At 59.2% G+C, this 46,303-nt stretch carries 41 protein-coding genes and 2 tRNA genes (1 of these 43 running past the window's edge); 23 read left to right on the forward strand and 20 right to left on the reverse strand.

Going from position 1 to position 46,303, the window contains the following annotated elements; translation table 11 throughout:
- Positions 1-574, forward strand: the 3' portion of a protein-coding gene (gene typA, locus ACSHXH_RS14045; RefSeq protein ID WP_435672434.1) for a translational GTPase TypA. The gene continues 1,247 nt to the left of window position 1, outside the view; the window shows 574 of its 1,821 coding nt (coding positions 1,248-1,821); the start codon falls outside the window, past its left edge; the stop codon is at positions 572-574.
- A 93-nt stretch (positions 575-667) separates the two neighbouring features.
- On the opposite strand, the gene ACSHXH_RS14050 is transcribed toward typA, so the two are convergent.
- The 3 genes from ACSHXH_RS14050 to recA all read right to left on the reverse strand — a co-directional run bounded on the left by ACSHXH_RS14050 (position 668) and on the right by recA (position 4,908).
- A complete protein-coding gene (locus ACSHXH_RS14050; protein WP_435672435.1) occupies positions 668-955 on the reverse strand; it encodes a DUF1330 domain-containing protein in 288 nt (95 codons plus the stop codon).
- A gap of 3 nt (positions 956-958) precedes the next feature.
- A complete protein-coding gene (gene alaS, locus ACSHXH_RS14055) occupies positions 959-3,634 on the reverse strand; it encodes an alanine--tRNA ligase (protein ID WP_435672436.1) in 2,676 nt (891 codons plus the stop codon).
- Between the two features lie 194 nt (positions 3,635-3,828).
- Positions 3,829-4,908, reverse strand: coding sequence for a recombinase RecA (recA, locus tag ACSHXH_RS14060; protein WP_435672437.1), 1,080 nt, complete (start codon positions 4,906-4,908; stop codon positions 3,829-3,831).
- A 181-nt stretch (positions 4,909-5,089) separates the two neighbouring features.
- Between recA and ACSHXH_RS14065 the strand changes: the two genes are divergently transcribed.
- Complete coding sequence (locus ACSHXH_RS14065) at positions 5,090-5,695, forward strand: gamma-glutamyl kinase (RefSeq protein WP_435672438.1); 606 nt, start codon at positions 5,090-5,092, stop codon at positions 5,693-5,695.
- Between the two features lie 6 nt (positions 5,696-5,701).
- Here ACSHXH_RS14065 and ACSHXH_RS14070 read toward each other — a convergent pair whose 3' ends face one another.
- The 3 genes from ACSHXH_RS14070 to guaB all read right to left on the reverse strand — a co-directional run bounded on the left by ACSHXH_RS14070 (position 5,702) and on the right by guaB (position 10,747).
- Positions 5,702-8,032: a hybrid sensor histidine kinase/response regulator gene (locus ACSHXH_RS14070; RefSeq protein ID WP_435672439.1), complete on the reverse strand. Its 2,331-nt coding sequence runs from the start codon at positions 8,030-8,032 to the stop codon at positions 5,702-5,704.
- A gap of 96 nt (positions 8,033-8,128) precedes the next feature.
- The gene (locus ACSHXH_RS14075) at positions 8,129-9,280 is read right to left on the reverse strand and encodes an RsmB/NOP family class I SAM-dependent RNA methyltransferase (RefSeq protein WP_435672440.1); all 1,152 of its coding nucleotides are present in this window, start codon (positions 9,278-9,280) and stop codon (positions 8,129-8,131) included.
- 18 nt (positions 9,281-9,298) lie between these two features.
- Complete coding sequence (guaB, locus tag ACSHXH_RS14080; protein WP_435672441.1) at positions 9,299-10,747, reverse strand: IMP dehydrogenase; 1,449 nt, start codon at positions 10,745-10,747, stop codon at positions 9,299-9,301.
- Positions 10,748-10,884: 137 nt separating this feature from the next.
- Between guaB and ACSHXH_RS14085 the strand changes: the two genes are divergently transcribed.
- Both ACSHXH_RS14085 and ACSHXH_RS14090 read left to right on the forward strand, forming a co-directional pair.
- Positions 10,885-11,844: an agmatinase gene (locus tag ACSHXH_RS14085; RefSeq protein ID WP_435672442.1), complete on the forward strand. Its 960-nt coding sequence runs from the start codon at positions 10,885-10,887 to the stop codon at positions 11,842-11,844.
- Positions 11,845-11,952: 108 nt separating this feature from the next.
- The gene (locus ACSHXH_RS14090; protein ID WP_435672443.1) at positions 11,953-13,104 is read left to right on the forward strand and encodes a CaiB/BaiF CoA transferase family protein; all 1,152 of its coding nucleotides are present in this window, start codon (positions 11,953-11,955) and stop codon (positions 13,102-13,104) included.
- 352 nt (positions 13,105-13,456) lie between these two features.
- Here the strand turns inward: ACSHXH_RS14090 and ACSHXH_RS14095 are convergent, their stop codons facing one another.
- Positions 13,457-13,927, reverse strand: coding sequence for a DM13 domain-containing protein (locus ACSHXH_RS14095; RefSeq protein WP_435672444.1), 471 nt, complete (start codon positions 13,925-13,927; stop codon positions 13,457-13,459).
- A 158-nt stretch (positions 13,928-14,085) separates the two neighbouring features.
- On the opposite strand from ACSHXH_RS14095, the gene ACSHXH_RS14100 reads away from it, so the two are divergent.
- The 3 genes from ACSHXH_RS14100 (at position 14,086) to ACSHXH_RS14110 (ending at position 18,076) form a co-directional block, all read left to right on the forward strand.
- Positions 14,086-16,134, forward strand: coding sequence for an ASKHA domain-containing protein (locus ACSHXH_RS14100; protein ID WP_435672445.1), 2,049 nt, complete (start codon positions 14,086-14,088; stop codon positions 16,132-16,134).
- 293 nt (positions 16,135-16,427) lie between these two features.
- Positions 16,428-17,453, forward strand: a complete 1,026-nt coding sequence (locus ACSHXH_RS14105; protein ID WP_435672479.1) for a DUF262 domain-containing protein — start codon at positions 16,428-16,430, stop codon at positions 17,451-17,453.
- A 35-nt stretch (positions 17,454-17,488) separates the two neighbouring features.
- Positions 17,489-18,076, forward strand: coding sequence for a HEPN domain-containing protein (locus tag ACSHXH_RS14110; RefSeq protein WP_435672480.1), 588 nt, complete (start codon positions 17,489-17,491; stop codon positions 18,074-18,076).
- A 282-nt stretch (positions 18,077-18,358) separates the two neighbouring features.
- On the opposite strand, the gene ACSHXH_RS14115 is transcribed toward ACSHXH_RS14110, so the two are convergent.
- The gene (locus ACSHXH_RS14115; RefSeq protein ID WP_435672446.1) at positions 18,359-18,490 is read right to left on the reverse strand and encodes a hypothetical protein; all 132 of its coding nucleotides are present in this window, start codon (positions 18,488-18,490) and stop codon (positions 18,359-18,361) included.
- Between the two features lie 119 nt (positions 18,491-18,609).
- On the opposite strand from ACSHXH_RS14115, the gene ACSHXH_RS14120 reads away from it, so the two are divergent.
- Positions 18,610-18,683, forward strand: a tRNA-Gly gene (locus ACSHXH_RS14120).
- A gap of 37 nt (positions 18,684-18,720) precedes the next feature.
- On the opposite strand, the gene ACSHXH_RS14125 is transcribed toward ACSHXH_RS14120, so the two are convergent.
- The 3 genes from ACSHXH_RS14125 to ACSHXH_RS14135 all read right to left on the reverse strand — a co-directional run bounded on the left by ACSHXH_RS14125 (position 18,721) and on the right by ACSHXH_RS14135 (position 24,652).
- On the reverse strand, positions 18,721-20,520 hold the full coding sequence (locus ACSHXH_RS14125; RefSeq protein ID WP_435672447.1) for an SGNH/GDSL hydrolase family protein: 1,800 nt from the start codon (positions 20,518-20,520) through the stop codon (positions 18,721-18,723).
- Positions 20,521-20,626: 106 nt separating this feature from the next.
- A complete protein-coding gene (gene mfd / locus ACSHXH_RS14130; RefSeq protein ID WP_435672448.1) occupies positions 20,627-24,091 on the reverse strand; it encodes a transcription-repair coupling factor in 3,465 nt (1,154 codons plus the stop codon).
- A 33-nt stretch (positions 24,092-24,124) separates the two neighbouring features.
- Positions 24,125-24,652 carry a component of SufBCD complex gene (locus ACSHXH_RS14135; protein WP_435672449.1) on the reverse strand — a complete coding sequence of 176 codons (528 nt, stop codon included), beginning with the start codon at positions 24,650-24,652 and terminating at the stop codon, positions 24,125-24,127.
- Positions 24,653-24,754: 102 nt separating this feature from the next.
- On the opposite strand from ACSHXH_RS14135, the gene hemB reads away from it, so the two are divergent.
- Positions 24,755-25,756 (forward strand): porphobilinogen synthase, encoded by a 1,002-nt coding sequence (hemB, locus tag ACSHXH_RS14140; protein WP_435672450.1) that lies wholly within the window; start codon positions 24,755-24,757, stop codon positions 25,754-25,756.
- Between the two features lie 131 nt (positions 25,757-25,887).
- Complete coding sequence (locus tag ACSHXH_RS14145) at positions 25,888-26,445, forward strand: YSC84-related protein (RefSeq protein WP_435672451.1); 558 nt, start codon at positions 25,888-25,890, stop codon at positions 26,443-26,445.
- Positions 26,446-26,712: 267 nt separating this feature from the next.
- On the opposite strand, the gene ACSHXH_RS14150 is transcribed toward ACSHXH_RS14145, so the two are convergent.
- Positions 26,713-27,336: a thiamine phosphate synthase gene (locus ACSHXH_RS14150; protein WP_435672452.1), complete on the reverse strand. Its 624-nt coding sequence runs from the start codon at positions 27,334-27,336 to the stop codon at positions 26,713-26,715.
- 133 nt (positions 27,337-27,469) lie between these two features.
- On the opposite strand from ACSHXH_RS14150, the gene ACSHXH_RS14155 reads away from it, so the two are divergent.
- From ACSHXH_RS14155 to ACSHXH_RS14165, 3 genes are all read left to right on the forward strand, one after another.
- The gene (locus ACSHXH_RS14155) at positions 27,470-28,213 is read left to right on the forward strand and encodes an RNA methyltransferase (protein ID WP_435672453.1); all 744 of its coding nucleotides are present in this window, start codon (positions 27,470-27,472) and stop codon (positions 28,211-28,213) included.
- Between the two features lie 62 nt (positions 28,214-28,275).
- Positions 28,276-29,424 (forward strand): heme A synthase, encoded by a 1,149-nt coding sequence (gene ctaA / locus ACSHXH_RS14160; protein ID WP_435672454.1) that lies wholly within the window; start codon positions 28,276-28,278, stop codon positions 29,422-29,424.
- Positions 29,421-30,893 (forward strand): carboxypeptidase M32, encoded by a 1,473-nt coding sequence (locus ACSHXH_RS14165; protein ID WP_435672455.1) that lies wholly within the window; start codon positions 29,421-29,423, stop codon positions 30,891-30,893. Before ctaA ends, ACSHXH_RS14165 begins: the two co-directional genes overlap by 4 nt.
- 48 nt (positions 30,894-30,941) lie before the next feature.
- Here ACSHXH_RS14165 and ACSHXH_RS14170 read toward each other — a convergent pair whose 3' ends face one another.
- Complete coding sequence (locus ACSHXH_RS14170) at positions 30,942-31,214, reverse strand: usg protein (protein ID WP_435672456.1); 273 nt, start codon at positions 31,212-31,214, stop codon at positions 30,942-30,944.
- Between the two features lie 243 nt (positions 31,215-31,457).
- Here ACSHXH_RS14170 and gyrA point away from each other — a divergent pair, with 243 nt between their 5' ends.
- Together gyrA and ACSHXH_RS14180 are read left to right on the forward strand one after the other, a co-directional pair.
- A complete protein-coding gene (gene gyrA, locus ACSHXH_RS14175; RefSeq protein ID WP_435672457.1) occupies positions 31,458-34,157 on the forward strand; it encodes a DNA gyrase subunit A in 2,700 nt (899 codons plus the stop codon).
- Between the two features lie 467 nt (positions 34,158-34,624).
- Positions 34,625-34,957, forward strand: coding sequence for a CBU_0592 family membrane protein (locus ACSHXH_RS14180; protein ID WP_435672458.1), 333 nt, complete (start codon positions 34,625-34,627; stop codon positions 34,955-34,957).
- On the opposite strand, the gene ACSHXH_RS14185 is transcribed toward ACSHXH_RS14180, so the two are convergent.
- From ACSHXH_RS14185 to ACSHXH_RS14195, 3 genes are all read right to left on the reverse strand, one after another.
- Positions 34,921-35,748 (reverse strand): lysophospholipid acyltransferase family protein, encoded by an 828-nt coding sequence (locus ACSHXH_RS14185; protein WP_435672459.1) that lies wholly within the window; start codon positions 35,746-35,748, stop codon positions 34,921-34,923. The two genes, ACSHXH_RS14180 and ACSHXH_RS14185, sit on opposite strands and share 37 nt — an antisense overlap.
- Positions 35,745-36,506: a GNAT family N-acetyltransferase gene (locus ACSHXH_RS14190; RefSeq protein WP_435672460.1), complete on the reverse strand. Its 762-nt coding sequence runs from the start codon at positions 36,504-36,506 to the stop codon at positions 35,745-35,747. Before ACSHXH_RS14190 ends, ACSHXH_RS14185 begins: the two co-directional genes overlap by 4 nt.
- Before the next feature lie 128 nt (positions 36,507-36,634).
- Positions 36,635-36,817 carry a DUF3553 domain-containing protein gene (locus tag ACSHXH_RS14195; RefSeq protein WP_435672461.1) on the reverse strand — a complete coding sequence of 61 codons (183 nt, stop codon included), beginning with the start codon at positions 36,815-36,817 and terminating at the stop codon, positions 36,635-36,637.
- Between the two features lie 33 nt (positions 36,818-36,850).
- On the opposite strand from ACSHXH_RS14195, the gene ACSHXH_RS14200 reads away from it, so the two are divergent.
- On the forward strand, positions 36,851-37,483 hold the full coding sequence (locus tag ACSHXH_RS14200; RefSeq protein ID WP_435672462.1) for a histidine phosphotransferase family protein: 633 nt from the start codon (positions 36,851-36,853) through the stop codon (positions 37,481-37,483).
- Here the strand turns inward: ACSHXH_RS14200 and ACSHXH_RS14205 are convergent.
- The 4 genes from ACSHXH_RS14205 to ACSHXH_RS14220 form a co-directional block, all read right to left on the reverse strand.
- Positions 37,463-38,566, reverse strand: a complete 1,104-nt coding sequence (locus ACSHXH_RS14205; RefSeq protein ID WP_435672463.1) for an acetoin utilization protein AcuC — start codon at positions 38,564-38,566, stop codon at positions 37,463-37,465. The two genes, ACSHXH_RS14200 and ACSHXH_RS14205, sit on opposite strands and share 21 nt — an antisense overlap.
- 73 nt (positions 38,567-38,639) lie before the next feature.
- Positions 38,640-40,457, reverse strand: coding sequence for an ABC-F family ATP-binding cassette domain-containing protein (locus ACSHXH_RS14210; protein ID WP_435672464.1), 1,818 nt, complete (start codon positions 40,455-40,457; stop codon positions 38,640-38,642).
- Positions 40,458-40,466: 9 nt separating this feature from the next.
- Complete coding sequence (locus ACSHXH_RS14215; protein WP_435672465.1) at positions 40,467-41,258, reverse strand: GNAT family N-acyltransferase; 792 nt, start codon at positions 41,256-41,258, stop codon at positions 40,467-40,469.
- Entirely contained in the window at positions 41,258-41,713 is a 456-nt protein-coding gene (locus ACSHXH_RS14220; RefSeq protein ID WP_435672466.1) for an outer membrane protein assembly factor BamE, read from the reverse strand. The genes ACSHXH_RS14215 and ACSHXH_RS14220 overlap by 1 nt, the downstream gene beginning before the upstream one ends.
- Before the next feature lie 87 nt (positions 41,714-41,800).
- On the opposite strand from ACSHXH_RS14220, the gene ACSHXH_RS14225 reads away from it, so the two are divergent.
- The 7 genes from ACSHXH_RS14225 to ACSHXH_RS14255 all read left to right on the forward strand — a co-directional run bounded on the left by ACSHXH_RS14225 (position 41,801) and on the right by ACSHXH_RS14255 (position 46,303).
- Entirely contained in the window at positions 41,801-42,358 is a 558-nt protein-coding gene (locus tag ACSHXH_RS14225) for a YceD family protein (RefSeq protein WP_435672467.1), read from the forward strand.
- A gap of 166 nt (positions 42,359-42,524) precedes the next feature.
- Entirely contained in the window at positions 42,525-42,731 is a 207-nt protein-coding gene (gene rpmF / locus ACSHXH_RS14230; protein ID WP_435672468.1) for a 50S ribosomal protein L32, read from the forward strand.
- A gap of 25 nt (positions 42,732-42,756) precedes the next feature.
- Positions 42,757-43,854 (forward strand): phosphate acyltransferase PlsX, encoded by a 1,098-nt coding sequence (plsX, locus tag ACSHXH_RS14235; protein WP_435672469.1) that lies wholly within the window; start codon positions 42,757-42,759, stop codon positions 43,852-43,854.
- A complete protein-coding gene (locus ACSHXH_RS14240) occupies positions 43,851-44,822 on the forward strand; it encodes a beta-ketoacyl-ACP synthase III (protein WP_435672470.1) in 972 nt (323 codons plus the stop codon). Before plsX ends, ACSHXH_RS14240 begins: the two co-directional genes overlap by 4 nt.
- A gap of 95 nt (positions 44,823-44,917) precedes the next feature.
- On the forward strand, positions 44,918-45,220 hold the full coding sequence (gene ihfA, locus ACSHXH_RS14245; protein WP_435672471.1) for an integration host factor subunit alpha: 303 nt from the start codon (positions 44,918-44,920) through the stop codon (positions 45,218-45,220).
- A 5-nt stretch (positions 45,221-45,225) separates the two neighbouring features.
- Positions 45,226-46,161, forward strand: coding sequence for a MerR family transcriptional regulator (locus ACSHXH_RS14250; protein WP_435672472.1), 936 nt, complete (start codon positions 45,226-45,228; stop codon positions 46,159-46,161).
- Positions 46,162-46,230: 69 nt separating this feature from the next.
- A tRNA-Pro gene (locus tag ACSHXH_RS14255) sits at positions 46,231-46,303 on the forward strand.

Consider the following 46,303-nt stretch of genomic DNA (forward strand, 5'->3'; position numbering starts at 1 on the left):
CGTGATCGAAAAACTGACCGGCGCGCGCAAAGGCGAACTGGTCGAAATGCGCCCTGCGGGTGTGGGCAAAACCCGCATCATCGCGCATGTTCCGTCACGCGGCCTGATCGGATACCACGGCGAATTCCTGACCGACACGCGCGGCACAGGCGTTCTGAACCGCGTGTTCCACGGCTGGACACCGCACAAAGGGTCAATGCCGGGCCGTCGTGCTGGCGTTCTGATCTCGATGGAAAACGGCACGTCCGTCGCCTACGCATTGTGGAACCTCGAAGACCGGGGCCGCATGATGATCGGCGCACAAGAGGCGATCTATACCGGCATGATCATCGGCGAACACAGCCGTGAAAACGATCTTGAGGTAAACCCGCTCAAGGGCAAAAAGCTGACCAACGTGCGCGCGTCGGGCACCGATGATGCGGTCCGTCTGACCACGCCGATCACATTGTCGCTGGAAGAGGCGATTGCCTATATCAATGATGATGAACTGGTCGAAGTGACGCCCAATGCCATCCGTCTGCGCAAGCGTTATCTTGATCCGCATGAACGCAAACGGATGTCAAAAGGCAACTAAGCCCTTGCGATCGATGCAATAGAAAACGGCGCGGACCCTAGGGTCCGCGCCGTTTTTGTTTGGTTTTACGAAGTCATCGAACCTTTGGTCCGCTTATTCATTCGTCTCTACGATTAGCAATTCGCGCTCTGATGCGCCCCGCGCATGATCCAGCGCGCGCTGATATTCGGGGCTGTTGTAACAGGCCTCCGCATCCTCAACGGATGGGAACCGTGCCACCACATTGCGCGCGCGTTCCTGCCCCTCAAGCTGCACAAAGCGCCCACCACGCGCGATGAACTTACCACCATGTTGCGCAATGGCCGGACCGGCCAATTCAGCATATTTTGCATAAGCGTCAGGGTCGGTCACCGTGACATGAGCAATCCAGAGTGCAGGCATGGTCTATCCTCCCAATACGGCCTCGGCGGCCTTGATCGCGGCTTCGGCATTGTCGACCGACGCACCGCCGCCTTGCGCCATGTCCGGGCGACCACCGCCGCCCTTGCCGCCCAATTCTGGCACAGCCGCTTTGACCAGATCAACTGCCGAAACGGTTCCCGCAAGGTCCGAGGTGACCCCCGCCGCCACAGCCGCCTTGCCGCCAGTATCCGCGATCAGCAGAACCGCACCCGATCCGATACGCTGCTTGTGTTCGTCGATCAGGGGCGGCAGGTCTTTGCCCGACACGCCGGTCAGCACTTGGGCCACGAATTTCACGCCATTGATTTCGCGTATTTCGGCAACGCCACCTTGTCCGGCACCACCGGCCATCGCCAATTCGCGGCGCAATTGCGCCACTTCGTTGGACAGCGTTTTGCGTTCATCCAGCAGCGCCCGCACCCGTGTTGGCACATCCGTCGCTTGCGCCTTTAGCTCAAGTGCAACCTCGGCCAAACGGTGATCCTGCGCAGACAGGTAGGCAAACGCCTCGGCACCGGTCAGCGCTTCTATGCGACGTACGCCCGCGCTTGATGCGCTGTCACCCAGCGTCACGAACACCCCGATATCGCCTGTGCGCCGCACATGGGTGCCGCCACAAAGCTCAAGCGAATAGGTATTGCCCGCATTGCCCTTGCCCGATCCTGCCTGTTCGCCCATCGACACAACACGCACTTCATCGCCATATTTTTCGCCGAACAGCGCCTGCGCCCCGATGGCGCGGGCATCGTCGGGTGTCATGATCCGCGTCTCGACGAGTGTGTTCTGGCGGATATAGCCGTTCACCTCAGCCTCAACCTGCTTCAGCTCATCCAGCGTCAACGCCTTGCCATGGCTGAAATCGAAGCGAAGACGATCCGGCGCATTGAGCGATCCGCGCTGTGCAACGTGATCGCCAAGCGCCCGGCGCAATGCCTCGTGAAGAAGGTGCGTCGCGGAATGGTGCGCGCGGATACCGCTGCGGCGGGCATGGTCCACCTCAAGCTGGACTGCCTCGCCGGTTTTGAACGTGCCGCTTTTGACCGTGACATGATGTGCAAACACCTTGCCGCCGCCCATACGATGGGTGTCGCTGACCTCGGCCTGATGATCTTCGTTCTCCAACCGGCGCAACCACCCCGTATCGCCAACCTGTCCACCGGATTCGCCATAGAATGGCGTCTGGTTCAGGACGATCCAACCGCTTTCGCCCTCGGCCAACGCGGGAACGGCCACGCCGTCTTTGACCAAGGCAACCATCTGGCCTTCGGCAGCTTCGGTGTCATAGCCGAGGAAATCCGTGGCTCCGTGCGTTTCCGCCAGATCGAACCAGATCGCTGCATCCGCCGCCTCGCCGGTGCCAGACCACGCCGCGCGTGCCTTGGCCTTTTGCTCGGCCATGGCCGCATCAAACCCGTCCGTGTCCACCGTCCGACCCTTTTCGCGCAATGCGTCCTGGGTCAGGTCAAGCGGGAATCCAAAGGTATCGTAAAGCTTGAACGCGGCCGCGCCCGGCAAGGGTGCATCATCGGCCAGCCCTATCAGCTCATCATCCAGCAGCTTCAAACCCCGGTCCAAAGTCTGTTTGAACCGCGTTTCCTCAAGGCGGAGGGTTTCTTCGATCAACGCCTGCGCGCGCGACAATTCGGGATAGGCCGCCCCCATCTGCCGCACCAACGCAGGCACCAAGCGGTGCATCACCGGATCCTGCGAGCCCAGCAAATGCGCATGCCGCATCGCGCGGCGCATAATCCGTCTCAGCACGTACCCCCGCCCATCATTCGACGGCATCACCCCATCCGCAATCAGAAACGAGGTGGACCGCAAATGGTCCGCGATCACGCGGTGATGGGTCTTGCCCGGCCCGTCCGGGTCCACCGAGGTCACATCCGCCGACGCCTCGATCAAAGCGCGCATCGTGTCGGTGTTGTAATTGTCGTGGCTGCCTTGCAACAACGCACCGATCCGTTCCAGCCCCATGCCGGTATCGATCGATTGCATGTCGAGCGCCTTCATCGTGCCGTCTTCGAACTGCTCGTTCTGCATGAAAACGATGTTCCAGATCTCGATAAACCTGTCGCCATCTTCGTCGGGGCTGCCCGGAGGGCCACCCCAGATGTGATCACCATGATCATAGAAAATCTCGGTGCACGGTCCACATGGCCCGGTCGGGCCCATTTGCCAAAAATTGTCCGATGTGGCGATGCGGATGATCCGGCTTTCCGGAACACCGACCTTTTTCCAAATCTCGAACGCTTCGTCGTCGGTATGGTAAATTGTTACGTAAAGCCGGTCTGCAGGAATGCCGAACTGCTTGGTGATCAATTCCCACGCAAACGGGATCGCCTCTTCTTTGAAATAATCGCCAAAGCTGAAATTGCCCAGCATTTCAAAGAACGTATGATGCCGTGCCGTGTAGCCCACATTGTCCAGGTCGTTGTGTTTACCGCCCGCGCGCACACATTTCTGCGCCGTGGTTGCGCGTTGGTAATCACGGTGTTCGACCCCGGTGAACAGGTTCTTGAACTGCACCATCCCCGAATTGGCAAACATCAGCGTCGGGTCATTGCGCGGCACAAGCGGGCTGGACGCCACAACCTCGTGGCCCTGTTTTTCAAAATAGCTCAGAAAGGTGGAGCGAATATCGTTCAGCGTGGGCATGTGTGACCTGACCTGCAAGGTATTGGAGGGCGGAAAATTCCGGTTCGGCCTGAAATAGCCCTTGCCAGAGGGGCTGTCCACAGCAGAGGGCCTGCTGAAATGCAAACAGGGTGACGCATTGGTCACCCTGATCCACGTATTCTCGGATCTTTATGTCGATCCGGAGCGTTTTTGCAGCCGCCGTCTGCGTGCTGTCAGGATTCGACGATATCGTCGCCTGCATCACTATCCGAAGCGGACATGTCGAAATCGAGCCCATGTGCTGCGCGGATCTTGTCCTCAATCTCAAGCGCCATCGCACTGTTCTCTCGTAGGAAGGTTTTTGCGTTTTCGCGTCCCTGCCCGATCCGTTCGTCCCCATAGGAGTACCAAGCGCCAGATTTTTCGACGACACCGGCTTTGACGCCCAGATCGATAAGCTCCCCCATCTTGGAGATGCCTTCGCCATACATGATGTCAAATTCAACCTGCTTGAAGGGGGGTGCCACCTTGTTCTTAACAACCTTGACGCGGGTTGCGTTGCCGACCACTTCGTCACGGTCCTTGATTGCGCCGATGCGGCGAATATCCAGACGCACAGAGCTGTAGAACTTGAGCGCGTTGCCGCCGGTGGTGGTTTCCGGGCTGCCGAACATGACACCGATCTTCATCCGAATCTGGTTGATGAAAATCACCATGCAGTTTGACCGCGAGATCGAGCTGGTCAATTTGCGCATGGCTTGACTCATCAGACGGGCATGAACACCCACGCTGCTGTCGCCCATATCACCTTCAAGTTCGGACTTTGGTGTCAACGCTGCAACGGAATCAATCACAACAAGGCTGACCGCGCCGGACCGCACCAATGTGTCTACAATCTCAAGCGCTTGTTCACCGGTATCGGGCTGTGAAATCAGCAACTCGTCCAGATCAACACCCAGCTTTTTGGCGTATTGTGGATCAAGCGCATGTTCTGCGTCAACAAAGGCGCAAACCCCGCCTTTTTTCTGCTCCTCCGCAACCGAATGCAGCGTCAACGTCGTTTTACCCGAACTTTCCGGCCCGTAGATTTCAATGATCCGACCCTTGGGCAGACCACCAATCCCAAGCGCGATATCGAGACCCAGCGATCCGGTGGATGTCGCCTCGATGTCGCGCATGGTGTGCTCGCCACCAAGTTTCATGATCGACCCTTTGCCAAATTGGCGTTCGATCTGTGCCAGCGCTGAATCGAGCGCCTTTTGTTTGTTCGCGTCGCGCTTGCTGTCCATAGTGAGAAGATCTGCCGTTGCCATTGCTTTCGATCCTTATTCCACACCCTGCGAGGGGCGGCAATTGCTGCTTTTTGTTCGCCTCTTGTTCTTTTTCGTTATGAGACCAAAGCGCGAACATTTCAACTTTTATTTTCAAGCCCACTGTTGCGCGCTTTGGTTAAGGAGTGGTTTATGACAACGCGAAATAATGCGGAGTGTTGGTATGTTGGTTTTTTGGAACGAACGGATTGTTCTTTTGTCGGTCCCTAAAACCGGCACGCATGCCTATGCGCAGGCGCTTGGCCCGCGGGCGTCAATGGTTGTGACCGATCCGCCTGACCTCAAGCATGCGCCGGTGTATCGGTATAACCGGTTCTTTCGACCGATGTTTGAAAAAATGGGTGCGGCAGATCTGGAACTGGTGGCGGTGATCCGCGAGCCATTAAGCTGGTTGGGAAGTTGGTATCGGTACCGTCAGCGTCCGGCGCTTGATGGGCGGCCCACCTCGACCAAGGGTCTGACGTTTGATACTTTTTTGCAGGCCAGTTGCGAGTCTGATCCTCCGGCCTTTGCACGGGTTGGATCACAGGCAAAGTTCGTTGAGGCCCGTCCAAATGGCACCGCCGTAACCCATTTCTTTCGTTATGAGGATCAGGCTGGTTTGCGTGCATTCCTCGAAACGAGGCTTGGGGATCTGCCAGAGATTCCAACTCTGAACGTGTCTCCTGCCCACAACTTATCGATGTCGCCAGAGGTGGAAGGCGAGGTGCGCGCAGCGCGGGCTTCGGACTTTGTGCTTTGGGACTCGATTCCGGTGCGTGGCGCGTGACATTGGTCAAGAGGGACGTGTGGCTTTGGACGCCTGCGAGGGGGTGTGCAATTGCTGGTTCACGATAGTTGTCAGGTCAGTTAGCGAAAATGGCTTTGCAAGAAAGGTCGACGCCTCGATGAGCGCACCCTGAGATTTGAACACGTCCTCGGCATAGCCAGACATGAACACAACCGGCACGTCCGGCCTGTCTGCCCGGGCTTTGCGCACCCAGCTTGGACCATCAAGTCCGGGCATGACGACATCAGTGACAAACACATCCACCTTGAGGTCGGGGTCTTTCAGAAGATGAAGCGCATCTTCGGCACTGTTTGCTTCGATCACGGTAAACCCGCGATGTGCCAGCGCGCGGGACGCAAAGGCACGCACCGGCGCTTCGTCCTCCACCAAAAGGACAACCCCGTCGCCAGACCGGGTTGGCTGTGGTGGAATGGGCGCAGCAAAAGTCGGCACAATCGTGATCGGATCGTCGCAAACCGGAAACATCAAGGTGAACACGCTTCCTTGACCCAGAGTGCTGTCCACAAAGATGAACCCGCCGGTTTGTTTGACGATACCGTACACCGTGGACAGGCCCAGCCCGGTGCCTTCACCGGTGCGTTTTGTGGTGTAGAACGGCTCAAAGATCTTTTCGAGCTTGTCTTGCGGAATACCGATGCCTTCATCCGTCACACGGACCACAACATAGGGCCCTGCGGGTACCTTGGCGCGGCCATGCTGCATCGGTTTTTCAAGGTCTCGCGCGTTCGTCTCGATGCGAATTGTACCGCCGTTTGGCATGGCATCGCGCCCGTTGACGACAAGATTCATGATCACCTGTTCCAGTTGCCGCTTGTCGGCGCGAATGTCAGGCAGCACAGGATTTTGGCTCAGATCTAGCCGTACTTTTTCGCCAACCAGCCGGTTGAGAAGGTGAGTCAGGTCGGCAAGGATATCGCGCAGATCAAGCCGTTCCGGACGCAAGGTTTGCTTGCGCGAAAACGCGAGCAACTGGCCCACCAACCCCGCAGCGCGGTTGGCGTTCTGATGGATTTGAATAAGATCGCTATAGTCTGGATCGCCTTGGTCATGCCGCAGCAACAACAGATCGCAATGCCCTGAAATTGCCGTCAAAAGATTGTTGAAATCATGCGCAACACCCCCAGCCAATTGGCCGATCGCCTGCATTTTCTGGCTTTGTACAAACTGGGCTTCAAGGCTTTTGAGTTCGGTCGCATCGTTGAGAACCGCGACCAAAAGCACCTCGCCCGCTTCGACAACGCGGGTGAGCGTGACCTGAACGAACACCTCTTTTTCGGGACGTGTCAATCGCAGGAATTCAGAGCGGCCCAGCCCTTTGCCCGTTGCCGCATCGCCAAGCCAGTCAGGAATAGAGCGCCCCAATCCCTCCATAAGGTCGGAGATGTTTTGGCCTTCATCCCGGTTCGCATTCAGCAAGTCGCGGGCACAGCGGTTGGCCTTGGCGATCTTGCCCTTGGGTGTCACCTTGAGCAATGGCACTGGCAGCGCCTCAAAGCCGGTATCGTTGTGGTCCGTGACGTCCTGATCCGGTTGCGGCGTCAACACCACCTCTTCGCGGCCCAGACCCGCCTCGTGCACATTGATGGTGTAATCCTTGATGCCGTGCCCGTCGGTTCGGACCTGATGCACCTCTCCGGGGCGCAAGGGGGAATCGGCCACCAGCTCATCAATGGTCCGGATGCGGCCACCCACCAAGGATCGCGCAGCATCATTCATCCACAAAACGGTGCCTCCGCGACCTATGGTCAGCGCTGGGAATTGAGCGGCGCCCGACGATGACGGGGTTTCGCGGGTTTCAAAAAATTCAAGCCGCCACATCACGGCAGCAGGTCCAGCCTGATGCGCAGAGATTCTGAGATGCCTGTTCGGTAACACCACCTTTTCCGAGGCTATTCCGTCCTTTAGCGCGGCGGACTGAACCCGGTGGATCACCCCGTCCGCCCCTGCCACATGCCCACTGATGATGCGGCGTAAAGACTGACCAACAGAGGCAGACAGTGATTTGACCGCAGCACGGTTTGCCGAAACCACCACGTCGTCAAGGTCGGTCACCAGGCACGCCGCAACATCATGTTCGACAAGTAAAGATAGGTTATTTATAGATTTTCGCTGATTGCGCGCGCGCAATAACTGATGTGCTGTGATGCCAAGAAACACCCCGAAAAACGCAATAGCTGCCGCCGCCAAACCCGTTTTCAACGCATCATGCGGCGCAACGGCGGCAAGGCCTGCGCTGACCAAAGCGAATGCAATCAGAACCGATCTTGCGGTGTAAAGCCGTGGGGCAAAGGGGGCGCTACGGTCGAAATAGGTCATCGAACAGCCTTTGGGCGGATCAGCATCCCCTCCATTGGAGCCTATGAAGCTTAAGCGACACTTAAGATCGAAACACTTTTAGATTGTAATTTGCATTCAATCTCTCGTCAAGGTCGCTACAAAAAAACCGTCTCCACCCTCTGTCAGGTCAAACCGCTTTTGAATGGCGCATGTCCAGCCGGTATGCCGCGCAAGAAATGCTTCAATTTGATCTTCATTTTCGCGCGTCAGCACCGAGCATGTGGCATAGGCAAGCGTGCCGCCTGCGCCGACGCGTGCGGTTGCCGTGTCGAGAATTTCAGCCTGAATGCGCGTCACCGCCTCAAGCATATCGGGCGTGAGTCGCCATTTCCCTTCGGGTGATCGCCGCCAAGAGCCACTGCCGGAACAGGGCACGTCGCACAAAACAAGGTCATATGTGCCCTTCGGCGTCTGCGTCAGGGTCACCTTTGCCCCGGCACGATCGGCCCGCGCGGGCAGATCGGACATGCGGCGCGGGTCAGCATCATGCGCCTCAACAGGTCCACGCAGCCTGGCGGCCATGGCCAGCGTTTTGCCGCCGCCGCCTGCGCAATAATCCAGAACGCGCATGCCGTTCGACAAAGGCAATGCATCGACAACCGCCTGACTTGCCACGTCCTGCAATTCGACCAGCCCGGTTTGATAGGCCCGCGATTGTGCAACACGGCGCGCGCCGTCCAGAATTTCCAGCGCGGTGTCCGAGAGCGGGTGCGGCGCGGTGTCGATCCCTTCGACCAAGAGCGCGGATTGCGCATCACTGCGATTTGTTTTCAAGGTGTTGACCCGCAAAAACACTGACGCTCGGTGGCGCAATGCTTCAGCAGTTTGTTGAGCTTTGCCCTGCAAGTCACTGGTAAATATATTATATATATAATCTGGAAGGTCGCAGGCTTTACCCTCGGTTGGCTCGGCACCGCCCGCCTTTTCCGCATCGGTCAACGGCGTCAGCGCGTAGCCTTCGCCAGTGAACAGATCGTCCGGGTCAAGATCAGTCTGGCGCAACCGGCCCAGCACACGCAGCCTGCCGGATGTGCCGCCGCCCAACGCCGCAGTGCTGCGCCACGCACGCAGGATGTCGTACACGTGATCCCGGATCGCAGCGCGGTCCTTGGACCCGGCAAAGCGGGATCGCCGCGCCCATGTGGTCAGTGCCTTTTCCGCCGCCTCGCCCGCCTCGATCTGGTCAAGGATTTGCGCAGCGGCGGCCCAGCGTGCAGCCGGGGTCATGTTGTGACGACCTTTCGATCAGGACAGGCGGTAATTCGGCGATTCACGGGTGATCTGAACATCGTGCACATGGCTTTCTTTAAGTCCGGCCCCGGTGATTTTGACGAATTGGCAATTGGAGCGCATTTCTTCGATTGTGGCGCAACCGGTATAGCCCATTGCCGCGCGCAAGCCGCCCACAAGCTGGTGAAGCACCGCGCCGGCAGAGCCTTTGTAAGGAACCTGCCCTTCGATGCCTTCGGGCACCAACTTGTCATTGGCGGCGTCTTTCTGGAAATAACGATCCGCCGATCCACGCGCCATTGCGCCGATAGATCCCATGCCGCGATACGCCTTAAAGCTTCGGCCTTGGTACAGGATCACCTCGCCGGGGCTTTCGTCGGTGCCTGCGATCATGCTGCCGACCATTGCACAAGATGCGCCTGCTGCGATCGCCTTGGCGAAATCGCCCGAGAACTTGATGCCCCCGTCGGCAATGACCGGGATGTCACCCGCAGCCTTGGCGCAATCCATGATCGCGGTCAGCTGGGGCACCCCCACACCTGCGACCATACGAGTGGTGCAGATCGATCCCGGACCGATGCCCACCTTGATGGCGTCTGCACCTGCGTCGATCAGGGCGCGCGTGGCTTCGCCGGTGGCGACGTTGCCCGCAATCACCTGCACTTCGTTAGACAGGGTTTTGGCGCGGGTCACGGCCTCGATCACGCCGCGTGAATGGCCGTGCGCGGTGTCGATGACAACAATGTCCACCCCTGCGGCAACCAGTTCCTGGGTCCGTTCAAACCCTGCATCGCCCACCGACGTTGCGGCGGCGACGCGCAGACGCCCCAGATCATCCTTGCACGCTGTCGGGTTGAGAACTGCCTGCTGCGTGTCCTTCAGCGTCAAAAGCCCGGTCAGCTTGTTGTCGCCATCGACCACCAAAAGTTTTTCGATGCGGCGCGATTTCATCAGGCTGATCGCTTCGTCGCGGTCGGCGGGTTCGCGCAGGATGGCCAAGTTGTCCGATGTCATCATGACCCGGACCGGTGTGTCATCGGACGTGGCAAAGCGCATATCGCGGTTGGTGACGATGCCCACAACGCGGCCTTTTTCGTCGACCACCGGGAAGCCAGTGAAATTATACCGCTCGATCAGGGCTTTGGCGTCTGCCAATGTCTGATCAGGGCGCAAAGTGACAGGGCTATAGACAATCCCACTCTCGAACCGTTTGACGCGGCGCACTTCGCGGGCCTGCTGTTCAATGCTCAGGTTCTTGTGGATCACGCCCATGCCACCGGCCTGCGCCATGGTGATGGCCATGCGCCCTTCGGTGACCGTATCCATCGCAGAGCTGAGCAACGGAATGTTCAGGGCGATGGTTTTGGTCACCCATGTCCGCGTGTCAGCGGTGGCTGGCAAGACGTTGGACGCCCCCGGCACCAGAAGAACATCATCAAAGGTGAGAGCCTCTCGAATCTCCATCGGAATCCCTTTCCACGGACAGCATCGTTTGGCACGTCCCTATTTCATGGGTTGCCCTTGGGGGAAAGCCCCAATCCGCTCTTTACGGCGGCAAGGGGCTGCCGCACTCTGGTCCCGGACCAACAGGAGCACCCCACATGGCCCATGGATACGACGCAGGACGCCTGAACCTGCCCTTCACTGGCATTTGCACCTTTGCGCGCAGCCCGTATCAACCGGACTGGAGCGCGATTGACGCGGATGTGGCGGTGCTTGGCGCGCCGTTCGATGCGGGCACGCAATGGCGGGCGGGGGCGCGGTTCGGACCGCGCGGTGTGCGCGAAGCGTCCACCCTGTTCAGCTTTGGTCATGCCGGGGCCTATGACCACGAAGACGACGCAACCTATCTGGCGGCCACGCGCATCCTCGATCTGGGGGATGCCGACATCATCCACACCGACACGGCGCAAAGCCATGCCAACATCGCGTCTGGTGTACGCGCAATCCGCGCCGCCGGTGCCCTGCCCGTTGTCATTGGTGGGGATCATTCGATCAACATTCCCTGCATCGACGCGTTTGCGGGGGCCACACCGTTCCACGTCCTGCAAATTGACGCGCATCTGGATTTTGTCGATGAACGTCACGGGGTGCGCAGCGGTCACGGCAACCCGATGCGCCGCGCGTCCGAGAAACCATGGGTCAGTGGGATGACACAGGTGGGCATCCGCAATGTCAGCTCGACCGCGCGCGAGGGGTACGAGGACGCCCGCGCGCGCGGATCGGATATCCTGTCGGTGCGGCAAGCCCGCGCCTTGGGGCCAGAGGGCGTGGCCAGCCGTCTGCCCAAAGGCGCGCCCGTCTATATCACCATCGACATTGACGCGTTCTGCCCCTCAATCGCGCCGGGCACCGGCACGCCAAGCCATGGCGGTTTTTTGTATTACGACGTGCTGGAACTTCTCCAGCAGGTGGCACAGCGCCACGAGATCGTCGGCATCGACCTTGTCGAAGTGGCCCCGGATTATGACCCGACAGGATCAACGTCGATCCTCGCGGCGCAGGTCTTGATGAACCTACTGGGCTTCATTTTCCATGCCCGTCAAACAGGCACGATCTGATCATATCGACAGCTTTTCGCCGACAGCGCAGGGACCCGACACATCGATGTTGCGTTTTTGGTGCAGGGCTGTGTTGACTGACAAAAAAAATCGAAGAGGCAGGACATCATGACCAAACCGCTTGCAGGCATCACCATTCTAGACCTCACCCATGTGCTTGCCGGGCCGTTTTCATCGATGACGCTGGCCGATCTGGGCGCGCATGTGATCAAGATCGAACGGCCGGGCGTGGGCGATGACACCCGTGCCTTTCCACCCTTTGCGAACGGGAAATCGGCGTATTTCGCCGCTATCAACCACAGCAAGAAATCCATTGCGCTTGACCTCAAATCCGATGCCGACCGCGAGATCTTTGAACGCCTTTTGACGCGCGCGGATGTGATCCTTGAAAACTACCGCCCCGGCGTGATGGAGCGGTTGGGCTATGGCTGGGACGACCTGCATGCGCATTATCCACGGCTGATCTATGGCGCGGTGTCCGGCTTTGGCCATACCGGCCCCGAGGCCAAGCGCCCCGCCTATGACATGGTGGTGCAGGCGCGCGGTGGGGTCATGTCGATCACCGGCGAAAAGGGCCGCGACCCGGTACGCGTGGGCGCCTCCATCGGTGATATCGTGGCGGGCATGTATCTGAGCCAAGGGGTGCTGGCCGCCCTGATGGACCGCGAACGCACGGGACTTGGGCGCAAGGTGGACGTGGCGATGCTGGATGCACAATTGGCAATCCTTGAACATGCCATCGCCATCACCAGCGTGACGGGCACGCCGCCGGTGCCCACCGGCGCGCGGCACCCGTCGATTGCTCCGTTCGAGACATTCCACGCCTCCGACGGACTGTTCGTGATCGCGGCGGGCAATGATGTGCTGTTCGAAAAGCTTTGCGTGGCACTGAACCTGCCGCTGGCCGATGATCCGCGCTTTGCCACCAATCCCGCGCGTGTTGAACACACCCGGCTTTTGAAACGGTTGATCGAAGCGGTGACGCTGGACAAAACCCGCGCGCATTGGATCGCAAAGCTGGGGGCGGCAGGCATTCCAAGCGGTCCCATTCAGGATCTGGCGCAGGTGATGCGCGACCCGCAGATTTTAGCCCGCAACATGGTGGTGGATGTGCTTGACCGCAACGGACGCCCCGCCTTTAAGGCGGCAGGCAATCCGATCAAGATGACCGGGTTGGGCGATCCGACCGTGCGACCCGCCGCCCCCGATCTGGACGGCGACCGGGGCGAAATCCTGCGCTGGCTTGAGGGCAAGGGCTAGCCCCGAGCGACCGGACCTGAGCCCTGCGCATCTAAATGCGCGGCGCGGCACCGAACGCAGGCTTTCGAAATCCTTAACGTCTGTGTCGCACCTTCCCCCCACAAAAGCTTTTGAGCGGGAAGGGTCACTCCCATGCCGCGACACCAAAACTGACATCACTCTCAGCTGCCCCAAACCGGGGCCGACCATGAGAGACCGGTCACACAAGGCCCCGAAACCGGGGTACAGGTCCCAAGGCGCAGGCCTTGGTTGTTTGAGAGAACGGTCAGGCCCAAGGGGCGGCGCCGCTTCCATACCACATCGCAGGCCTTTGCGCCCTGCCCGCAAGTTTGCGGGCGGGCCAAACGGCGTGTCAGCGATATTGACCGGCAGTGATGAATTCACCGAAGGCCTCGCACCAGATCAACACGGTCGTGTAGGCGCTGACATCCACCCCCTCGGGCACCTCCAGCAGAAAGCCGCCAAAGCTTTTCACATCCCCGATCCACACGGCCTGCGCCTTGATCGGCTCAAACTCGTCCTCGTGTTCGACAAATCGGTCGGTCAGGTAGAGCTTGAAATCCGGACCCGGCGACAGCGCGCCTTCGTGTACGATCATGCGATCCGACAGGCTGATCGTGCCCTCGCCCCAATGCAACCGATCACTGCCGCGCAGATCGCGGGTCAATTCGGTTGTGAAGCTGGCGTTGGCGGCTTCAGCCTCAAGCGCGGCAGCATCGGGCGATGGCGGCGCGGTCAGGATCGGCAAAAGGTAGATGCCAAGCGCAAACCCAATGGCGCCGGCGATGCCATGTGTGATCAGAAGCCCCAAAACCCGTTTCATTCCCAACATCTCCTTTGCGCTGTTCCTCAACCAGCATAGCGCCAAATCGACCGGCAGCGCACCCCATGACGTTCTGCATAAACATTATGACGTAAATCACCTTTTTCCAAACGCCGCGGGCGCTATGGTCCGGGACAACCGTGATCAGAGAGATTCCCATGTCCCATCAAGACCCGCTTGTTGTCTTCACCCCGTCCGGCAAACGTGGCCGCTTTGCCGTTGGCACTCCGGTGCTTACCGCCGCGCGGCAATTGGGGGTGGACCTCGACAGCGTGTGCGGCGGGCGCGGCATCTGCTCCAAGTGCCAGATCACACCTGGCTATGGCGAGTTCTCGAAACATGGTGTCACAGCCCGCGACGGCGCGCTGTCGGACTGGAATGCGGTCGAGGCCCGGTACGACGAAAAGCGCGGGTTGAAACCGGGGCGGCGTCTGGGCTGTCAGGCGACAGTACAGGGCGACATCGTGATCGACGTGCCCCCCGAATCCCAGGTCCACCGCCAAGTCGTGCGCAAAGCCGCAAGCGCGCGGGTGATCGAAATGGACCCCGCAACACGGCTGTATTACGTCGTCGTCGAAGAGCCGGACATGCACACCCCCACCGGCGATCTGGAACGGGTGGCCCGCGCGCTTGGAACCCAATGGGACATCCCCGAAATCACCTGCGCCTTCCCGGTGCTGACCCAGCTTCAGACCCATCTGCGTAAAGGCAAATGGGCGATCACCGTGGCACTTCACAAAACTGGCAAAGACGCCACGCCACAGATTATCGCCGCGTGGCCGGGCCTGCACGAAGGTGGGCTGTACGGGTTGGCCATCGACCTTGGATCGACCACCGTGGCGGCGCACCTGACCAATCTCGACACCGGCGAGGTTGTGGCCTCATCCGGTATCATGAACCCCCAGATCCGCTTTGGCGAAGACCTGATGAGCCGGGTCAGCTATGCCATGATGAACCCCGGCGGCGACCGCGAAATGACCCGCGCGGTGCGCGAGGCGATCAACACGCTGGCCGAGGAAATCGCCAAGGAAGCCGCGATTGACCCCGCACTGATCCTTGAGACGGTGTTTGTCTGCAACCCGGTGATGCACCACCTGCTGCTGGGCATCGACCCGGTTGAGCTGGGACAGGCCCCCTTCGCGCTGGCCACGTCGAACCACCTCAACCTGACCGCCCGTGATCTGGACCTGACCACCCTGCCCGCATCCACGCAAATCTACCTGCTGCCCTGCATCGCGGGCCATGTGGGGGCCGATGCCGCTGCCGTGGCACTGTCGGAACAGCCGGGAAAATCGGACGATCTGGTGCTGATCGTCGATGTGGGCACCAATGCGGAAATCCTGCTGGGCAACACCAGCCGCGTGCTGGCCTGTTCCTCGCCCACCGGCCCTGCGTTCGAAGGCGCACAGATCTCAAGCGGGCAGCGCGCCGCACCCGGGGCGATCGAGGCGATCCGCATTGACCCGGTCACCAAGACCCCGCGCTTCCGCGTCATCGGCTGTGACACGTGGTCGGACGAGGATGGCTTTTGGGACGAAACCGCTGCGTCGGGCATCACCGGCATCTGCGGCTCTGGCATCATCGAGGCGGTGGCCGAGTTGCGCATTGCCGGGCTGCTGGACCCGTCGGGACTGATCGGATCGGCGGCGCAGACCGGGACCGACCGCTGCTTTGCCGAAGGGCGCACCAACGCCTACCTGATCCATGACGCCACCGCCGAGGGCGGCCCGCGCATCACCGTCACCCAAGGCGACATCCGCGCGATCCAGCTGGCCAAATCCGCGCTCTACGCGGGGGCGCGGCTGTTGATGGACGAGATGGGTGTGGACGTGGTGGACCGCGTGGTGCTTGCGGGCGCGTTTGGCGCGCATATCAGCGCCAAACACGCGATGGTGCTGGGGATGATCCCGGACGTGCCTCTCGACAAGGTCTCAAGCGCGGGCAACGCCGCAGGCACCGGCGCGCGCATCGCGCTGTGTAACCTGGCGGCACGGGCCGAGATCGAACGCACCGTGCGCCAGATCACCAAGGTCGAAACCGCCATCGAGCCGCGCTTTCAGGAACATTTCGTCGCCGCCAACGCCATCCCCCACGCCACCGACCCCTTCCCCGAACTGGGCAAGGTGGTGACGCTGCCCGTCGTCGGGTTCAACACGCAGGGGGATGGGAGTGATGGCGGACGGGTGAGACGGCGGAAGCGGGGGTGATAGATGTTTGACCTCTGCGCCGCAGTCGAAAATACGTTTACTTAAAGTCAAGCAACATTTTTTGGATAATATACTTTAAGTGGCGAAGCTTGGGCATTGCCAAAGGTTGGCTTTGAAAGCTACACTTTTTCCCATTGAAGGAGTGAGTAATATTAGAAGCCGAAGATTTCTTTTTCGAAGATGAGGCAGCTGAAGGTGGCGAAGACTATAAGGTCAACGCATCCGACTTTTCAGATATTTTTGTTATTCCTTCTGACTGGACAGTTTCGACACTTCGCCAAGAACTTGTAGACATTGTTGATTTAGAACCACACTTTCAGCGTCGAAGTGTGTGGACAACACGAGCCAAGTCGAAATTCATCAAATCACTCATATTGGGAATACCAATACCACAAATTTTGCTTGCGGAGCGTCGCGAAGCACGAAACGAATTCCTCGTTCTTGATGGTAAACAACGTCTATCCGCAATCAAAGAGTTCTTTGATGAAAATTTAGAAGATGGAAGTATATTTAAGCTGCAAGGGCTTGATGACCTGCGTGAGCTAAATGGACAAACATGGTCTAGCCTCAAAATCAATCATCCAAAGCTCGCACGTGCGATCGATGCCGCTGCAATTAGAACCGCTGTAATAAGGGGGTGGCGGAGAGATGATGTACTTTACGAGATATTTCACCGACTGAATTCTGGATCTGTAAAGCTTTCTCCTATGGAATTGCGGATGTCGCTTATTCGCGGTCCGTTTGTAAGGGAGGCAATTAAACAGACGGCGGAATGTCCAAATCTCCAGAAAATGCTGGGTCTACGCCAACCCGACAAAAGAATGAAGGATGTTGAAGTTGCGATTCGGCATTTTGCATTTCAAGATTTTTCAATTGAGTATAAAGGTAACCTCAAAGAATTCCTTGATGATTTTTGCCGAAATAAGAATAAGGATTTTAACGTTGGCCAAGAGATAAAGGGAGTCGAGGAACTTGAGGCGCTCATTTCTGTTGGGCTTGAAGTTTTTGAAAAAGGTACTTTCTCGAAAAAGTATGATGCCGAAAAAAATCGTTTCGAGGGAGCATTTAATAGAGCGATCTTTGATGTCGTGGGTGGATCATTGGCGGATTTATCGGTGCAAGAAGCTGCAAAAAGAGATCCAGATAAGTTTCGTGATTTGTTCAAGTCAATGTTCACCAATACTTCTTTTGTGCGATCCGTGGAATCAACAACTAAGAGCATTACCGCGACGAAATACAGATTTAATGCTTGGTATAAAAAGATCGAAGATGAATACGGCATTTTAGTTCGCCTACCGCTGATAAAGAGTAATGACTGAAACTTCGGCTGAGTTTGGAAAACTTGAACTCGCGGTTGCACAGGCTGTGCGACCTATTGAGTGACTTGCCTGACCATGACGTGGTTACTACATTGCATCGACTTAAGCTTAAATCTTATGTATTGCTATGTCACTCTGCGTTTGAGGAGTATTTGGAGAAAGTGTCCACAGCCGTCCTAGTTGATAGCCTTGGCATATTTGAAGAAGATGGGATTATTCGCGATCCCCTTTTGAGCGCTCTGAGTTATTATAGAATTGTAATTCATAGAGAAGTTCTGGGCGAAAGAAGCACTTCTAATCAAAGAGATGTTTTATTAAGCTTATTTAAGTCCGCGATTTCCGAGCATCACAAAGCACTTGAAGGTATAAATGGAGTTAAAACGAAAGATCAGGATGCAATTTTGGCACCTATAGGAATTAGGCTATTTGATTTTGATAGACTTTTGTCACAGGGACTTAACTCATATGGGGAAACGCGTGGACGGTACGCTCACAGCTTTGGCATAAAGAGTATTACACCTCGTGCCGGACAAATTAAAACCGCCGTGAGTATTCTGAATATGCTTAAAGGGTTGGATAATTTGCTTTGTGAGTGTCATCGTATTTCCTACAGCCATATCTAATAGGTGTATCATGAAATTAAGTTTACTTTTGAGATGATCTTGTCTGCGCACTACCGAGAAAGAAAGCTACACCCCGAAGCACAGTCGCGCCACTCCGGGTCCCATCCCGCCGTCGCGCAGCGGCGGCGACGCGTCCGCCCGCCCCATGGCGGGCGCGTTCCGCGCCCACCCGGTCGGACGCTTGCTCTGTGATCGGAAGTGGTGACATGGCGTAGGGTGCGTGATGTCACGCACCTGCCCAACGAAAAAGGTGCGTGCCGAGCACGCACCCTACGGGATGGTTTAAGCCGACGCCATCGACGACGTCTTGCCGCGCCATTCCGGGTCGTCCACCGGCTGCGCCAGCACAAAGGCCTCGTCGCGTTCCGCGCCCCCCCGGTCGGACGCTGGCTCTGTGATCGAATGTGGTGACACATCGTAGGGTGCGTGATGTCACGCACCACCCGACGCAAAAGCTGCGTGCAACTACGCACCCTCCCCCCACACGACCTCTTGACGCCCCACACCCCCAAGCGTATCCAAACCGCCAGAGCGCGGGTATGGTGAAAAGGTATCACGCGAGCTTCCCAAGCTTAAGTTACGAGTTCGATTCTCGTTACCCGCTCCACATCTCCGATCCCGTGCCTCGAACGCGCCTGATGGTGTCAGGTTATCTCGAACGGCGCCTCCACCACGCCCACCAGCTCCACCAGGAATGCGCCGGTGCCATCGGTGGCCAGAGCGTCGGCCCAAGCGGCGTTGGTCAGGCTGAGCGCGTCGCTGAGGCTTTGGGATGTGCCGGTATAGCTGTCCATCACCGCGCGGGCGTCGGTCACGTCGCTGAGGCCCAGAATGGCGGCGAACTGGAGGCCCAGATCAACCTTGGTCTCAAGATACGCCCGGTCCGCCACCTGTTGCGCGATGAACGCGTCTGTGGAGCCTTGCGGGGCGTCGGCGCGGGCGCCCTTCAACACCTCCAGAATAAACTGCGATGCGCTGACCGCGCCAGATGTGAGCACCCCGGTCCAAAAGGCAAACCCATCCGCATCCGCCGCCCGGCCCAACGTGTTTGCGTAGATTGCGGTTACAAAGTCTTCTGCGCTCTGATCGTCTGGGAACAGCGCTTGCGCCTCGGGGGATGCGGCAAAGAAATCGGCGATGGTGGGCAATGTGGTGCCATTTGCCAGAACGTCGGCCCAGAACATCAGTCCCAGCGCATCCGGCGCGCGGTCGAAATAGCTGATGTAGATCTCGGTCAGGCTGCGGAACGCGTCCGGGGTCACAAAGGCCGCATCGTCAAATGCGCTCAGGTCAAACAGCGTGTCGTCAAAGGTCACCGTCTCGATCCCGGTGAGCGTGTCCCTGCCCTCTGCGCCGCTGCGGTCGATCAGGGTGATGGTCTCTGCGATCTTGAGGGTAAAGCCGGTGTGCGCGCCGGTCACGACCGCAATGTCCGCCCCGCCCTTGCCATCAATCACATCGTCGCCCGCCCCGCCCGTCACGGTGTCATTGCCGTCGGTGCCCGTCAGCGTGTCATCGCGCGCCGATCCGGGCACCACATTGCCCGCCAGAGCGGTCAGGTCAAACCCGGCTTCTGCCGCGCGGTCGGAAATATAGGCCGCAATCGCCGCATGGCCTGCACCCGTTGGGTGCACGCCATCGACGCTGAAATAGGTCTGATCCAGCACATCCGCCCCATCGGTGAGGATATCACTGGTGACATTGGCAAAGCCGAAGGCGGCGGGGTGGTCTTGGAGATCGTCGATAAAGCTGGCGATATCGACGAACAGTGCGCTTTGGCCGTCGACCGCGTTCAGCTCAGACGCGTAATCGGCGAGTGCTTCGTTGAAATTTTCCGTCAGGCGGTTCCACACCGTAGCGATGAACGATCCTTCGGGGGCCTGATCGCCCAGAAACGCGCCGCCGATCGTCGGCTGGCCAATCAGCAGGATGTTGCGCGCGCCCACATCGATCAAACTCTCGACCGTGGTTTCGATATTGTCGACGATCCCGGACCCGAGGTTGAGCACGCGGAAGATGTCGGCAATGCTGGCATCGGCGAATTGCAGGAAATCATTGCCGCCGATCCAGATGACAAACACATCCTGATCATCCGGCGCGGGAATGTCGCCCGACGCAACAAGCGCCGCAAAGCCTTCGGCCTGTTGCACCGTACCGGGACGCGTTGGTGTATCGTTCGAAGATGACACCGCGCCGCCATGGGCAAAGTTGATCCCGTTGAAGGCAGACCCGCTCAGGTAACCTTGGGCGTTGGGCGCTTGGCTGATCGCGCTGGCGGCTGGCGCAACGGCCAGATCGTTGCGGATATATTCGTGCCAAACCAACCCGTTCGACGCGCGACCTGCGAAATAAAGGTCAATCGGTTCGTCCTGAAGCTGCACTGCCGTGGCACCGTCATCAGACAGGCTATCCCCAAAAATATAAAGCGCGCCGGTTTTGGGCATGAGTGAAATCTTTCAATGAAATCTCCCGCATCAGGGCACGGGTGTTGAAATCACTGTACGCTCATTCGAGAGGATCACAATGGGCAGGTTCCGTGGACAGAACGCCTCATGCCTTGGCCTTGGCTTCCTTGACCTTCTTGGCCAGATCCTGCGCGATGGCGAAAGCCCCCTTGATCTTGTCGCTGTCCTTGGGCCAGTCGCGGCGGATGACGATCTTGTTGTCCTTCACCTTGGCCAAGCCGTTCTGATCGCGGATGAAATCCACCAACCCCTCGGGCGAGATGAACTTGTCATTGTGGAACTGGATCGTCACGCCCTTGGGCCCGCCATCCAGTTTCGCAATGCCCGCGCGTTTGCACATGCCCTTGATGCGCACCACGAGCATGAGCGTGTTCACTTCGCGCGGGAGTTTGCCAAACCGGTCAATCAGCTCGGCTGCAAAGCCTTCAAGCTCTACCTTGGTGGTCAGCGACGACAGGCGGCGATAGAGGCCAAGTCGTACGTCAAGATCGGGCACATAGGCCTCGGGGATCAGGACGGGCACGCCCAGATTGATCTGTGGCGCCCATTGATCATCCGCCTCGGACAGACCTTCCAATTCGCCAGATTTGATCTTTGCAATCGCCTCTTCCAGCATGGATTGATAAAGCTCGTACCCGACATCGCGCATCTGGCCGGATTGTTCCTCGCCCAGCAGATTTCCCGCACCGCGAATATCAAGGTCTTGAGACGCCAGCGTAAACCCTGCGCCCAAGGTGTCCAGAGACCCCAACACGCGCAGGCGCTTTTCGGCGGCGGCGGTCAGTTTTGTGCGCGGTTTGGTGGTGAGATACGCATAGGCGCGGGTTTTGGAGCGGCCAACCCTGCCCCGGATTTGGTACAGCTGACTGAGGCCGAACATATCCGCGCGGTGGATGATCATGGTGTTGGCCGTCGGGATATCGAGCCCGGATTCCACAATCGTGGTCGCCAGCAGCACGTCATACTTGCCGTCGTAAAAGGCGTTCATGCGGGTGTCCAGTTCGCCCGCAGCCATCTGGCCGTGGGCCACGACATAAGACACTTCGGGCACTTGATCGCGCAGGAACTCTTCGATCTCGGGCAAATCGCTGATGCGAGGCACAACAAAAAAGCTTTGACCGCCGCGATAGCGTTCGCGCAACAGCGCCTCGCGCAGGGTGACCGTGTCGAATTCGCTGACATAGGTGCGGATCGCCAGACGGTCCACCGGCGGGGTGCCGATAATGCTCAGATCCCTGACACCCGACAGCGAAAGCTGCAACGTGCGCGGGATCGGCGTTGCGGTCAGGGTCAGGACGTGAATGTCAGAGCGCAGCTGTTTTAAGCGTTCCTTGTGACCCACACCGAAATGCTGTTCCTCGTCGATGATCAGGAGGCCAAGGTTTTGGAAGCGCACCCCTTTGGCCAAAAGCGCATGAGTACCGACGACGATATCAACCGTGCCGCGTGCCATTCCATCTTTGGTGGCGGCTGCATCCTTTGCGGAAACAAAGCGCGACAAGGGTCTGACTTCCAAAGGAAATCCGCGAAACCGTTCGGCAAAGCTCTTGTAGTGCTGGCGGGCCAAGAGCGTGGTCGGTGCAATCACGGCAACCTGCACGCCTGACATGGCGGCGACAAAGGCCGCGCGCATGGCGACTTCGGTTTTGCCGAAACCCACATCACCGCAGATCAGGCGATCCATCGGCTGACCTGAATGCATGTCGGCCATCACGTCTTCGATGGCGCGCAGCTGATCGTCGGTTTCCTGATACGGGAACCGCGCCGAGAACGAATCCCACGCGCCCGGTGGCGGATCCATGATCGGCGCTTTGCGCAGCGCGCGTTCTGCGGCCACGCGAATGAGCTTGTCCGCCATTTCGCGGATGCGCTCTTTCAGGCGGGCTTTCTTGGCCTGCCATGCACCGCCTCCCAGCTTGTCAAGGAAGCCTTCGTCGTGGCCGTATCTGGACAGGAGTTCGATGTTTTCAACCGGCAGGTACAGCTTTGAGCTTTCGGCGTATTCCAGAAGCAGGCATTCATGCGCGGCACCAGCGGCGGTGATGACTTCCATGCCCAGATAGCGGCCGATGCCATGATCCACATGCACCACCAGATCGCCGGGCGACAGCGATTGCGTCTCGGTGAGGAAGTTCTCGGCTTTGCGTCGTTTCTTGGGGGACCGGATCAAACGGTCGCCCAGCACGTCCTGTTCGGACACGACGGTCACCCGGCCGCCTTTGTCCCATGGGGCTTCAAACCCTTGCTCCAACGGCCACACGGCCAGATGCAGCCCGTGTTTGCCGACGCGTGTCAGGTCAGTGACGGGTATGGTTTCGGCCAGTCCCTCGTCTTCGATCAACCCGGACAGACGTTCGCGCGCACCCTCTGAATAGGATGCGATGACAACCGGGCCGTCTTCCATCTTTTTGCGGATGTGATCTGCCAAGGCGCTGAAAAGGCTTATGCTTTCCTGTTGACGTTCAGGTGAAAAACTGCGACCGATCCGCCCGCCAGCATCCACCACGCCGGGGCCAGAGGCTTGCTGCAAGGCGTGAAACTGCACCACGCGGCGATCACCCAAGGCGCTGACCCATGCCGCATCGTCAAGGTACAATTGTTCGGGCGACACAGGTTTATAGACGGTGTCCATCCGCCCCTTTTGTGCCAGAGCGAGCTTGCGGGTCTCGTATTGATCAACGATCCCGTCCCACCGTGACAGGCGCGCCGGGGTGATCTGATCGTCCTGAGTCACCGGCACATCTGGCAGGTAGTCGAACAGCGTTTCCAGACGGTCGTGAAAGAACGGCAGCCAATGCTCCATCCCGGCCTGTTTGCGCCCGGCGCTGACCGCCTCATAAAGCGGATCGTCGCTGCCGGCCGCACCAAATTCGATGCGATAATTCTGCCGAAAGCGCGTGATCGCGGCCTCGTCCAGAATGACCTCGGACACCGGGGCAAGCTCGATCAGGTCAAGCTTTTCCGTCGTGCGCTGTGTTGCTGCATCAAAGCGGCGCGCCCCGTCCAGAACATCGCCGAACAGATCAAGCCGCACAGGCCCGCCATCGCCCGGCGGGTAAATGTCGATGATCCCGCCGCGAATGGCATAGTCGCCCGGCTCCAACACCGTCGGTGCCTGAGAGAAGCCCATCCGCACCAGGAAGTTGCGCAATGCCGCTTCGTTGACACGGTTGCCGACACGCGCCGTGAATGCCGCCTCGCGCAGCACGTCCCGCGCGGGCACGCGCTGGGTTGCGGCACTCATGGTGGTCAACAGCACGTATTGAGACGGCATCGCATGGGTGAGCGCGGCCAAAGTCGCCATCCGCGCCGCCGAGATATCGGGGTTGGGCGACACCCGGTCATAGGGCAGACAATCCCAACCCGGAAACACGAACACCGGCATGTCGGGGGCGAAAAGCCGAAACGCCTCGCGCATTTGTGCCATGCGCCGGTCATCGCGGGCGATGTGACAGACTGCGCCATTGGCTTTGGCGGCTTCGGCCAGAACAAGCTGGGCGTCAAAGCCTTCGGGCGCGCCGCCCATGGTGATATGTCGGGATGTGTTCATAGCGCGGTCATGTGGCCCGCAGCACCGCCCGCGTCAACCGCCAAGCACGCCGATGCTGAGGTTTACGTACATTCCCCACATGGCGGTGACAAAGATCGACACCATGCCAAGGGCCTGAACGATCAGGCGATGTCGACCAAGCCGCTTGTAGACCGCGTTCAGATCGGTGTCCTTTTCATGCAGCGCCTTGGCGGTCCGCACGCTCAGCAAGCTGACCAGGGACATGGGAAAGCCCAGCAAGAACAGGGCTTGGGCAATCTCGACCCCGTAAACCCAACCCAGAACCGCAAAGCCGGTCAGGAAAAAGGCGCCAGCGGCTATGATCCAAAGCCCAGCCTCTTCCGAGATGTACAGCAGGCGGCCGGTGTTGATCCGCAACAGATCAGTCAGGTCTTCGGCGGCTTTGTCACCCTTGCGCCGTGCGCGCGTGACCATGTCGAACGGCACGCCCAAAACCCAATGGCTGGCCGAGGACCAGACAACGGCCAACACGATCCAGAACCAGAGGTTGGAAAAGGACCGCATGTCGATCAGTTCAAAGACGGTTGAGTACCAATCCAAGGCGGTCGTATTCCCGTGTTCGCGTGGCCTACGGGTCTGGCAGGCCTTGTTCCAGCGACCATTCCATGCCACCCAATCCGGGCAAAGACAAGGACTGCCACGATGAAACCGATCACTCCCGCTTTTCCTGCCACACGCCTGCGCCGGTTGCGCCGCTCTGACGGGCTGCGCGCCATGGTGCGAGAAAACACCCTGACACCTGATGATTTCATCTGGCCTGTCTTTGTGCGCGATGGTGAGGGCGTGGAAGAACCCGTGGCATCCATGCCCGGTGTGGTGCGCCGGTCGGTGGACAAAGTGGTCGAAGCCGCGCGCGAGGCGTATAGCCTTGGCATCCCGGCGATCTGCCTGTTCCCATATACCGATCCCAGCCTGAAGACCGAAGATTGCGCAGAGGCGTGGAACCCCGAGAACCTGTCCAACCGCGCCACCCGCGCGATCAAGGATGCGGTGCCGGACCTGATGGTCATGACCGATGTGGCGCTCGATCCCTACAACATCACCGGCCATGACGGGTATATGGACGAGGACGGCTACATCCTCAACGATCGCACGGTCGAGGCATTGGTCAAGCAAACCCTGTCACAGGCGCGCGCGGGATCAGACATCATCGGCCCGTCCGACATGATGGACAGCCGTATCGCCGCCATGCGCGGCGCGCTCGAAGGTGAAGGTTTCAGCAATGTCGCTCTTCTCAGCTATGCCGCGAAATATGCCAGCGCCTTCTACGGCCCTTTCCGCGATGCGGTGGGCGCGTCCGGGGCGTTCAAAGGCGACAAGAAAGGCTACCAGATGGATCCCGCCAACTCCGACGAGGCGATGCGTCTGGTGGCGCGCGATCTGTCCGAAGGGGCGGACATGGTGATGATCAAACCCGGCATGCCGTATCTCGATATCTGTCGCCGCACCAAAGACATGTTCGGCGTGCCGACCTTTGCCTATCAGGTGTCGGGCGAATACGCGATGTTGGCAGGGGCTGCGGAACGCGGCTGGCTGGATCACGACCGGGTGATGCTCGAAAGCCTGATTGCGTTCAAACGCGCGGGCTGTGACGGGGTTCTGACCTATTTCGCACCTGCGGCAGCACGGTTGCTCAACGCCTAGCGGTGCGCCGCTTATCGTGATCTATCCATAGTGACAGATCGGCGGAACCTTGCTATGTTTCTCCCCAACCGGCGATACAGTCGGACCCATGAGGCATCCGTTGACCGAAGCGGCAGAGAAAGAGCAGACACATGACATCCCTGACACGACGCGAGCTGACACTGGCTTTGGGCGGCACCTTTCTGTTGGCCGCCTGTAACAACGGCGTCGGCGGCAATGGCGGCGCGCGGATCGACGCGCGGGTTGATGCGACACTTGCGGAATTGTACCGCCGCTTTCCCGGCACCCAGAACCTTGCGGCCAATGCCAACGGCATCATGGTGATGCCGCTTGTGACCGAGGCGGGTCTTGGACTTGGCGGGGCGTTCGGACGCGGGGCCTTGCGTGTTGGCGGCGTGACAGTGGATTACTACTCGACAACCAAAGCCAGCGCAGGCTTGCAGATCGGTGCGCAGCAATACGCGCATGTCCTGTTTTTCATGACCGAAGACGCGCTGATGAATTTCCGCCGGTCCCCCGGCTGGGCGGCGGGTGCCAACATCGAATACGCAATCCCCGAGGGCGGCGAAACGATTGCGGCCGAGACCACCACATCGCTTGCGCCGGTCATCGCGGTGATCTTTGGCCAAGCAGGTTTGCGCCTTGGGGTGACGCTGGAAGGCGTGAAATACACGCGCATCATTCCCTGATGCGGCTGGCAGGGGGCTGTCTGCCCCCGCGGCGCATGCGCGCCTCACCCCCGAGGATATTTCAGAACCAGAGAAGAACGAACGAGCGGGTCCACCCCTTGCACATGAGGCAAGGGGCTTCTCCGGTTACGGTCATCGGCGTCCCCGCCTGTGCCGCACCTGTAACAATCTCGCGTTAAGGTTAACGCCCGGTTACTTCTCTGGTTTGCAAATATCCTCGGGGGGCGGCCGAAGGCCGTTGGGGGGCAGACAGCCCCCCATCCGCATTCAGCCCGCCATCGCGGCTGTCAGGGATTTCAGCGCAGCCACCGGATCATCGCTGCGCCAGATCTCTTCGCCCAACCCAAAAAAGTCGGTCATCGGGGTCAGACTGCGGATGATGTCCGCATTCAGCCCGCCTTCGGCGACAACGGGGATCTCGATCATCTGCGACCACCAGTCAAACAGCTCGGCCTCGGCGCGCGATCCGTCCCCGAGAGTGGTTTCCCCCACAGGCCCAAAGCTGACGTAATCCGCCCCGGCCTCACCGGCATTCATGCCATCGTGGCGCGACTGGTCGCAAAATGTGCCGACAATGGCGTCCGGCCCCAGTTCCTTGCGTGCCATGCGGACGGATCGCGCACCATCGGTGAGGTGCACCCCGTCAAGGCCAAGGCGCTGGGCCAACACCACATGGGTTTCGATCACCAGCGCCACGTCGAAACGATGCGCCACATCACGCACCACATCCGCGGCACGCAGGATCAGGTCTTCGTCGCGCGTTCCAAGCGACAGGCGGATGCAGGCGATCTCGGCGACGTCCAGAACACGTGCCAGTTCGGACGGAAAATGGCTAAGCTCAATATCGGGTGGCGTGATCAGGTAGATTTGCGGCTGCTCTGTTTCGGACATCTTCGGCCCCTTCGTGGTTGGTTGACGCTCTATACCGTGATTTCGAACCCTGCGCCAAGGGCTTGCACGGCTTGCCCTTTGATCCGAGCCGCAATAGTCAGGCGCGATCCCACGGAAATATGAGGTTTTGCCCATGCCTACCGACATACCGCAACCTGCCTTCGTGCTTGTCCGTCCGCAGATGGGGGAAAATATCGGTGCGGCGGCGCGGGCGATGCTGAATTTCGGGCTGGAGCGGATGCGTGTGGTCAGCCCGCGTGACGGCTGGCCCAATCCCAAGGCGGTGGCGATGGCCTCGGGCGCGGGTCGGCTTTTGGATGATGCGGTTCTGGTTGACCGCACCGTCGACGCGGTGGCGGATTGTTCTTATGTTTTTGCCACCACGGCGCGGCAACGCGGCATGACCAAGCCGGTGATGACGCCGGAACGCGCGATGGAAGTGGCGCGCGAAAAGATCGCTGCGGGCGAAAAGGTGGCGGTGTTGTTTGGCCCTGAACGCGCGGGGCTTGAGAATGACGATATCGCGCTTGCCAATGCCATTATCTCGGTGCCGGTGAACCCGGAGTTCCCGTCACTCAACCTTGCGCAATGTGTTATGCTCACAGGGTATGAATGGCGGCGACAGTCCTTTGAGGTTCCGGCCGAGACCACCGAGATGGCAGGCAGCGATTGGGCCACGGCTATCGAGATGGACAAGCTTGCCGGGCATTACGAGGAGACGCTGGATGAGGCCGGGTTCTTTTTCCCCGACACCAAAGCCGAGACGATGAAGCGGAATCTGCGCAACATGTGGTCCCGGATGCCGCTGACCCGGTCAGACGTGCAGATGATGCACGGGGTCCTGCGGCAAATGGTGCGTTGGAAGGATAAGGGCTAGGCGTCTGCCTTGAAGCACCCCCCTACCAAGCCTAGTCTCTCGCGCAACAAGGAGGCCCTTCAATGAGCGGACAACGCAGTATCTTCGAAGAGGTTGGCGCAGACACGCTGCGCAAGGACATCCCCAAGGGCGGCATGATCGACGCCACCAAGCGCGGCGCGCGGGGCGCGATCCGCATTTGGCTCATGGTGTTGTTTGCGCTGGTCATGGTGATGATCGCCGTGGGTGGTTTGACCCGATTGACCGACAGCGGTCTGGCCATCACCGAGTGGCGCCCCCTAACCGGGGCCTTGCCGCCGATGAATGCCGCGCAGTGGCAGAGCGAGTTTGACCTTTACCGCGCGATCCCCGAATACCAATTGCAGAACCGGGGCATGACGCTGACGGAATTCCAGTTCATCTATTGGTGGGAATGGGGCCACCGGCAGTTGGGCCGGGTGATCGGGTTGGTCTGGGCGCTGGGCTTTTTCGGGTTTCTGCTGACCCGCTCGATCCCGACGGGTTGGACCGGGCGTTTGCTGTTCCTGGGCGTTCTGGGCGGGATTCAGGGCGCGATTGGCTGGTGGATGGTGGCGTCGGGCCTCACAGGGACGATGCTGGACGTGGCCTCCTATCGTTTGGCCACACATCTCGGGTTGGCCTTTGTCATTCTGGGCTTTATCGCGTGGTACACGTTCGAGCTGGGCCGCGAAGAGCGCGATCTGATGCAGGCGCGGCGCGCACGCGAGGGCAAGCTTTTTGGTCTCAGCACGGGGCTCTTGCACTTTACCTTTCTGCAAATCCTGCTGGGTGCCTTGGTGGCGGGGATTGATGCGGGACGCACCTATAATGACTGGCCGCTTATGGCCGGGGCGTTCCTGCCGCCCTACCCGTTTGACCTTGATCCAGTCTGGCGCAACTTCTTTGAAAACGCAGGTCTGGTTCAGTTCATGCACCGGATGGCCGGGTATCTGCTTTTGGCCTTCGGTATCGTGGTCTGGCTGCGCGCACGCAAGTCGCCCAACACCGACACGCGGTTCCGGTTCAATGCAGCGTTTGCGATGCTTTGGGTTCAAATGGCGTTGGGGATCGTGACAGTACTTTACATGGCACCATGGCAGGTCGCGATTGCGCACCAGGTCGGCGCCGTGATCCTGTGGGTGCTGATCCTGCGGGCGCGCTTTGCGGCGCAATATCCCGTGCAACAATCCATCCGGGGGGCAACCGCATGACCACGGCTTACGACGCATTGATGGCCTTCACCCGTGAAACCGAGGCGCTTGGCCAGATTGCTGGGCGTCTGGGGTGGGATCAGGAAACCACCATGCCGCGCGGGGCGGCGGCGCAACGCGGCGAAGAGATGGGCGCGATTGAGAGCGTTTTGCATGCCCGGCGCATGGATTCGCGCGTCGGCGATTGGCTTGAGGCAGCAACGCCCACCGACGACGAAGGCCGCGCGCATCTGCGGCACATCAAGCGCAGCTTTGACCGGGCATCCAAGGTTCCGGCAGATCTTGCGGCGGAACTGGCGCGCACGACGTCCCTTGCGCAAGGTGTCTGGGCCGAGGCGCGGGCAAATGACGACTTTGCCGCCTTTGCCCCCACGCTAGAACGGGTGTTGGATCTGCGCCGTCAGGAAGGCGCTGCTTTGGCAAATGGCGGCGATGTTTATGACGCGCTGTTGCAGGATTACGAACCCGGTGCCACGGCGGCGGATCTGGACGCGATGTTTGGCGCATTGCGGCCTCGGTTGGTGGCGTTGCGGGACAAGGTGCTGGGTGCCCCTGCCCCGATGGCTTTAACGGGCACGTTTGACGAAAGCGCGCAGATGAAGCTGTCGCGCCAGATCGCCAAGACCTTTGGCTACGACATGAGCCGGGGGCGTGTGGACAAGGCGGTGCATCCGTTCTCAAGCGGGTCCGGCAACGATGTGCGGATCACCACGCGGACCAACCCTGTCGATCCGTTCAACTGCATCTATTCGACGATCCACGAGGTGGGCCACGCCGCCTATGAACAGAACATCGACCAGGCCTATCTGCTCACACCTTTGGGCAGCGGGGTGTCGATGGGTGTGCATGAAAGCCAAAGCCGCATCTACGAGAACCAGTTGGGCCGGTCACGCGCCTTTACCAGCTGGTTGCACGGGCAGATGATTGAGGCGTTTGGCGATTTTGGGAGTGCTGATGCTGATGCGTTCTACGGCACAGTGAACCGGGTCACCAAAGGCTATATCCGTACGGAATCCGATGAGGTGCAGTACAACCTGCATGTGCTCATGCGCTTTGACCTGGAGCGCAAACTGATCGACGGAACTCTTGAGGTCACTGATCTTGAAGAGGCGTGGAACACCCGGTTCGAGGCGGATTTCGGCTTTGCCGTCGACAAGCCGTCCAATGGCGTGTTGCAGGATGTGCATTGGTCGGTGGGGCTGTTTGGCTATTTTGCCACCTATTCGCTAGGCAATGTCTATGCGGGCTGTCTGCATGAGGCGCTGCGCAAGGCGGTGCCGGATCTGGATGCGCAACTGGCGGCGGGTGACACAACGGCGGCGACAGGTTGGCAGCACGACAATGTGCAACGTCATGGCGGGCTTTACGAGCCGCGCGAGGTGATAGAGCGGGCCAGTGGGTTTGCCCCGTCCGAGGCGCCGCTTCTGGCCTATCTTGAGGCGAAGTTCGGCGCGATTTACGGGGTGTGAGTTTGAAACCGTCACCCGCGGGTCATGCCCAAGGGTGACGGCGCGGCTTCAGTGAATGGTGAACTCTCCCACCACTTGCCGCCATTCCCCCGACGATAACAACTTGCGGTGAGTATACTGCACCGAATGCAGCGGGCCTTCGATGCTGTCCTGCCAGAATTCGATAAATTCAAACAGCTTGGGGTGATCCGGCGCGAGATCGTATTCCTGCCAAACAAATGTGTTCAGCACATTCTTGAAATCCGGCATCCGGTAATACAGCTGCGCCGTGGTCAACCCGTAGCCGCGCAGCATCAATTCGGTTTCACTCATCTGGGACATGCAAACCTCGTTCGGTTTTTATTCTACGCCCCATTGTGCCATGGATTCGTTACATTTCAATAAAAACAATGTGTTATCCAGTATCCCCCCTGAGTGCCAAAGCAGATGTGCCACTAAATCGGTCAAGTTGATTGCAGCCTACATCCTGTCTCTGATATACAGGGCCTCAACAAAATATAGAAATTGACACAGCAGGCTATCCACGTGAGCGACTCGCCAGAAACTCCTGATAACACAGAAGATATGCCGCCTGAGCGCCCGAAATACTCCGGGCCGCAGGTGTCCATCACCGACGAGATGAAGACCTCTTACCTCGATTACGCGATGAGCGTGATCGTGAGCCGGGCGATTCCTGATCTGCGCGATGGCCTGAAACCTGTGCACCGGCGCATCCTTTACGCGATGCACGAAAGCAACAACGGGCATGACAAGCCCTACCGAAAATCGGCCCGTCCCGTGGGCGACGTGATGGGAAAATACCACCCGCATGGCGACAGCGCGATCTATGACGCGCTGGTGCGGATGGCGCAGGATTTCTCAATGTCGCTGCCGCTTTTGGATGGTCAGGGCAATTTCGGGTCGATGGACGGCGATAACGCGGCGGCCATGCGCTATACCGAAGTGCGCATGGACAAGCCCGCAGCGTTTCTTATGGCGGATATCGACAAGGAAACTGTTGATTTTCAGGACAATTACGATGGCAAGGACCGTGAACCCACAGTGCTTCCGGCGCGGTTCCCGAACATGCTGGTCAATGGCGCGGGCGGCATTGCCGTTGGTATGGCAACCAACATCCCGCCGCATAACCTTGGCGAAGTGATTGATGCCACGCTGGCGCTGATCGAAGAGCCTGACCTGTCGTCTGAGCAGTTGATCGACTACGTCCCCGGCCCTGACTTCCCGACCGGTGGCATCATGCTGGGCCGGTCCGGGGCGCGCAAAGCCTATCTTGAGGGGCGTGGATCGGTCGTCATCCGATCCAAGACGCGGGTTGAGGAAATCCGCAAGGATCGCTGGGCGATTGTTATCGACGAAATCCCGTATCAGGTGAACAAATCCACCATGATCGAACGGATCGCCGAGGCCGCGCGCGAAAAGCGGATCGAGGGGATTTCCCACGTTCAGGACGAATCCGACCGCAACGGCGTGCGGGTTGTGATCGAGCTGAAGCGCGATGCGACAGCAGAGGTGGTGCTGAACCAATTGTTCCGCTTTACCCCGATGCAGGTCTATTTCGGCTGCAACATGCTGGCTCTGAATGGTGGACGCCCGGAACAGCTCACGCTGCGCAAGTTCCTGACATCCTTCATTGATTTCCGTGAAGATGTGGTCGCGCGGCGGACCGCGCATCTGCTGCGCAAGGCACGCGAACGCAGCCACGTTCTATGTGGTCTGGCCGTTGCTGTCACCAATATCGACGAGATTGTTGCGACGATCCGGTCCTCTGCCGATGCGGCCGAAGCCCGCGAGCGGTTGATGACGCGGCGCTGGCCTGCTCGGGATATCTTGCCCTATATCGCACTGATCGACGATCCGACCCATACAGCAAATGACGACGGCACCTATAACCTCTCTGAGGTTCAGGCCCGTGCCATTCTGGAACTGCGTTTGCAGCGCCTGACCCAGATCGGGGTCAAGGAAGTCACCGACGAGCTGGAAGAACTGGCCGGCAAAATCCGCGAATACCTTGAGATATTGGGGTCGCGCGACCGGATCATGGGCATCATCTCGGACGAGCTGCGCGAGGTACGCGAACTGTTCGCGGTGCCGCGCCGGACCGAGATTGTCGACTGGTCGGGCGACATGGACGACGAAGACCTGATCGAACGCGAGGACATGGTGGTCACTGTGACCCAGTCGGGTTGGATCAAGCGCACCCCGCTGGCTGATTTCCGCGCCCAAAAGCGTGGTGGCAAGGGTCTTTCTGGTATGGCGACCAAGGACGACGACGTTGTCACTACGCTGTTTGTGGCCAACACCCATACGCAGCTTTTGTTCTTCACAACCGAAGGCATGGTTTACAAACTCAAGACGTGGCGCCTGCCCCAGGGTGGACGGACAGCCAAGGGCAAGGCAATCGTCAATATCCTGCCGATCCCGACGGGTGTGTCGATTGCCGCGATCATGCCAGTGGACCGCGACGAAAAGCATTGGGACGATTTGCAGATCATCTTTGCCACCAGTGCAGGCGATGTGCGCCGCAACGCGTTGTCAGACTTCACCAATGTGATGCGCAATGGCAAGATCGCCATGGATCTGCCCGAGGGTGTGGAGCTGGTGAATGCGCGCATCGCGTCAGAAGATGACGATGTGATGCTTGTCACCAATGCTGGTCGCGCGATCCGTTTCCCGACCACCGCTGTGCGGGTCTTCAAGGGCCGCAAATCGACCGGGGTGCGCGGCATTCGCCTGAGCGATGAAGACCGCGTGGTCAGCATGGCTGTGATCCGCCACTTTGAGGCCGATCCGGCGGAACGGGCGGCCTATCTCAAGATGCGCCGTGCGGTGGCTGGCTTGGCCGATGATGCCGAGGTTGAAGATGACGAGGACGCCGCAGCGCCCGGTTCGATCACGCAAGAACGCTATGCCGAGATGTCGGCGGCGGAAAACCTGATCCTCACGATCACAGCCAAAGGCGCTGGCAAACTATCGTCGTCGCATGATTACCCGGTGCGCGGACGTGGTGGCCAAGGGGTTCAGGCCATCGACAAAGCCATGCGTGGCGGAGCCATTGTGGCGTCTTTCCCGGTGGAAATGGACGACCAGATCATGCTTGCGACCTCAAAGGGGCAATCGATCCGGGTTCCGGTGGACGGCATTTCCTTCCGGTCGCGTAGCGCGGGTGGTGTGAAAGTGTTCAACACCGGCGCGGATGAAGTGGTGGTGTCGGTTGCATGGATTGCCGATCAGGGCGAAGAAGACGACTCAGCCGTCGAGGAGTGATCGCGCATCGGATGAGGTGCGTCCGGTAGAGAATTGATAACAAAAATAATAACGGCGCAGGGTCAAATCTGCGCCGTTTTGCGTTTGTGTTACACGACTCGCCTAGCGTGCCGCTTGACGCTGTTGCGATTGGACCGAACGGACATCGATGTGGAAATTCACACCATATTCACGGGACGGGGCGATCTGGGTCGGGTATTCCAGACCTGTGCTGACGTGCGTCAGGTTTAGAATGACAAGTTGGGGATTAAACGGCGCATCATGGTGATCCGGCAGCGTTTGTTTAAGGCGGGTTCTGTCAAAGCTCTTTTGGGCACATGATGTTTATTTAAAGAGTTTTCGGTTTCACAAAGCCCTTTTTACCTTGTGTCAGAAGCGGACACCTTTCGTTTCAGGCACCATATTTCGCAAATCTGACCCGGCTTTCCGCTGATGCGGGGGGTCGGGTCAATTTCAGGAGCCCTTTCATGTCGGCCCTTCTTGACCTCATGCGCGCTTATCCGACTGCGTTACAGGCGTGTGGCGTGATGGGTTCGGTCATTTACGTAGGGGGCTTTGCCTTGGTGCAATCCGGGCGCACCTGCGGAAACGGGCCGGTCTATTCCGCAAGCAAGATTGTTGCGGCGATCTTGGTCCTAGTCAGCCTTGTCGGCGCGTTCAATCTCGGGGCGTTTTTGATCCAGATCGGGTTCATAACCTTTGGGCTTTGGGGGTTTGTTCGAAGACGCTCGGGAACTGCGCACAGGAGATCAAAAGCCGAAGGCTACGCCTCGACCCGGTTATGGGCCGAACGCACCTGATCTTCGAGATGGCTTGCCAAGGATTTGCGATTGGGAAAGTCATCCACCCGCACAGGCGCGTGATACACCACTTCAACTTTGCCCTGACGCCGCTGGGCCAGAACCTTGAGCAGGTGTTCCCCAAAGCCCATATCTCCCCACCAGCCGTAAAATCGCGGATCGGCACCGTCGGGCGGATGGTAGATCACAGTGACGGGCTGAATATGCATGTCATGCACCAGCGTATCAGAAAAGAACGGCGCAAAGAGTGTCGGCTTGAACGGCAGCACCCGGAGCGTGTCGGTCGATGTGCCTTCGGGAAAAAACAAAAGCCGGTGACCGTGCTGCAATCGGTCTTCAAAAACAGTCATTTGGTTTTTCACATCCCGCTTGTCGCGGCGGATGAACACCGTACCAGTAGCCCGCGCCAACCAGCCGATGCCCGGCCACGCGGCCACTTCGGATTTTGAGACGAAGTAAATGTTCTTACGCGCGTTCAATGCAAAGATATCCAGCCACGATCCATGATTGGCCACCACCGCTCCGGGGACCGACATGCGTGGCCCCCGCGCCAAAAGCGGCAGATCAAGGATCATAAGGGCGGTGCGACAAACCGCTTGGGTGATGTAGGGCGTCACCGGGCGGTCCACGCCAAAGATCGGGCGTTCAAACAGGCGCAGCACCAGAAGCAGCGCCAAACCGCCAAACACCACCACCGCAAGAATTGTGCCACGCACGCCGACCCGAACCCAGCCCAGCGGCGAAATCCGCTCTGTCGTGATCGGATCATCGCTGTTCCAAGTCGGGCTCATGATCTGGGCCGTGCGGCGCGGTGCAGTACAGAGCTGTTCAGTTTCGATGCCTCCAGAATCAGGCAGACATCCGTGGTGTTGAACGCGTGATCGACATAAACCCCCTGCCCGATGCTGCCACCAAGTTTCAGGTAAGATTTGATCAAGGCAGGTGTATCGCGCATCGCGCGTTTGCGGTTTATCTGGCCCGCAGGCACCACCGGCACGGAACCTGCCATCTTGGAGGTGACCCGAAGGTGCGGCGGCGCGAGGTAGGTTTCGTGCAAATGCGCAATCGGATGCCTGAGTGCGTTTTGGTCAGTGCCATGAAAGCTGGCGGTGCCGAACAACAGGTCGATCTTGTGCTTTGACACATAGTCCGCCACTCCCTGCCAGAGCGCGAAAAGGGCAGGCCCTCCGCGATGGTCAGCGTGCAGGCAGGATCGCCCCAGCTCCAAAAGCCGCAAGCCACTTTTTTCCAGCAAACTCAGATCAAATTCGGCGGCGGAATAGAATCCCCCCGCTTGGTCTGCATGATGCGCGGTCATAAGCCGGTAGACCCCCACAACCTTGTCCTTGCCCAAAGTGGTGTCGCGCAACAACAGGTGATCGGCATGGGCGTCGAACCCATCGGCCTCAAGCCGCGCGGCATGATCCACACCAGCCCCATCGCTGCCAAGCTCGGCCACGAACACGTCATAGCGCAGCCGTTGCGCGGCGCGCAGATCGTTGTCCGACCGCGCAAGCGACACCTGAAAGGGGGTCGTATTCTGAAGCATAAAGGGCCACGCACCTCGTTTCCGATCAGCTTACTGCGCCACACTGTGACGCGCAACGGCGTCGGGCGGACCCGTATCTGTGTTCGTCGGCAATATATTAAGGGTTTATCAACGATTGGGTGTGATGTTTATTCATCGAAAACAGGAACCAGCCCGATGCGCGATCCGTCTATCACCACCTTGCCCATTTCGCGGAAATTGACCGTGATCCGGTCGCCGATGGCCGATTGGACCTGTCCAATCCCCCAATCGGGTTCACTTGGGTGGCGGACCAGCGATCCGGGTTCCAACAGGCCATTGAGGTCAGACATAAGCGGTCTCCTTACTGCTTATTGGGGGATATAGTGCAACAGGACGACGCTTCACTGGCCGCGTTGATCGGATCGCGGATTTGCCATGACCTGATCAACCCTATTGGCGCAATTTCCAACGGATTGGAACTGGTTGGAATGGGCGGTGCCAGCCCCGGCGGACCCGAAATGTCGTTGATCCAGCAAAGTTGCGACAATGCCACGTCATTGATCCGCTTCTTTCGCATCGCCTTTGGCAGCTATTGCGACACTCCCATGATTTCTGACCGCGAGGCGCGTCAGACGGTGACGGACCATTACGCGGGCACTCGGATCACGGCAGATTGGCAGATCGACGGGGATGTGCCGCGCAATGTTGTGCAATTGGGCTACCTGTCCGCCTTATGTCTTGAAGCCGCGTTGCCCTTGGGCGGGCAGTTGATCATTGATCAGCATGGACATGACATCGTGGCCACGGCACGTGCTGATACTTTGCGCACGGATGCTGCGGTATGGGGGCTTTTGACCGGGGAATGCGGCGCGCAGAACGATATGGATCTGCGTCCATCGGATGTGCAGTTTGTGCTTTTGTCGCATCTATGCCGCGATCGGGGCATCCCCATTGCCCTGACCCACGGCCAAAATCACATCGCTTTGGCAGTGACGCTACCCGCCGGAACCGGCTGACCGCGCGGTAAGCGTGGCCACCGCATGGCGCACCTGATCCGACACCGGGCCAGTGCGCGCGGGATCGAGCAACGTGGTCACCAAACGCGCGTCAGGCTGGGCTTTGCGTGTCCACTGCAATCCGCGCAGAATGTCAGCGGCCGGGTCCGGCAGACCATCAGGGATCTCAAACCCGGCAAGAGTGGCCCAGACGCAGGTCCAGGCGCGTGCAACGCTCCAGGGGTTATAACCGCCGCCACCCGACACGATCAGGCGCGACGACATGGGTCTCAGCGCATTGATCGCCGCCACGTAGCAGCGATTGGACAGGGTCAGTCGGGACAAAGGGTCTTCTGTCACCGCGTCCGCGCCGCATTGCAGATAGATCGCTTGCGGGTTCTGACGCGCGATGGCGGGAAGGATCACATCGTTCAGGATCAGGTCAAATTCGGTGTCGTTGAACCCGCGCGGGACCGGAATGTTGATACCAGCTCCACCCGCATCATCATCAAGCGCACCGGTAAAGGGCCAGCGTTTGTCCTCGTGAATCGAGATCATCTGAACCGCGTCAGAGCCATGAAACGCCACCGCGACGCCATCGCAATGATGCGCGTCGATGTCGATATAGGCGATCCGGGTCAGCCCAAGGTCCAACAGCCGCTGGATCGTCAGAACAGGTTCGTTGATGTAGCAAAACCCGTTGGCCCGGTCTGGCAACCCGTGATGCGTGCCGCCACCTGGGTTGTAGGCAACGCCACCGTGCCGCACATGTTCGGCCGCCAAAAGCCCACCGCCTGCGGCTGTGGCGGGGCGGCGATAGACTTCGGGGAAAACGGGATTGGACAGGCTGCCAAGATCAAAGGCCAGATCAGGGCATTGCGTGGCTTCGGCCTTTTGCAGCGCGTCGATATAGGCTTGGGTGTGAAACCCGGTCAGCGCCGCGGGCTTGGCACAGGGGCTGGTGCGGTATTGCCCGGATGGCAACCACCCTAAGGTGCGGCACAGGTCCATCACCGTGGGCACGCGCGGAATAGACAGCGGATGATGCGCGCCATAGCTTGAACCGCGATAGATCCGGGCGCCGATGAAAATGGGATCAGTCATGGGCAAAGAGGTAGAACGCCCCGAACCATAGCCAAAACGCAGTGATGCTGATGTGCGTTCGGTCGACGAAAGCTCACCCCGCCTCGGCCTTTTCCGACAGTTCCAACCACAGGTTTTCGGCGTCTGCGAGGGCCGTTTGCCGGGCGACAAGCGCTTCGCTGGCTTTCTTGAATTTCACCGGTTCGCGGGTGAACAGCTGGGGGTCGGCCATCAAGTGCTCCAACTTGCCGATCTCGGCGGTCAGGCGGTCAATCTCGGCGGGCAGCTCTTCGAGGCGATGCTTTTCGGTAAAGCTGAGACCCGATTTCGCCTTGGCCGCCGCCGCTGCGGATTTTGCGGCGGATTTGGTCGTGGATTTCGCCGGTCCCGCATCGCCGTCATGTTCTCCAAGCTGGGTTTGGTAATCGCTCCAGCCACCGGCATAGACGGTTGCGCGGCCCCTGCCCTCCATCGCCACGGTGGTAGACGCGACGCGATCCAGAAAATCCCGGTCGTGGCTGATGAGCAGGACCGTGCCATCATATTCGCTCAGCAAATCCTGCAAAAGATCGAGCGTTTCGACATCCAGATCGTTGGTCGGTTCGTCCAGCACCAGCAGGTTCGATTCCCGCGCCATGATCCGCGCCAGCAAAAGCCGTGCCTTTTCACCCCCAGACAGGGAACGCACCGGCGCGCGCGCCTGCGCCTCGTCGAACAGGAATTCCTTGAGATAGCCGACCACATGCTTCGGCATGCCGCGCACCATGATCTGATCTGCCTTGCCCGAGACCCGCATTTCGGGGTCGCCGGTCAGGTTTTCCCACAGGGTCAGATCGCCGTTCAGCTGCGCACGCGCCTGATCAAAGACCGCAGGCACAAGGTTCGTGCCCAGCTTGACCGTTCCCGCATCGGGGGCAATGTCGCCCATCAGCATCTTGATCAGCGTGGTCTTGCCGACGCCATTTGGGCCAACAAAGGCCACCCGGTCGCCGCGCTGCACGGTCAGGGAAAAGTCGCGCACGATGGCTGTGTCGCCAAAGACCTTGGTCAGGCCCACCGCCTCGATCACCTTGCGGCCGGATTTTGGCCCCGAGGCCAGTTCCATCGCTGCGGTGTCCTGCCGTTTGATCATGCTGCTGCGTTCGCCCCGCAACTCTTGCAGGGCACGCACACGGCCCATGTTGCGTTTGCGCCGCGCGCTGATGCCTTCGACAGCCCATCGCGCCTCAGATTTGATCCGGCGGTCCATCTTGTGGCGCTGGAGGTCTTCGTCCTCCCACATTTTGTCACGCCACGCCTCGAAGCCGTCAAACCCTTTTTCCTGCCGCCGCACCTGTCCCCGGTCGATCCAGAGCGTGGCGCGGGTGAGTTCGGACAGAAAGCGCCGGTCGTGGCTGATCAGGACAAAGCCTTTGCGGGTGCGCTTCAATTCGTCTTCGAGCCAACCGATCGCCTCGATGTCGAGGTGGTTGGTAGGTTCGTCCAGCAGCATCAACTCGGGGTCTTGCGCCATCAGCCGCGCCAAGGCCGCGCGACGACGTTCGCCGCCGGATGCGGTCTCGACCGAGCGGTCGGGATCGAATTTCAGGCCTTCGCCTGCGCGTTCAACCTTGTAAAGCTCGGACGGGTCCAGACCATGCATGGCATAGTCCCCCAGCGTGGCAAAATCGCTCAAGTCCGGATCTTGTTCCATGTATCCCACGCTGACACCGGGCGACACAACGCGGTCGCCGGTATCGCCTTCGACCAATCCGGCCATCACCTTCATCAAGGTGGATTTGCCCGATCCGTTGCGGCCCACAAGCGCCACCCGGTCACCGGGATGCACCACAAGGCTGAGATCGTGGAAGACAGGGTCGCCACCAAAGGTCAGCGAAATGTCATTGAGTTGGAGAAGCGGAATATTGGCCATGGCGTCGCGCTACGGCGCGGCGGGCACAACGTCAAGAGGTGTCGCTTGCGCGGTCAGTGCCAAGGCTCGCAGCCGACGTTTGCGCGGTTCGGGAATTGCGTCAATCCGAAGCCCCGTAAAGACGTGAAGCGTGTCGAGATATGTGTCAGGCACCGCATGATCGCCGACCCAGCCTCCCATGTTCAGATAGCTGCGCAACAGAGGCGGGATGACAGCGGTTCCTCCGGGGGTTTTGGGAAGGTCAATGGCATACTGCGCTTTGCGTCCGGGACGCCATGCCACCGGGCCAAGGTGGTGCGCCCGCAGCGCGGCCAGCGTGGCACTGTGCCGCTCGGGGTTTGCCCCTTGCAATGAACTGCACCCCAGCATCATTCCTACACCCTGCGCGTCGACCAAAGCCCCAAGTGCCGCCCAGGCAAGGCGGAGCGCCATGATATCGGAGGGGCCGTCGGCCTGACACACGCGGCCAAGTTCGAGAAAGGGCGCGCGGGATTGGTCAAAGTCGCTCAGGTCATAGAATTGCCCGGTATAGGTTTGTGCGAGGTCTTTGACGGATGGGATCAGCCGTGCCCGGAACGCAACGCGCATATCGCACGACGCTGTGCCAACGGTACCGTGCAGGCAAGCCGCATCAAAACGGTCTTCGTCCCGCGCGCCGTTGCGAAATACCTTGCCCCGCAACGCCAGCGCATCACGACGGATATCAGGCGAAGACCCGATGCGCGCGGTATAGCCGCCCAGCCGCAGATGGATTGCCTCGGCGGGCACGGCGACATGATACGCCGCCGCGTGTGCTGACATCAGTTGAAGAAGTCAGCAGCATTGATACCGCCAATATTGCCGAACAGCTTGCGGATAAAGCTGATATCACCGTCGCCCGACCGGGTGATCCGGCGCGCGATTGGCACGACCTGCCCGTCCTGCAACCCGAAGCGTTCGATGTTTTCGACCACACCGGCGTTGTCAAAGGTGATGGCCAGAACTTCACGGTCAACAACTTCGGGTCGTTGCCACGCGTAGTGACGCACATCGCTTTCAATGTAGTAAAAGCCCGAGTCGCTTAGCGCCCCAGATGTCGACGGAACGCCGATCAGGTCTTCTACTGTGCCACGGGTATCAACCCCCGGCACAATTTGCTGCAATTCGTCTTCGGATGGGACATAGCCGTGCGTCCGTACACGTTCCGTGCAACCGGCAAGCGATATGCACAAGAGCGTCACAAGCCCGATCCTGACTGTCGATCTGATGCCCTGCATGGCGCCTCTCTTGCGTTGGCGTTCGCTGCCTTTTATCCCGATTACACGGCCTTGGGCCTGCGTTCAAGCAAAGGGTGAACACAAGATATGGCACAACCGGTTCTGAAACCCGGAGAATTTCGCGTCAACGACTTGCCGACTTGGGCTCCGACATCGTTTGATTTGCAACCGGATGCGGCTGCGCGGGCGGCGATCTCGGATGAGGTAACGGTTCTCGCGTTGAAAAAACTGCGCTTTGAAGGGGAGATTGCGCCTTATGGGGCACGCGGATGGACGTTGACCGGCAAACTTGGGGCCACTGTGGTGCAGCCCTGTGTTGTCACCTTGGATCCTGTGACGACCCGCCTTGATGAAGTCGTGGAGCGCGTGTTCCTGCCAGCCGAAATGATCGAAGAAGATGCGCCCGGTGCAGAAACCGAAATTCCCGAGGACATCAGCACCGAGCCTTTGGGCACGATTATCTCGGCATATGAGGTGATGATCGAATCGCTTTTGCTCGCCCTTCCGCTCTATCCGCGTGCCGGAGACGCCGAACTGGGTTCGGCCACCTTTGCCGAAGACGGGATCACGCCGCTCAAGGATGAGGACACAAAGCCCTTTGCCGGGCTTGCCGGGTTGCGAGATCAGCTTGATAAAAAGTCGTGAACAAGGCCACCAGAAAACGCTTGCGGATTTCACCATTGCCCCTATGTTCGCGCCTTCATCTGAGGTGGGGGTTGTCTCCCGGCCCGGTTTCCCCGTAAGAGGCCGGACACACCCAAAACGCGGCATGGCGAGCATGCTACAGATTATAGATAATTGAGGTTGAGACATGGCCGTCCAACAGAACAAAGTCTCCAAATCGCGTCGCAACAATCGTCGCGCGCATGATGCTCTGGTAGCTGCAAACCCGAATGAATGTTCGAATTGCGGTGAACTGAAGCGTCCACACCACGTTTGTCCGTCCTGCGGCCACTACGCAGATCGCGCAGTGATTGCTCAGGCCGACGAAATCGACCTGGACGAAGACGCGGCATAAGCAACGATTGGGCGAACCCCTCTGAATGACCTCTTCGCAGGATCATAAAAAGGTGGGTATCGCGCCAATAGTGCTATCTATCGACGCAATGGGCGGCGATTTAGGGCCGGAGGCGGTTGTCTCCGGCATGTCTCGTTCTGCCAAGGCGAATCCCGACATTCGGTTTCTGGTCCATGGCCCGAAAGCGAAATTGGCAAAGCTGATCGAGCGCAAAAAGGCCTTGGCTGGGCGGTGCGAAATCCGCGATGCGGCGGGCGTTGTATCGATGCAGGATAAGCCAAGTCAGATCATGCGTCACGGGCAAGACACGTCCATGTGGGCGGCGATAGAATCTGTGCGCAACAAAGAGGCAACTGTCGCGGTGTCCTGTGGAAACACGGGCGCTTTGATGGCTCTGTCGATGATCCGCTTGCGCAAGCTGCCGGGGGTAAACCGCCCGGCCATTGCGATCCTGTGGCCGTCGCGTAATCCCCAAGGCTTCAATGTCATGCTCGACGTGGGTGCCGATGTGCGCGCCGATGCGCAGGACCTGCTTCAATACGCGCTGATGGGGGTGTCCTATGCCCGCAACGGTCTTGAGCTGGACCGTCCGCGTGTCGGGTTGCTCAATGTTGGCACCGAAGAACACAAAGGTCGCGCCGAACTGCGCGAGGCGCACGAGCTGATCGGCAAAATGGCGGACCGGGCGCAATTCGAATTTGTTGGGTTCGTCGAAGGCGGCGATATTCCGGGCAAGGCCTGTGATGTGATCGTCACTGACGGGTTTACTGGCAATGTCGCTCTCAAAACCGGAGAAGGCACCGCATCGCTGATCGGTGACCGGCTGAAAGAAGCCTTTGCCTACTCGCCTTTGTCGCGTCTGGCGTCGCTTCTCGCACTGACATCGTTGCGGCGCTTGAAGAAAAAGATTGACCCACGCCGCGTGAATGGTGGGGTGTTTCTTGGGCTGAACGGCACCGTTGTGAAATCACACGGGTCGGCGGATGCCACTGGCGTTTCGGCAGCAATCAAGCTCGCGTTTCAACTGGCACAGTCCGGCTTTGCAGATCGGCTTGCGGCGCGTTTGGCATTGCTCACAGACTCGAAAACTGACCTAGCCCACTCGGAGGAGACACCCAAATGACCACACGCGCGGTTGTCGTAGGGTTGGGGCATTACCTGCCCGAGCGGGTTGTGCCAAATGCCGAATTCGAGGCCTCATTGGACACGTCCGACGAATGGATCAAATTGCGGTCCGGCATAGAGCAACGGCATTTCGCAGCCGAGGGTGAAACCACATCAGATTTGGCAACACACGCCGCGAAAAAAGCTCTGGCTCATGCGGGGCTTGGCCCCAATGATCTGGATGCCATCGTTCTGGCCACATCCACGGCCGATCTGACGTTTCCGTCTGCGGCAACCATGGTGCAATCTGCAATCGGCATGACGCGCGGCTTTGCCTTTGACGTACAAGCTGTCTGTGCTGGGTTCATCTATGCGATGTCCACGGCCAATGCGCTCATTGTCTCGGGGCAAGCCAAACGCATTATGGTGATCGGGGCGGAAACCTTTAGCCGGATCATGGATTGGAGCGACCGTGGCACCTGTGTCCTGTTTGGCGACGGTGCCGGTGCGGTGATCCTTGAAGCGCAAGACGGTGTCGGTGACACATCCGACCGCGGCATCTTGGCGGTTGACCTCAATTCTGACGGGCAGCACCGCGATATTCTGTTTGTCGATGGCGGTGTCAGTACGCAAACCACCGGCTATTTGCGGATGCAGGGCAAAGAAGTGTTCCGGCACGCGGTGGAAAAACTGGCCGCGACCGCAACAACCGCAATGCAAAGCGCCGGGATCACCAGCGAAGACGTCGATTGGATTGTGCCGCACCAGGCCAATATTCGCATCATCCAAGGCACGGCCAAGAAGCTGGGCCTGTCGATGGATCATGTGATCGTTACGGTTCAGGATCACGGCAACACGTCGGCAGCATCGATTCCTCTTGCCTTGTCGGTGGGTGTCGAACGCGGCCAGATCAAACAAGGCGATGTAATCGTCACCGAGGCAATTGGTGGCGGTCTGGCATGGGGCGCGGTCGTTCTGCGCTGGTAAGCAATTGGTTTCCAAAAGCCCTCGTGCAAGCCATTGATATTGACTCGGAAAATCGCAAGGCCCATGCTGGCCTGAATTGGAGAGGTGTGTGTGTTATGGGACAGAAGACTTTGACGCGTATGGACCTGAGCGAAGCTGTGTTTCGTGAGGTTGGGCTGTCGCGCAACGAAAGTGCCGATCTTGTCGAAGCGGTTTTGAACCATATGTCGAATTCCCTGGTAGAGGGTGATCAGGTCAAGATTTCGTCATTCGGGACGTTTTCGATCCGTGACAAAGCGGCACGCGTCGGGCGCAACCCGAAGACCGGTGAAGAGGTTCCAATCAACCCACGCCGGGTTCTGACCTTCCGTCCGTCGCATTTGATGAAAGATCGCGTGGCCGCAGGCAACAAGGGCTGACTGCCATGAGCAAGTCCGCAGATGCGTTTCGAACCATCAGTGAAGTGGCTGAATGGCTGGAAACCCCAGCCCATGTTCTTCGGTTTTGGGAAAGCAAGTTCACGCAGGTGAAGCCGGTCAAGCGTGCCGGGGGACGCCGCTATTATCGCCCGGCGGATATGAAGCTTCTGGGTGGTATCAAGAAGCTGCTGCACGAAGACGGATTGACCATCAAGGGGGCGCAAAAGGTTCTTCGGGAACAGGGCATTAGGCACGTATCTTCACTTTGTGCATTAAGTTTAGGTGACGAATTCGACAATGAGCTTGCGGACATGCAGGATGTCGCGCTTGCCGATCCCGTCGATACGGTGGTCCCTTTCGTCAAGCCAGAGAGTTTGGACGACGAGGGCACTGCGGTGGATATGTTTGCTGCGCAGGACGATGCCGGTGACATCTCCCTTTCAGAAAGCATGACCTCAGACGGCACGGAAACTGAAGTGCCTGTGGTTTTCGAACAGCAGGCCGACACCGTTACATCGGATACACCAGAGCCGGACGTTGCCGTAGCTGAAGACCTGACCGCGACAAACACCCTGTCAGCATCGACTGACCTTCAGGCAACGACAGCGCCTGATGCGATTGACAGCATTGCGCCGGACACCGCCTTTAATGACCCTGATGTCCCTGACGTGTCGCCGGTTGGTCCGCAGGACGACGCGGCTGACGATCCAGTGATCGAGACCACAAGCAGCCTACCCGGATTCTTGCAGCACTCCATGCAAGAACGACAGGCCGACGACCGGATCGAGGCTGAGTCGGCCTTGGCGGACGCAGCGCCAATAGAACCTGCTGCGCCCATGCCAGGCCTTTTGACCCATCTTTCCAAGCTGTCCCACCTTCCTGCACAGACCGCACGCGACGCGGCACCTTTTGTGCAGCGCCTGCGGGATATGGCGCGATAACTTTAGCGGCGGTTTTGTTGGCATTTCGCTCTTGCGGCCTGACCCAAAACCGTTATGACAGGCGTCAGTCGGGCTATGGCGCAGCCTGGTAGCGCGTCCGTCTGGGGGACGGAAGGTCGCAGGTTCGAGTCCTGCTAGCCCG

Origin of the sequence: Marivita sp., assembly GCF_051251565.1 — a bacterium.
Classification (GTDB): Bacteria; Pseudomonadota; Alphaproteobacteria; order Rhodobacterales; family Rhodobacteraceae; genus Marivita.

Excerpts from the sequence above, each read along its gene's own strand:
- ACSHXH_RS14050 (WP_435672435.1), bottom strand. The coding sequence starts at position 955 with ATGCCTGCACTCTGGATTGCTCATGTCACGGTGACCGACCCTGACGCT.
- alaS (WP_435672436.1), bottom strand. The coding sequence starts at position 3,634 with ATGCCCACGCTGAACGATATTCGCTCCACCTTTCTGAGCTATTTTGAA.
- recA (WP_435672437.1), bottom strand. The coding sequence starts at position 4,908 with ATGGCAACGGCAGATCTTCTCACTATGGACAGCAAGCGCGACGCGAAC.
- ACSHXH_RS14065 (WP_435672438.1), top strand. The coding sequence starts at position 5,090 with ATGTTGGTTTTTTGGAACGAACGGATTGTTCTTTTGTCGGTCCCTAAA.
- ACSHXH_RS14070 (WP_435672439.1), bottom strand. The coding sequence starts at position 8,032 with ATGACCTATTTCGACCGTAGCGCCCCCTTTGCCCCACGGCTTTACACC.
- ACSHXH_RS14075 (WP_435672440.1), bottom strand. The coding sequence starts at position 9,280 with ATGACCCCGGCTGCACGCTGGGCCGCCGCTGCGCAAATCCTTGACCAG.
- guaB (WP_435672441.1), bottom strand. The coding sequence starts at position 10,747 with ATGGAGATTCGAGAGGCTCTCACCTTTGATGATGTTCTTCTGGTGCCG.
- ACSHXH_RS14085 (WP_435672442.1), top strand. The coding sequence starts at position 10,885 with ATGGCCCATGGATACGACGCAGGACGCCTGAACCTGCCCTTCACTGGC.
- ACSHXH_RS14090 (WP_435672443.1), top strand. The coding sequence starts at position 11,953 with ATGACCAAACCGCTTGCAGGCATCACCATTCTAGACCTCACCCATGTG.
- ACSHXH_RS14095 (WP_435672444.1), bottom strand. The coding sequence starts at position 13,927 with ATGAAACGGGTTTTGGGGCTTCTGATCACACATGGCATCGCCGGCGCC.
- ACSHXH_RS14100 (WP_435672445.1), top strand. The coding sequence starts at position 14,086 with ATGTCCCATCAAGACCCGCTTGTTGTCTTCACCCCGTCCGGCAAACGT.
- ACSHXH_RS14125 (WP_435672447.1), bottom strand. The coding sequence starts at position 20,520 with ATGCCCAAAACCGGCGCGCTTTATATTTTTGGGGATAGCCTGTCTGAT.
- mfd (WP_435672448.1), bottom strand. The coding sequence starts at position 24,091 with ATGAACACATCCCGACATATCACCATGGGCGGCGCGCCCGAAGGCTTT.
- hemB (WP_435672450.1), top strand. The coding sequence starts at position 24,755 with ATGAAACCGATCACTCCCGCTTTTCCTGCCACACGCCTGCGCCGGTTG.
- ACSHXH_RS14145 (WP_435672451.1), top strand. The coding sequence starts at position 25,888 with ATGACATCCCTGACACGACGCGAGCTGACACTGGCTTTGGGCGGCACC.
- ACSHXH_RS14150 (WP_435672452.1), bottom strand. The coding sequence starts at position 27,336 with ATGTCCGAAACAGAGCAGCCGCAAATCTACCTGATCACGCCACCCGAT.
- ACSHXH_RS14155 (WP_435672453.1), top strand. The coding sequence starts at position 27,470 with ATGCCTACCGACATACCGCAACCTGCCTTCGTGCTTGTCCGTCCGCAG.
- ctaA (WP_435672454.1), top strand. The coding sequence starts at position 28,276 with ATGAGCGGACAACGCAGTATCTTCGAAGAGGTTGGCGCAGACACGCTG.
- ACSHXH_RS14165 (WP_435672455.1), top strand. The coding sequence starts at position 29,421 with ATGACCACGGCTTACGACGCATTGATGGCCTTCACCCGTGAAACCGAG.
- ACSHXH_RS14170 (WP_435672456.1), bottom strand. The coding sequence starts at position 31,214 with ATGTCCCAGATGAGTGAAACCGAATTGATGCTGCGCGGCTACGGGTTG.
- gyrA (WP_435672457.1), top strand. The coding sequence starts at position 31,458 with ATGCCGCCTGAGCGCCCGAAATACTCCGGGCCGCAGGTGTCCATCACC.
- ACSHXH_RS14180 (WP_435672458.1), top strand. The coding sequence starts at position 34,625 with ATGTCGGCCCTTCTTGACCTCATGCGCGCTTATCCGACTGCGTTACAG.
- ACSHXH_RS14185 (WP_435672459.1), bottom strand. The coding sequence starts at position 35,748 with ATGAGCCCGACTTGGAACAGCGATGATCCGATCACGACAGAGCGGATT.
- ACSHXH_RS14190 (WP_435672460.1), bottom strand. The coding sequence starts at position 36,506 with ATGCTTCAGAATACGACCCCCTTTCAGGTGTCGCTTGCGCGGTCGGAC.
- ACSHXH_RS14195 (WP_435672461.1), bottom strand. The coding sequence starts at position 36,817 with ATGTCTGACCTCAATGGCCTGTTGGAACCCGGATCGCTGGTCCGCCAC.
- ACSHXH_RS14205 (WP_435672463.1), bottom strand. The coding sequence starts at position 38,566 with ATGACTGATCCCATTTTCATCGGCGCCCGGATCTATCGCGGTTCAAGC.
- ACSHXH_RS14210 (WP_435672464.1), bottom strand. The coding sequence starts at position 40,457 with ATGGCCAATATTCCGCTTCTCCAACTCAATGACATTTCGCTGACCTTT.
- ACSHXH_RS14215 (WP_435672465.1), bottom strand. The coding sequence starts at position 41,258 with ATGTCAGCACACGCGGCGGCGTATCATGTCGCCGTGCCCGCCGAGGCA.
- ACSHXH_RS14220 (WP_435672466.1), bottom strand. The coding sequence starts at position 41,713 with ATGCAGGGCATCAGATCGACAGTCAGGATCGGGCTTGTGACGCTCTTG.
- ACSHXH_RS14225 (WP_435672467.1), top strand. The coding sequence starts at position 41,801 with ATGGCACAACCGGTTCTGAAACCCGGAGAATTTCGCGTCAACGACTTG.
- rpmF (WP_435672468.1), top strand. The coding sequence starts at position 42,525 with ATGGCCGTCCAACAGAACAAAGTCTCCAAATCGCGTCGCAACAATCGT.
- plsX (WP_435672469.1), top strand. The coding sequence starts at position 42,757 with ATGACCTCTTCGCAGGATCATAAAAAGGTGGGTATCGCGCCAATAGTG.
- ACSHXH_RS14240 (WP_435672470.1), top strand. The coding sequence starts at position 43,851 with ATGACCACACGCGCGGTTGTCGTAGGGTTGGGGCATTACCTGCCCGAG.
- ihfA (WP_435672471.1), top strand. The coding sequence starts at position 44,918 with ATGGGACAGAAGACTTTGACGCGTATGGACCTGAGCGAAGCTGTGTTT.
- ACSHXH_RS14250 (WP_435672472.1), top strand. The coding sequence starts at position 45,226 with ATGAGCAAGTCCGCAGATGCGTTTCGAACCATCAGTGAAGTGGCTGAA.